At 70.9% G+C, this 51,217-nt stretch carries 43 protein-coding genes and 5 pseudogenes (1 of these 48 only partly in view); 20 read left to right on the forward strand and 28 right to left on the reverse strand.

Annotated features, from left to right (window positions below; genetic code table 11):
- Window positions 1-78: the 5' portion of a cupin domain-containing protein gene (locus tag ACWCXB_RS20440; RefSeq protein ID WP_450724783.1), read on the reverse strand. It extends 381 nt beyond the left edge of the window; the window shows 78 of its 459 coding nt (coding positions 1-78); its start codon is at window positions 76-78; its stop codon lies off the left edge, out of view.
- Window positions 79-228: 150 nt separating this feature from the next.
- On the opposite strand from ACWCXB_RS20440, the gene ACWCXB_RS20445 reads away from it, so the two are divergent.
- Both ACWCXB_RS20445 and ACWCXB_RS20450 read left to right on the forward strand, forming a co-directional pair.
- The gene (locus ACWCXB_RS20445) at window positions 229-843 is read left to right on the forward strand and encodes a TetR/AcrR family transcriptional regulator (RefSeq protein ID WP_450724785.1); all 615 of its coding nucleotides are present in this window, start codon (window positions 229-231) and stop codon (window positions 841-843) included.
- Between the two features lie 223 nt (window positions 844-1,066).
- Window positions 1,067-1,474 (forward strand): ATP-binding protein, encoded by a 408-nt coding sequence (locus ACWCXB_RS20450; protein WP_450724870.1) that lies wholly within the window; start codon window positions 1,067-1,069, stop codon window positions 1,472-1,474.
- A 93-nt stretch (window positions 1,475-1,567) separates the two neighbouring features.
- Here the strand turns inward: ACWCXB_RS20450 and ACWCXB_RS20455 are convergent, their stop codons facing one another.
- Window positions 1,568-1,762: a hypothetical protein gene (locus ACWCXB_RS20455; RefSeq protein ID WP_450724787.1), complete on the reverse strand. Its 195-nt coding sequence runs from the start codon at window positions 1,760-1,762 to the stop codon at window positions 1,568-1,570.
- Window positions 1,763-1,906: 144 nt separating this feature from the next.
- Between ACWCXB_RS20455 and ACWCXB_RS20460 the strand changes: the two genes are divergently transcribed.
- Window positions 1,907-2,497, forward strand: a complete 591-nt coding sequence (locus ACWCXB_RS20460) for a HutD/Ves family protein (RefSeq protein ID WP_450724789.1) — start codon at window positions 1,907-1,909, stop codon at window positions 2,495-2,497.
- Between the two features lie 59 nt (window positions 2,498-2,556).
- Here ACWCXB_RS20460 and ACWCXB_RS20465 read toward each other — a convergent pair whose 3' ends face one another.
- Window positions 2,557-3,234 (reverse strand): hypothetical protein, encoded by a 678-nt coding sequence (locus ACWCXB_RS20465; protein WP_450724791.1) that lies wholly within the window; start codon window positions 3,232-3,234, stop codon window positions 2,557-2,559.
- Between the two features lie 13 nt (window positions 3,235-3,247).
- Window positions 3,248-7,342 (reverse strand): polymorphic toxin-type HINT domain-containing protein, encoded by a 4,095-nt coding sequence (locus ACWCXB_RS20470; protein ID WP_450724793.1) that lies wholly within the window; start codon window positions 7,340-7,342, stop codon window positions 3,248-3,250.
- Window positions 7,343-7,705: 363 nt separating this feature from the next.
- Here ACWCXB_RS20470 and ACWCXB_RS20475 point away from each other — a divergent pair, with 363 nt between their 5' ends.
- The 3 genes from ACWCXB_RS20475 to ACWCXB_RS20485 all read left to right on the forward strand — a co-directional run bounded on the left by ACWCXB_RS20475 (window position 7,706) and on the right by ACWCXB_RS20485 (window position 11,157).
- The gene (locus tag ACWCXB_RS20475) at window positions 7,706-8,392 is read left to right on the forward strand and encodes a hypothetical protein (RefSeq protein WP_450724795.1); all 687 of its coding nucleotides are present in this window, start codon (window positions 7,706-7,708) and stop codon (window positions 8,390-8,392) included.
- 179 nt (window positions 8,393-8,571) lie between these two features.
- Window positions 8,572-10,665 carry a trypsin-like serine protease gene (locus ACWCXB_RS20480; protein ID WP_450724797.1) on the forward strand — a complete coding sequence of 698 codons (2,094 nt, stop codon included), beginning with the start codon at window positions 8,572-8,574 and terminating at the stop codon, window positions 10,663-10,665.
- Between the two features lie 90 nt (window positions 10,666-10,755).
- Complete coding sequence (locus ACWCXB_RS20485) at window positions 10,756-11,157, forward strand: hypothetical protein (protein ID WP_450724799.1); 402 nt, start codon at window positions 10,756-10,758, stop codon at window positions 11,155-11,157.
- A gap of 358 nt (window positions 11,158-11,515) precedes the next feature.
- Here ACWCXB_RS20485 and ACWCXB_RS20490 read toward each other — a convergent pair whose 3' ends face one another.
- The 4 genes from ACWCXB_RS20490 to ACWCXB_RS20505 form a co-directional block, all read right to left on the reverse strand.
- Complete coding sequence (locus tag ACWCXB_RS20490; protein ID WP_450724801.1) at window positions 11,516-12,799, reverse strand: MAB_1171c family putative transporter; 1,284 nt, start codon at window positions 12,797-12,799, stop codon at window positions 11,516-11,518.
- Complete coding sequence (locus ACWCXB_RS20495; RefSeq protein ID WP_450724802.1) at window positions 12,799-13,362, reverse strand: toxin-antitoxin system, toxin component; 564 nt, start codon at window positions 13,360-13,362, stop codon at window positions 12,799-12,801. The genes ACWCXB_RS20490 and ACWCXB_RS20495 overlap by 1 nt, the downstream gene beginning before the upstream one ends.
- 188 nt (window positions 13,363-13,550) lie before the next feature.
- Window positions 13,551-14,243: a hypothetical protein gene (locus ACWCXB_RS20500; protein WP_450724804.1), complete on the reverse strand. Its 693-nt coding sequence runs from the start codon at window positions 14,241-14,243 to the stop codon at window positions 13,551-13,553.
- A 50-nt stretch (window positions 14,244-14,293) separates the two neighbouring features.
- Window positions 14,294-14,821: a transposase gene (locus ACWCXB_RS20505; RefSeq protein WP_450724806.1), complete on the reverse strand. Its 528-nt coding sequence runs from the start codon at window positions 14,819-14,821 to the stop codon at window positions 14,294-14,296.
- Between the two features lie 481 nt (window positions 14,822-15,302).
- Here ACWCXB_RS20505 and ACWCXB_RS20510 point away from each other — a divergent pair, with 481 nt between their 5' ends.
- The 3 genes from ACWCXB_RS20510 to ACWCXB_RS20520 all read left to right on the forward strand — a co-directional run bounded on the left by ACWCXB_RS20510 (window position 15,303) and on the right by ACWCXB_RS20520 (window position 17,814).
- Window positions 15,303-15,806, forward strand: coding sequence for a metallophosphoesterase family protein (locus ACWCXB_RS20510; protein ID WP_450724808.1), 504 nt, complete (start codon window positions 15,303-15,305; stop codon window positions 15,804-15,806).
- Window positions 15,807-16,224: 418 nt separating this feature from the next.
- Window positions 16,225-17,469: a D-alanyl-D-alanine carboxypeptidase family protein gene (locus tag ACWCXB_RS20515; protein WP_450724810.1), complete on the forward strand. Its 1,245-nt coding sequence runs from the start codon at window positions 16,225-16,227 to the stop codon at window positions 17,467-17,469.
- A 168-nt stretch (window positions 17,470-17,637) separates the two neighbouring features.
- A complete protein-coding gene (locus ACWCXB_RS20520) occupies window positions 17,638-17,814 on the forward strand; it encodes a hypothetical protein (RefSeq protein ID WP_450724812.1) in 177 nt (58 codons plus the stop codon).
- Between the two features lie 85 nt (window positions 17,815-17,899).
- On the opposite strand, the gene ACWCXB_RS20525 is transcribed toward ACWCXB_RS20520, so the two are convergent.
- On the reverse strand, window positions 17,900-18,712 hold the full coding sequence (locus tag ACWCXB_RS20525; protein WP_450724814.1) for an alpha/beta fold hydrolase: 813 nt from the start codon (window positions 18,710-18,712) through the stop codon (window positions 17,900-17,902).
- A gap of 572 nt (window positions 18,713-19,284) precedes the next feature.
- Here ACWCXB_RS20525 and ACWCXB_RS20530 point away from each other — a divergent pair.
- From ACWCXB_RS20530 to ACWCXB_RS20540, 3 genes are all read left to right on the forward strand, one after another.
- A complete protein-coding gene (locus tag ACWCXB_RS20530) occupies window positions 19,285-19,902 on the forward strand; it encodes an ATP-binding protein (protein WP_450724816.1) in 618 nt (205 codons plus the stop codon).
- Between the two features lie 108 nt (window positions 19,903-20,010).
- The gene (gene sigK, locus ACWCXB_RS20535) at window positions 20,011-20,535 is read left to right on the forward strand and encodes an ECF RNA polymerase sigma factor SigK (protein WP_450724872.1); all 525 of its coding nucleotides are present in this window, start codon (window positions 20,011-20,013) and stop codon (window positions 20,533-20,535) included.
- Complete coding sequence (locus tag ACWCXB_RS20540) at window positions 20,532-21,290, forward strand: anti-sigma factor (protein ID WP_450724818.1); 759 nt, start codon at window positions 20,532-20,534, stop codon at window positions 21,288-21,290. Before sigK ends, ACWCXB_RS20540 begins: the two co-directional genes overlap by 4 nt.
- A gap of 167 nt (window positions 21,291-21,457) precedes the next feature.
- Here ACWCXB_RS20540 and ACWCXB_RS20545 read toward each other — a convergent pair whose 3' ends face one another.
- The 5 genes from ACWCXB_RS20545 to ACWCXB_RS20565 all read right to left on the reverse strand — a co-directional run bounded on the left by ACWCXB_RS20545 (window position 21,458) and on the right by ACWCXB_RS20565 (window position 26,002).
- Window positions 21,458-21,616 (reverse strand): hypothetical protein, encoded by a 159-nt coding sequence (locus tag ACWCXB_RS20545; RefSeq protein ID WP_351234154.1) that lies wholly within the window; start codon window positions 21,614-21,616, stop codon window positions 21,458-21,460.
- Between the two features lie 104 nt (window positions 21,617-21,720).
- Complete coding sequence (locus ACWCXB_RS20550; protein ID WP_450724820.1) at window positions 21,721-22,704, reverse strand: cytochrome c oxidase assembly protein; 984 nt, start codon at window positions 22,702-22,704, stop codon at window positions 21,721-21,723.
- Between the two features lie 119 nt (window positions 22,705-22,823).
- Entirely contained in the window at window positions 22,824-23,849 is a 1,026-nt protein-coding gene (locus ACWCXB_RS20555; protein WP_450724822.1) for a 6-phosphofructokinase, read from the reverse strand.
- Window positions 23,850-24,007: 158 nt separating this feature from the next.
- A complete protein-coding gene (locus ACWCXB_RS20560; RefSeq protein ID WP_450724824.1) occupies window positions 24,008-24,736 on the reverse strand; it encodes a type 1 glutamine amidotransferase in 729 nt (242 codons plus the stop codon).
- 18 nt (window positions 24,737-24,754) lie between these two features.
- Window positions 24,755-26,002 carry a MurT ligase domain-containing protein gene (locus tag ACWCXB_RS20565; RefSeq protein ID WP_450724826.1) on the reverse strand — a complete coding sequence of 416 codons (1,248 nt, stop codon included), beginning with the start codon at window positions 26,000-26,002 and terminating at the stop codon, window positions 24,755-24,757.
- A gap of 126 nt (window positions 26,003-26,128) precedes the next feature.
- Here ACWCXB_RS20565 and def point away from each other — a divergent pair, with 126 nt between their 5' ends.
- Window positions 26,129-26,671 (forward strand): peptide deformylase, encoded by a 543-nt coding sequence (def, locus tag ACWCXB_RS20570; protein ID WP_450724828.1) that lies wholly within the window; start codon window positions 26,129-26,131, stop codon window positions 26,669-26,671.
- A gap of 127 nt (window positions 26,672-26,798) precedes the next feature.
- Here the strand turns inward: def and ACWCXB_RS20575 are convergent, their stop codons facing one another.
- Window positions 26,799-27,455: a TetR family transcriptional regulator gene (locus ACWCXB_RS20575; protein WP_450724830.1), complete on the reverse strand. Its 657-nt coding sequence runs from the start codon at window positions 27,453-27,455 to the stop codon at window positions 26,799-26,801.
- Between the two features lie 172 nt (window positions 27,456-27,627).
- Here ACWCXB_RS20575 and ACWCXB_RS20580 point away from each other — a divergent pair, with 172 nt between their 5' ends.
- A complete protein-coding gene (locus ACWCXB_RS20580; RefSeq protein ID WP_450724832.1) occupies window positions 27,628-28,854 on the forward strand; it encodes an acyl-CoA dehydrogenase family protein in 1,227 nt (408 codons plus the stop codon).
- A gap of 49 nt (window positions 28,855-28,903) precedes the next feature.
- Here the strand turns inward: ACWCXB_RS20580 and ACWCXB_RS20585 are convergent, their stop codons facing one another.
- From ACWCXB_RS20585 to ACWCXB_RS20595, 3 genes are read right to left on the reverse strand one after another with little or no spacing between them, the layout of a single operon-like run.
- Window positions 28,904-29,389, reverse strand: a complete 486-nt coding sequence (locus ACWCXB_RS20585) for a glutathione peroxidase (protein ID WP_450724834.1) — start codon at window positions 29,387-29,389, stop codon at window positions 28,904-28,906.
- Window positions 29,390-29,438: 49 nt separating this feature from the next.
- The gene (locus tag ACWCXB_RS20590; RefSeq protein WP_450724836.1) at window positions 29,439-30,305 is read right to left on the reverse strand and encodes an acyl-CoA thioesterase; all 867 of its coding nucleotides are present in this window, start codon (window positions 30,303-30,305) and stop codon (window positions 29,439-29,441) included.
- Window positions 30,306-30,339: 34 nt separating this feature from the next.
- Window positions 30,340-32,862, reverse strand: a complete 2,523-nt coding sequence (locus ACWCXB_RS20595; protein ID WP_450724838.1) for a DEAD/DEAH box helicase — start codon at window positions 32,860-32,862, stop codon at window positions 30,340-30,342.
- A 111-nt stretch (window positions 32,863-32,973) separates the two neighbouring features.
- On the opposite strand from ACWCXB_RS20595, the gene ACWCXB_RS20600 reads away from it, so the two are divergent.
- Window positions 32,974-33,765 carry a metal-dependent hydrolase gene (locus tag ACWCXB_RS20600; protein WP_450724840.1) on the forward strand — a complete coding sequence of 264 codons (792 nt, stop codon included), beginning with the start codon at window positions 32,974-32,976 and terminating at the stop codon, window positions 33,763-33,765.
- 92 nt (window positions 33,766-33,857) lie between these two features.
- Here ACWCXB_RS20600 and ACWCXB_RS20605 read toward each other — a convergent pair whose 3' ends face one another.
- From ACWCXB_RS20605 to ACWCXB_RS20615, 3 genes are read right to left on the reverse strand one after another with little or no spacing between them, the layout of a single operon-like run.
- Complete coding sequence (locus ACWCXB_RS20605) at window positions 33,858-35,003, reverse strand: hypothetical protein (protein ID WP_450724842.1); 1,146 nt, start codon at window positions 35,001-35,003, stop codon at window positions 33,858-33,860.
- On the reverse strand, window positions 34,996-36,777 hold the full coding sequence (locus ACWCXB_RS20610; protein ID WP_450724844.1) for an ABC transporter ATP-binding protein: 1,782 nt from the start codon (window positions 36,775-36,777) through the stop codon (window positions 34,996-34,998). Before ACWCXB_RS20610 ends, ACWCXB_RS20605 begins: the two co-directional genes overlap by 8 nt.
- Window positions 36,774-38,594 carry an ABC transporter transmembrane domain-containing protein gene (locus ACWCXB_RS20615; protein WP_450724846.1) on the reverse strand — a complete coding sequence of 607 codons (1,821 nt, stop codon included), beginning with the start codon at window positions 38,592-38,594 and terminating at the stop codon, window positions 36,774-36,776. The genes ACWCXB_RS20610 and ACWCXB_RS20615 overlap by 4 nt, the downstream gene beginning before the upstream one ends.
- 169 nt (window positions 38,595-38,763) lie before the next feature.
- Here ACWCXB_RS20615 and ACWCXB_RS20620 point away from each other — a divergent pair, with 169 nt between their 5' ends.
- The gene (locus ACWCXB_RS20620; RefSeq protein ID WP_450724850.1) at window positions 38,764-40,407 is read left to right on the forward strand and encodes a peptide-N4-asparagine amidase; all 1,644 of its coding nucleotides are present in this window, start codon (window positions 38,764-38,766) and stop codon (window positions 40,405-40,407) included.
- A 175-nt stretch (window positions 40,408-40,582) separates the two neighbouring features.
- Here the strand turns inward: ACWCXB_RS20620 and ACWCXB_RS20625 are convergent, their stop codons facing one another.
- Entirely contained in the window at window positions 40,583-41,044 is a 462-nt protein-coding gene (locus ACWCXB_RS20625; RefSeq protein ID WP_450724852.1) for a MarR family winged helix-turn-helix transcriptional regulator, read from the reverse strand.
- A 125-nt stretch (window positions 41,045-41,169) separates the two neighbouring features.
- Between ACWCXB_RS20625 and ACWCXB_RS20630 the strand changes: the two genes are divergently transcribed.
- Window positions 41,170-42,996: an ABC transporter ATP-binding protein gene (locus tag ACWCXB_RS20630; protein WP_450724854.1), complete on the forward strand. Its 1,827-nt coding sequence runs from the start codon at window positions 41,170-41,172 to the stop codon at window positions 42,994-42,996.
- 94 nt (window positions 42,997-43,090) lie between these two features.
- On the opposite strand, the gene ACWCXB_RS20635 is transcribed toward ACWCXB_RS20630, so the two are convergent.
- From ACWCXB_RS20635 to ACWCXB_RS20650, 4 genes and pseudogenes are all read right to left on the reverse strand, one after another.
- Entirely contained in the window at window positions 43,091-44,161 is a 1,071-nt protein-coding gene (locus ACWCXB_RS20635; RefSeq protein ID WP_450724874.1) for an NAD(P)-binding domain-containing protein, read from the reverse strand.
- A gap of 67 nt (window positions 44,162-44,228) precedes the next feature.
- Window positions 44,229-45,761, reverse strand: a complete 1,533-nt coding sequence (gene amaB / locus ACWCXB_RS20640; protein ID WP_450724856.1) for an L-piperidine-6-carboxylate dehydrogenase — start codon at window positions 45,759-45,761, stop codon at window positions 44,229-44,231.
- A gap of 49 nt (window positions 45,762-45,810) precedes the next feature.
- Window positions 45,811-47,142 carry a 2-oxoadipate dioxygenase/decarboxylase gene (gene hglS / locus ACWCXB_RS20645; RefSeq protein WP_450724858.1) on the reverse strand — a complete coding sequence of 444 codons (1,332 nt, stop codon included), beginning with the start codon at window positions 47,140-47,142 and terminating at the stop codon, window positions 45,811-45,813.
- 97 nt (window positions 47,143-47,239) lie between these two features.
- A pseudogene (locus ACWCXB_RS20650) lies at window positions 47,240-47,947 on the reverse strand (NAD(P)/FAD-dependent oxidoreductase); the annotation flags it as partial.
- 777 nt (window positions 47,948-48,724) lie between these two features.
- Here ACWCXB_RS20650 and ACWCXB_RS20655 point away from each other — a divergent pair.
- From ACWCXB_RS20655 to ACWCXB_RS20665, 3 genes and pseudogenes are all read left to right on the forward strand, one after another.
- Window positions 48,725-49,147: a secondary thiamine-phosphate synthase enzyme YjbQ gene (locus ACWCXB_RS20655; protein ID WP_450724860.1), complete on the forward strand. Its 423-nt coding sequence runs from the start codon at window positions 48,725-48,727 to the stop codon at window positions 49,145-49,147.
- 365 nt (window positions 49,148-49,512) lie between these two features.
- Window positions 49,513-49,671, forward strand: a pseudogene (locus ACWCXB_RS20660) (LacI family transcriptional regulator); the annotation flags it as partial.
- 458 nt (window positions 49,672-50,129) lie between these two features.
- Window positions 50,130-50,606: pseudogene (locus ACWCXB_RS20665) on the forward strand (DoxX family protein); the annotation flags it as partial.
- A gap of 158 nt (window positions 50,607-50,764) precedes the next feature.
- On the opposite strand, the pseudogene ACWCXB_RS20670 reads toward ACWCXB_RS20665, so the two are convergent.
- Both ACWCXB_RS20670 and ACWCXB_RS20675 read right to left on the reverse strand, forming a co-directional pair.
- Window positions 50,765-50,972 (reverse strand): annotated as a pseudogene (locus tag ACWCXB_RS20670) (IS1380 family transposase); the annotation flags it as partial.
- Window positions 50,973-51,023: 51 nt separating this feature from the next.
- Window positions 51,024-51,217, reverse strand: a pseudogene (locus tag ACWCXB_RS20675) (2,3-diaminopropionate biosynthesis protein SbnA); the annotation flags it as partial.

The following is a 51,217-nucleotide window of genomic DNA, read 5'->3' on the forward strand; positions in this document are numbered from 1 at the left end:
TTCGAGGATGCGCATCTGGGTCCGGCCCAGGCGGATCGTCTCGCCGTCGCCCGGACCGACCACGGAAACCTCGTTCATTGCCGCCTCCTTCGTGAGAGTTCGCTCTCAGGATCCTAGGGAAGGCTGCTCTCGTTATACAAGTGCACTCTCATAACGAGAGCTGGCAATGGTAAAGTGCTGGTGGACGGGGGATGGACGGACCGGCAGGGAAGAGGACAGGACGTACGGATGGCGACGACACAGACGGACACCGGCCGCAGCAACCAGAAGAAGCGCACGCGTGCGGCGATCGTCGAAGCCGCCCGCGAACTCATCGGTACGGGCGCCGAGGTGACCATGCCCGCGATCGCCCGAGCGGCCCTCGTCTCCGAGGCCACTGCCTACCGGTACTTCCCCGACCTCCCGTCACTGATCAGCGAGGCCCTCGCCGGCGTCTGGCCCGCCCCCGACGACGCGCTCCGCCCGGTCGCGGACTCCCGCGACCCTGTCGAACGTGTCGCCTTCGCCTGCGAGTTTCTCCTCCGCGGCATACTCGCCCGCCAGGGCGCGGTGCGCGCGATGATCGCCGCCACCATCACCCGGCCCGAGACGCCGACCGCGAGACCCGGTATCCGCTTCGGGCTCATCGACCACGCGCTCGTACCCCTCCGGGACACCCTGGGGGCGACGGATCCGGATGCATTCGCCCAGCTCAAGCGGGACCTCGCGGTGGTCGTAAGCGCGGAGGCCCTGTTCTGTCTCACCGATCTGTGCGGGCTTGAAGCCGACGAGGCCGTCACCAGCGCCGTGCGGACCGCGACCACACTGACCGAAGCGGCGGTCCGCGCGGTCGCGCAGGAGTGAGGGCTGCCGTCGCCGGAGGATCCTTCCCTTCGACGGCGGAGCGCTGACCCGATGAGCGCACCGCACCTCCAGGGCGTTGAGACTGAGCGGCTGAGTTGGCCCATTAGCGCTTGAGTTGGCCTGTCTGAGCGCTGTTGTTGGCCCGCTCGTGCGACTTTTCGAGATAGGTGACACCTGATCTTGGTGGTTGACACCACCCTGAGGAACGCCGAAGCCGTACCGGATTTCCGACATCACGCCAGGGCTGCCCGCGACGGACAACTTCCAGCACTGGCCGCCGTGGCGGCCACTCGTAGTCGAGACCGCCCGCCGCGTACTCGACTACACCGGCGGCACTCTGGTGATGCCCATGACTGTCCTGGTCGAGCAGTACTGGCGCGAGATCAGCACGGGCCTCGCCCAACATGCCATTCCGGTACGGCACTTCGTCCTCCACGCTGACCAAGACACCCTCCGCGGGCGCATCGAGAGGGACACTCTTCTTGGCCCCTCCCCATTCCGTCTCAAATACCTTGAGCCCTACGCCGAGGCCGCCCGCACGTGGCTACACGGCGAGGCTGAGGTCGTCGACACCACGCACCTCACGCCCGCCCAGGCCGCCCTGCAGATCGCAGAGGCCGTCAAGAGTTGAGGTCCGCCCGCCACGCGAAACCAGGCGCAGGTGGCAACAAAGAACGACCTTCCGGTCTCAAGCAGTGCGAATAGACGCAACCAGGGGCCCAGCTCAGCCCAGCACCGCGGTGTCATCTACCCCGAAAGTGGGCGTCGGCTTGGCCGGCGCCGGGGCTGCGGGCTCCTTCGGCGGCTGGGCGGCGGCGCCGTCGTCGTCGGCCGGTGTGCAGCCCGTCATCAGGGCGGTCGCCGCAGCGGCCGCCACCAGCGCTGCCATGGTCCGGCCGATGCCTGCTGTGTACTTCATGGGGTGCTCCCGTAGTTCACGACTGGTACCACACCGGCACGCGTGGAGGGGCACGGCGCCGCGCGCGTCCGGGTTCCCCGGCCGCGGCGTTGTGGCGGTTCCGTGACGCGATCATGACGTGCCGGCGATCGCTACGCTCGGCCCATGAACAGAATGGGCACAGAAGTCCGGATCCTGCGGGCGGCCGACAGCCGGGCCGTCGCCTGGAAGAACGGCGGGGGAGTGACCCGGGAGATCGCGGCCTCGCCCGAGGGCGCCGGCATGAGCGACTTCGTGTGGCGGGTCAGCCTGGCCGAGGTGGCCGCCGACGGGCCTTTCTCGGCCTTCCCCGGAGCCGACCGCACGCTTACCCTGGCCGAGGGAGCGGGCATGGATCTCGATGTGGCGGGCGTACGCCGTGTGGTGGACGCCCGCTACGCGCCGCAGCAGTTCCCCGGCGACGTCCCGACCGACTGCCGGCTCCTGGACGGCCCGGTCGTGAACTTCAACGTGATGTACCGCCGCGACCGCACCCGAGCCGACACCGCGGTCGTCCGCGGCGCCCTCACCCTGACCGCCGCGCCGGACGAAACCCTCCTGCTGGTCGCACTCCAGGGCGAGGCGGAACTCGACGCCGGCACCGAGTCCGTAGCCCTCGACCGGTACGACGCGGCCTTGCTCACAGGGCAGTTCACCGTCACACTCCGCACTCCGGGACAGGCGGCGGTCGTGAGGACCCGCCCGCAGTCGTCGTGACACGCCGTACCAACCCGAAACCCGGCTCTCCGTGACGTCACGGAGAGCCGGGTTCGGTGTCAGTCCATCAGGTACTGGAGCCTGTCGACCACGTACGGGCCGTATCCGAAGGCCGTGCCGAGTCGTTCGAGCCGACCGTAGGACTCGGGCGACAGCCCCGCCCAGGCCTGGTTGAGGGCGTTCAGCAGGAAGCGGAACGCCAACTCCGAGCACACAGTCACAGCGCACTTTCTGAGCGCCTCTTGGGTGGGCGCGAGCGGCATGCGCAGCTCCGACCGCCCCTGGTCGAGCAGGCCGATCAGGTCCAGCACGTCCGCCGTCAGCCGATGGTGCTCGGCCGCTGCCGCGGTCGTCCCCTCGGGCACGCATCCCGGGTGGACCGTGCAGTCCTGCTCCGACGCACCGCGTGCCCGGGCGAGCGTGGTGACCGCGCCCAGCAGCAGCTCCAGCCAGGGGCGTTCGGCTCCCCGGATCTCCGGAGAGCCGCCGCCCGGCGATTCCGCGGCACTCCACAGCAGGTTGAGCTCGTCCCCGGTGAGGCTGGAGTCCCGCAGCCGCAGGATGTCCTCGATGAGCAGGATGAGGCCGGTGGGGTCGCCTTCCGTTCCGTAATAGGCGCGGACATGGTCGAGCGCGTCATCGGCGGTCAGGCACCAGTCGCCGTGGAAGGACGCGCCGAGCGCTGTCACACCGAAGTCGAAGTCCACCCATTCCTGCTGAACTGCGGGTTCGTGCATGTGGTGAGACTCCTTACCGCTCCAGGGGATACGAGGTTTTGACGTAGAAGCCGCCGGGCTTGGCCTTCTTGTCGACTACGAGGATTACCTTGAATCGGTTTGTTGTATTCGGATAGTAGTTGCCCAGGTGGTCGACGTAGTCGCCGAGGGCTCTTGTTCCATATGTCCCGTCGAGCGTAAGCTCCCTCGGTCCACCCTGGCCCGACTTCTTGACCCAGGCTGAGATTTTATCCGCGTTCTTTGCGGTGAGGTCATTCACCGCATCCTGGGCAAGCTTCGCGTTCAACCAGCGGGAGTTGACTGTCGGCTTGCCGGATTCTTCCGTCTTCTTCTTTGCCAGCCTTGCCATGTCGTCAGTGCTCACGTCGACGTGTTCGCGCAGGGTGTGTGCGACATCACTGAACTGACTCTCGGCACGTGCCAGATCGGTGCAGTTGTGGACCAGTACGGGGGTCTTCTGGGCCAGTACGTAGTAGGTGTGGAGGTCGTTGACCGTCAGGTCGTAGGCGGGCTGGAACTTCTTCCGGTGGGCGACGTTGGCGATCCGGGCGGTGCTGCCGGTCGGGGTGCGCAGGGTGTCGCCGACGCTGAGATTCGCCGCGTTGATCCACTGGAGACGGTTCTCGGACCAGAACGGGTGGTGCGCGGTTGCCGTGAGCGAACCGCCGCCGACGGCGGCGTCAAGGGTGATGTCGGTGAATTCGCTGTCGTCGGGGGTGTGGATGGTCGCCTCGACGCGGCGTGTTCTGGATGTACCCGTGACGGGGTCGGTGGCCCGGACCACGTCGCCGACTCTGACGCGCTCGATGGGACGGGACGTTCCGTCGCCCATCAGCACGGGTGTCCCGGCGGGGAAGCTGTGCTTCTTCCCGGCGCAGGCCAAAGCCTCGTCAATCTTCTTTCCGACGCCCTTCAGACTGTCCCAGAGTTTCTCCGCCTTGCTGTACCACTTCTTCCCCTTGATGATGTCCGCGCCGTATCCGAGGAACGGGATGGCTGCACCGCAGGACCAGAGCGCGTCCCAGTACTTGTCCGTTTCTCCGGTGACCAGACCTTCCACGCCGTACGCGAGGCAGTTGGCGCCGTCGGCGAATTCTCCGAAGCCGGGCCAGAGGCCAAGAAGGTCTGCGTAGAAGTGGGACAGCTCCAGATGCAAGCGGACTCTCTCTGCGACCGAGAGCTCGTTGTACCAGATCAGCGCCTCCTTGGCGGCTGCCTGGAGGTAGTCGGCCGTGTACTCGATGCCGGCCTGGTACTTCTTCTTGATGTCCTGGTACTTCGCGTAGGCCTTCTCCCACCAGGCCACCTCGTTCGCCCGCGCCTGCTCGGCGAGGTAGGTGTCGAGGTGCTTCCGGTAAATCACGGCTGCGGCGTTCGAGTCCTCTCCGGCGTTGATGGCGGACTGGCGTGCGGCCTCGGCGGCAGCGTAGGCCTCGGCGGCGTAGCCGCGGGCGAGGCTCGCGCTGGACTCGGCCCATGCCGCGGAGGCGGTGGCATTGTTCGCGCTGATCTGGGCCTGCTGCTGGGCGTTGCGGGCGGTGGCCGCGTGCTCGGCTGCCTTCCTCGCGGAGGCCTCGGCCTGGTCGGCAGATGCGGCGGCCTGGCTGGCGTAGCCGGCGGCGTTACTGGCGTAGGTCTGGGCCTGCTGTGCATAGCCGAGGGCTTCGTTGGCCGCGCCCTGCGCCGTGGCGGCGGTCTTCAGGGCCTCGGCGGCCCGCTGTTGGGCGAGGGCCGCTGTCTGTGCGGATCCGGCGATGATGTTCTGGATCTGCGCGACGTGGCCGGCGTTGATCTGGTCCCGGCGCGCCGCCTTGAACTGGCCGCTTTCGACAAAGGTGTGCAGGGCCGGGACGGGGCCCTCCATGGCGATGTCGGCGTAGGCCTTCACCTCCGGCCCGCCGGTCTCCGCCAGGCGCGCCACGGTGACGCGGTCGTCGCTGTCACGGGCGGTGAACTGAATGGTGGTGAGGAAGTCGAGCAGAGGCTGGTAGCCGGTGGCGTTGAGGGCGGCGTCCGAGGCCTTCTTGACGGCCGGCCCTCCGGCGTTGCCGATGCGGGCGACCTCGACCCGATAGTCGGAGACGGCCGCGGTGTGCTGCCCGTCCGCGAGGAAGGCGTGGATCTGGGCTGCGTCACCGGTCAGTGCGGTCTGCGCAGCCTTGCTCACTGAATCGTACGGCGCGTCGTTGGCGAGCCGGTGGACCTGGTCGCGTTCGTCCTGCTGCTCCGCGACACGCCAGCCGTTGCGGGCGTAGTCCACCACGACAACGTCCGGGGCGGCGAGGGCGCCTTCGGCAGCGGCCCGGCTCCACGGTCCCTGGGTCTGCAGGGCGGCCAGGGCCATCTTCCGGCCGGTCGCGGCGATCTGGGCGGGGTCGGCCGAGGGCTGTGCGGCGTCTTGGGACAGACGGGCGAAGTCGGCCTGGAGCTTCTCGGCCTCGGCGGTGGCCTTCTTCTCCGCAGCCAGCATCGCGGTATGGCTGGCCTTGAGGTCCTTGGCCTGGTTGATGCTGGTGGCCTTGCGGGCGGCGAGTTCCTCGGCCTCGGCCTTGCGGGCCATGTCGTGGACCTGCTTGGCCTTCTCCACAGCCGCGACGGCCTCGTTGGCGCGCTGGAGGGCGGCGTCGGCGTGGGCCTTGGACTCGTCGGCCGCCTCCTTGGATCCGGCTGCGTGCTGCCCGGCCTTCATGGCGGCATCGGCGGCGTTGCGCGCGTGCGTGGCGGCCGAGCGGGCCGCATCGCGTGCCTCGCGGGCGGCGCGTGCTGCAGCGGTCGCATGGGCGGCGGCCGCGTTCGCGGCGCGGGTTGCCTCCGCCGCATGGCGGCGGGCGGTGGCTGCGGCCTCGCGGGCCTCCGCGGCGGAACCGCCGGCTTCTTCGTTGTACCTGCCGGCTTCCTCCGCAGCGGCGGCTGCGGCGTTCTCGTTCACGGTTGCGGACGCGGCGGCCTGTGCCGAAGCGGCGGCGGCGTCACCGGAGATCGCCGCTCGCTCTGCGGCTGTCGCTGCGGCGTCGGCGGCGTCGGCGGCCTGCCGGGCGCGGGCGGCGAGCACCTCGTCGCGCTGGCCGCTTGCCGCATGAGTGAGCGCCTTCGCCGCGGCGTCCGCGGCTCCGGACGCGGCACGGGCGGCGGCACTGGCGGCCGATGCGGCGACCTGGGCCGCGGCGTTCGCGGCCCGCGCGGCGGAGATTGCCGCCTGCGCGGCCTGAGCCGCACGCCGGGTGGACTCCGCGGCGCGACGGGCGGCGTCGGCGGCCCGGGCCGCGTCGCTCTTGGCGGCCGCGGCCTCGTCCCTGGCGCGCTCGGTCTCTTCCTTGGCCAGGCGGGCCAGCGCGATGGCCCGGTCGGCGGCCTCCTTGGCGGCCTTGCTCTCGCGCTCCGCCGCGTCACCGGCGTCCTTGGCCTGCTGGGCGAGCTCGGTGACGGAGGCGTGTTCCTGGTCCTGCGCCCGGGCCACGTGCTGGCCGAAGCTGAGGAACTCGCGCACATCGTCGATCGAACCGTTGAGGGCCGCAGTGGCGGCGGCGCGGACCTTCGGCCCGCCGGCCGTTTCGAGCTGTGCCACGCGGATCCGCGCGTCGGAGTCGCGTTTCTTGTACTGACCCTCGCTCAGGAAGGTGCGGACCGCTTCGATGTCGGAGTTCAGCGCGGCATCGGCGGCCTCCTTCACGGTCCTGCCGCCGGCTTCGCCGATCCTGGCAGCCTCGACCCGCTGGTCCTGGTCGAGGGGTAGCTTCCAGCCTTCCTTCAGGAAGGTGTCCAGCTGCTCCGGGGTGCCCGCGAGCGCCTGCTCGGCGGCCTTGCGCACCGCCGGGCCGGCCTCGGCGACCACCTGAAGCGCTGCCTCGCGGTCGTCGAGGTTCTCCGCGATGGCGCGGCCCTTGTCGAGGAAGGCGCGGATGTCCGCGTCCGAGCCCGTCAGGGCGGCACCGGCGGCCGACTTCATGGCCGGGCCACCGGACTTCCAGAAGGCGACGGTCTGCCCGCGGTCGCTGATCGTGGGCTCCGCGGCCGCGGCGATCGGTGCCGCGGACACCAGCGTCGACAGGAGAGCCAGCGGAAGCAGGCCGCCGATCAGCGTGCGCGAAGCGTCGGGTCTCCTTCCCACCCCCCAGCGTGGTCCGCCTGTTCTGAGACGCACGAAATCTCCCCCTCTGTATGCCGATACCCGCCGGGTCCGGCGTGCGTGAAACCCAGCCGAACTGGGTGAGAACTGAATGCCTGTCATACGGAGACACCTGGCGGCCCGTGGGAACTGCGCTGTCCCGGCGCAGGGTTGTGCCTGACGCGCAGGGCGCGGACGTGGCCGTGCTCAGGCATGGGTGTCTCCCGGTCTGCGAGGACCCTATGGGGGAACCCGCCAGATCTCAACTACCGTTGACGCAAATGAAACGGTGGTTGATACGCGGGTCGTAAGCAGTTACCGTCTCCCCCGGAAGGCCACGAATACGGGAATCCAGGGAGGCTGCACGTGAGTGCCAGGCCGTTTCCTGAGCCGATCGATACGGTCAAGCGCATCGTTGCCCTGATCGGGCGGGCGGGGCTTGAGCGTGGGGACGTCCTGCGGGTCGAGGGCGAGGGCGGTCTCGCCTTCGCATCAGGCCTTGCCGTGGCCGAGGTGGAGGCGTTCCTCCGCGGTGACCGGTTATCTGCCGACACGGCCCGCGCAGGTGCGCGTGATCCGGTGGCGGCACGTCACCGTCAGGTCGTCGACCGGATTCTCTTCCTGCGCAGGACTCGGCTCAAGCAGGCAGAAGACGGCAGCAGGCGGACGTACCCCTTGGCCGAGATCGCTGCGAGTGCGGGAACGAGCGCGCAGTGGCTCGACAGGATGCTCAAGACCGGGAGGGCCCCCAACCTCGACCACGCGGCCGAGATCGCCGGATTCTTCGGCGAGAACATCGAGTTCCTGACGGACCCTCCGGCACGGGCCGTGGGCCGGGTCCTCCGGCAGATCCACACGGACCTGCTGGAGCGCACGGTCGAGCGCCAGGACGAAGAACTGCGGCTGCTCAAGAACTCCGGCTCCGCCGGGCGCCCGAGCTGCGGAATCAAGGCTGCTGCCTGCCACGCTGCGCGTGCGCTCGCCGACGTGCCCGACGACACCGCCCAGCCCCTCGTGGCCCTCATCGAGTCGGTCGCCAGGCTGCCTCGGTAGGGGGTACGGCCGGCCGAGCCGGGCGCGCACGAGCAGGGCGGGGCGAGGCGAAAAAACTGCCATCAGGCGGCCCCGGCCGGTCCGCCAGGCCCCGCATTCCCTACCTTCTGCTGTCCAGCACGGGTTGGACGGCACCCCAACTCGCCTCCTCAGGGGGTGACATGAAGAAAGTGATGTCCATGGCATTGCGCACACGCCGATGGCTGCTGCCCGCGGCCACCGCGACCGCAGCAGTCCTCGTGGGGACCGCGACACCTCTGGCCTCGGCCGTCGGCGAGCCGGCGGCCAACGCCGGCGCCCCGTACGTCTTCGAGGACGGCTCCTACCCCAACAGCGCCGAAGTCCTGGCCGAGACCGGCGCGAAGCTGATCCGCGGCGACGGCGGCATCACCCACACCTCGTGCAACGACCCGTACCAGATCAAGGTGTGGGCCCGAGATCTGAAGCTGCCCGAGGAGCGGATGTGCTTCGCCGCTCCGCGCGGCACCGGCTTCCTCACGGTCTCCATCCCGGGCGCGTACCGGATCCAGACCTACGACCGTGATGTGAAGGCCAGCATCCACGTCAAGGAGCAGACCCAGAGCCTGGACATCCCGGGCAACACCAGCAAGGGCTTCGGCGAAGCGGGCGCGGACCCCTCCGCCGCCGTCCTGCTGGAGCTGCGGGTGACCGGTACGACGAGCACCACGCCCCCTCCGGCCGGGCAGCCCTTCCTCGACAAGGAAACGTTCAACGCGAAGCTGACCATCGGCGACAGCAAGCGTTCCTGCTCCGGTGCGCTCGTCGACGCGCACTGGGTGCTCACCGCCAAGAGCTGCTTCGCCGACGACCCCGCCCAGAGCAACACCGTGGCCGCGGGCGCGCCGAAGGACAAGACCACCGCCGTGGTCGGCAAGCAGATTCTGTTCTCCACCGGCGGCCACACCAGCGACATCGTCGAACTGGTCCCGCACGCCGACCGTGACCTGGTGATGGCCCGCCTCGACAAGCCCGCCAACGACATCGCCCCCGTCCCGGTGGCCGCGGCCGCGCCCGCCGCGGGTCAGGAGCTGACCGTCGCCGGCTTCGGCCGCACCAAGACCCAGTGGGTCCCCGGAGTCCGTCACGAGGCCGTCTTCACCGCGGGGAACGTGACCGCGACCGGCTTCGACCTCGCCGCCAAGACCCCTGCCGACGCGACCGTCTGCAAGGGCGACGCCGGCGGTCCCGCGTACCGCACCGAGAACGGCAGGTTCTCCCTCGTCGGCATCACCGGCCTCGGCTGGCAGGGCGGCTGCTTCGGCACCTCTGCCACGGAGACCCGCGCCGGCGCGTTCAGCACGCGTGTCGACGACCTCGGCGACTGGGTGCAGCGCGTCCGTGCCCTGTCCCCGGGCTGGAAGACCCAGGCCCTGATCCAGTCGGGCAGCAGCCTCTACCAGGGTGTCCGCGTGAACGACGGATCCTGGACCGACTTCGACGACGTCCAGTCGGCGCAGGCCGCCGGCAGCATCGGCGGCATCCGCAACTCCGCCGTCGTGGGCATGAACGGTGACAGCCACGTCCTCGCCGTCAGCACCAGCGGCGGCCTCTTCCACACGATCCGCAAGCAGGACGGCACTTGGGGCAAGTTCGGCGACGTCTTCGGCGTGGCCGGCACCCTCGGCAACCTCACCAGCGTCACCGCAACCAACATCGGCTACGACCTGCACGTCGTCGCCGTCGCCGACGGCAAGGCCTTCCACACCGTCCGCAACGCGACCGGACACTGGACCCCCTTCGGCGACATCACCTCCGGCAAGGTCGCCAACGTGACGGCCGCGGCCACCGCCGTCGTCAGGGGCGAGCTCCACGTCACCACCCTCAGCGGCGGCAAGGCGTTCCACACCATCCGCCAGGGCAACGGCAACTGGCTCGCCTGGGGCGACGTCGCCGGCGCCGCCGGCGCCACCGGCCCGATCACCTCGATCAGCACGGTCGGTGCCGGAGACGAGACCCACATCGTCATCGCCACGGACAACGGCACCCGCCAGTACCACGCCGTACGCAACTTCGACGGCACCTGGACCCCGCTGACCGAGATCAAGGACATCCTCGGCACCGTCACCGCCAAGTCCGTCGCCACCGCCAACGTCGCCGGCGAGGTCCAGGTGGCCGTCACCACCGCCGACGGCAAGCTCCTCCACACCACCCGCCACACCGACCGCACCTGGGCCACCACCACGACCGTCCCGGTCCAGGGCCTGCCCGCAGCCCCCGGCGCCCTCGCCATCACCGGCACCTGGAACGGCTGACCCTGAAGCCGCCATGTCACCGGCAGCTGCCCGGTATCAATCTGGCATCAAGCCGGTGGCATGGCGATCACCACTTCCGAAAGTAGGAGAATGAAGACACGGCGTTTGACCCGTGTCATATCCGGGCTGGCTTTGGTTGCCGGGATTTTCGCGGGCGCCACCTCTCCCGCGACGGCTCAGAGCAGCTCCGACGCGCAGATCGGCCTGGTGTCGTACAACGTGTGCGGCGGCTGGGAGGCGTGCCAGAGGCCGCTGGCCGCAGTCCCCGGGAAGACCCCGGGGCAACGGGCTGGTGACTGGGCGGCCGAAGCCGTCGGCAAGGCCCAGCTCGGCGGCGCCGACGTGATCATGCTGCAGGAGCTGTGCAAGGGCCAGTACGACGCCCTGCTGCCGCAACTCCCGGGCTACGCCGGGTACTTCGCCAGCACGCAGACGTACGGCGGCTGCGGTGCCTGGGGCTCGGACACCTCCCTCGGCCAGGCAGTCCGGTGACCTCGACGGCCTCACCCCGGGCGACATCGGCAAGAGCGGCGCCGAGCCCGACGGCCTGACGCGAGCCGACCTGTGGGCCCGCCACCGGATCACCGGCGAGCTGCTGGAGTACCGCAGTAACGGCGCCGCGTCTCTGGATGCCCCGCGTTCGCTCAGCGGTGGCACCTGGACCGCGGCACAGCGGCCTCTGACTAATCGGGAACGGAGGCTGGGGCTACATCGAGTCGCTCGCGTGACGTTTCCCAGGTTCGCCGGTGAGGGACCCCCACGGGGGTGGGGCCCCTCACCAGCGTACGAAGAAGCTTCCTAGAGCGGCGGCCCCATTTTCGCGGGTCGCCGCTCGCGGGTTGTCGCATCCTCATGGCGTCAGCAGCGGACTGTTCTCATCCGTGGGCCGTGTGCGTGCTCTCTTGTACGCCGTCGGCCGGCGCGTGCCGATGCGGTCGGGTGCCGCAGCCAGGGCCCGGGAAATCGACACCAGGAGGTTGCGGTCCTCCGCCTCCGCCGAACGCACGGCGGCTACCGCGAGGACGCTCCGCTCCGCAGCGGGTGGCGAGGTGTGTGCACGCGCATCCGCTGCCGCCTTGAACATGGCGGCGAGGCCGGCGGCCACCGCTTCGCGCTCCGGGGCCCCGCCCTCCTTCGCCTGCCGGTAGGCCCGTTCGCGTACCTCGTCCGTGCAGTAGACGCACAGTTCGAGCATCCAGTCGTGGATGGTGGTCATCCGGTAGAGCAGGACCTGCTCGGGTCCGGCGTACCAGGGCGGGGGAGGGAACATCCTGTTCCCGGGGGTGGGCCCTGGCCGGCGGACCAGACGCCACAGCGGCCGCAGCGCGGTGGTGCCGCGCAGCGGGTGCCACACGCGGTCGATCAGCCCGGGTCCGTACGCCGCCACAAGGAGCCCGACGCCGACCATTATCCCGCTGACCGAGATGAAGGGTGACAGGCTCTGGTTGAGCGCATCCCAGTTCCGGCCGGTCCAGCGTGCAGCGACGGCGGCCAGCTTGAACAAGCCGAAGATGATGTTGGCCAAGGCCCCGGTCATCAGGACGAGCAGCCCGACCCGCAAGCACCTGTCGACTGCCGTCTTCTTCTCGTGCACCGTCCTTCTGCCGATGTCGAGCAGCCAGTTCCAGCACGCGACGGTCGTGGCCGCGGCGCCGGCGACGTACGCGACCAGGTAGAGCACGAGCATCTCTCTGATGAACGGCGTGGTGGCGTAGTACGTGTCGAAGTCCCGCGGGCGCTCCACCGGGACATCGCCCAGGGCGAAGAGTCCCGCCAGGGTCACGATCACCACGCAGCAGGCGATCTTCCACGTCCGTACGCGTCGGCGCGTACGGACGTACTCGCTCGACTCCCCGCGCCAGTAGTCCAGCAGCACCAGGGACGCGCACGAAAAGGCGGTCATGATGCAGTGGACGAGGAGGGCCGAGAGGTTGCTGACACCGGTGAGCCGGTTCACGGCGGTGACGGTGGGCGGGGCGGAGAAGACGAAGCCGGCGCAGGGCAGGAACAGCAGAGCGTTCACCGTCCGGACCGTCGCGCTGTGCCACCCCCGCAGGAGCGCGGGCAACTTCGCCAGCAGGGCCGTGCCCAGTACGGCGGCGGGAATGTAGTAGTTGACACCTTGCTGCACCATCAGCCTCCCAGGGACGCCCAGATACGGCCGCCCAGCGCGTCGGGAGGCGTGCTGCTGCGCGTGCCGAGCAGGAAGGGCAGGAACTTCGCCGCCAGCAGACGGCCGAACCTCTCCGCGCGCCGCTCCTCTTCCAGGTCGTAGTCGGTGCGCGCCGCGACGTAGGCGACCGCGTCACTGATCCGCCACCGGTCCCCGAGCATGCGCGCGGCCGCAGCCCCGCCGGCCGTCGCACTGCCATCCCTCGCACCGCCGGGCCGACCGAGCCGGGCCTCCTTCCGGTGCCACAACTCGTGTCCCAGGATCACCATCTGATGAACCGGCAGGGTGTTCTTCTCCACCGCGACCACTTCGTGGTCGCCCAGGTCGAGCCAGAGCCCGCTGACTGTGCCAGGGGGGAACGGCTCCAGCATGAGGCGGACCTCGCGCCCGCTGCTCTCGGTCAAGTAGGCGCAGACCGCCTGCATCAGCTCGTGCGGCTCCTGCGCAACCGGGCGTATCGCCCCCGCGAACAGTTCATCCCGATGGCGCTTCATTGCGCGGGAGATGCCCACCGCGTCCCTCATGTCTTCCCCACCCGGACGCATGCCTTGCCGGCGCACCGTTCTTCGAGCCTTCGAGCCCTCGAACGCGCGCGGCACTCTGTCAGTTCATATCACTGACGCTCTTGCGTCCGAGACAGTAGCCACTCCGCTGAGCACAAGCAACCGCGGCCCGGCGCACATCGTGCCTGGCCAGAGGTCGTTTCCCGGCTCTAGCGAGCGCGCTCCTCGCGGGAGCGGCGGGCGATGGATTCGATGAGGGCGATGATGGGCTGTGCGGTGTCGTCCGGCACATCGGCGAGTGCGCGTGCGGCGTAGCCGACGACGCCGAGATCGGAGCGGGGAGCGCCGGCGCCGACGGTGCTCCTGAGGCGCTGAATGGCCTCGTCCTGGCGCACGACGGTCCGCTCCAGAACCTCCTTGTAGATCCGCTGGAGCACCCGGTCCAACGCCTCGGCGGGCGCGGCAACCAGGAACTCGATGCTCTCGCCGAAGAAATTCGCGATCCCGGCCGCGTGGTCGAGGTTCGGCGCCTTCCCCGTCTTGATCATCTTGTCGATCCACTGCGCGCTCGTGCCCGCACCCGCCGCGATGTCCGCCAGCGAATACGCACGCCGCTGGCCGTCGGGCGAAGTCCGCAGTCGGGTACGGCGCAGGAAGACGATCCGGTCAACCACCCGGTGGTGACGCTCTTCCACCGGATCCACCCCGCCGCCGTCGCCCTGCGGCAGCCGCTCACCTCGCAGCAGGGCCTCCACGTCCTCGACGGGCAACCCGGAGGCGTACGAGAGGCCACCCTCGCCCTCCACGCGCAGTACGTCCTCGCGTGCGAGCCCGGCACGATCGAGCAGGGAGGTGATGCGCCGAGCGGTCCCGACGGGGTCCGCGGAACACCCCTCGCTCATTCCTGCTCCTCCGCTCCGTGCCAGCTGGTAGCCGAAGACCTATGTGAACGTCAAACACTAAGACGTCGGCTCGGCATCAGCAACCGGAGACCGCAGACAGCGGCACCTGGCCGGACCTGGACATCCCCACCGGCCTCGGCAAGACCAGCATCATCGACATCTGGGCGTTCCTCCTCGCCTGGCAGCACGCCGCCGGCGCTCGACGAACCGTGCCGCTGCGACTGTTCTTCGTCGTCGACCGGCGGCTGGTCGTCGACCAGGCATACGAGACCGCCCGCGCCCTCCAGCAGGCACTCGACGACAGCCACCCCCACACCGTAGCCGCCGTCGGCCCAGACCAGGGTGAGGTCGCGGTGCAGGCGGCGCAGCCGCTGCAGAAGGCCCACGGCGGCGTCCCGGTCGCCGATGTTCGCGGCGGTGACCGCGACGACCAGGAGCAGGCCGAGGCAGTCGGTCACGAGGTGCCGCTTACGCCCGGGCACCTTCTTCCCGCCGTCGTAGCCGCGTGAGGATGCCGGCACCGTCGCGGCGGCCCGTACCGACTGCGCGTCGATGATCCCCGCCGTGGGCTCGGCCACGGATCGCGTCCAGCATCTGCCGTTGACAGTAGCCCTCGGGCCGTCCGCCCCGCCCCTGAAGCCAGGCCGGCACCGGCAGCAACGACCGGACCTGCGCCCATTCCGCGTCCGTCATGTCCGACGGATACCGGCGCACCCGATCGGGATGGTCGGCCGCGTTGCCGTACACGTGTGCGAGACAATCACACGATGGTGCAGCCGAGTTGAAGTGGACAGCCTCGGACGCATACAACAACGACACCAGGGCCTCCCGGCATTGCTCGGTTAGATTCGCATCCCCGAGCTACCGAGAGGCCCTGTCCTCATGCGCGTACAGTCGGAAGATCGCCCGACCAGGAACTCTGTTCGACCCGCACGTTCCGTGATCGGTTGAGACACGGCTTCTCAGGCATCCGGTCGTCGGCCGCCGTGATCAGGACCCGCGGCGGTGATCTACTGGGGACTGCGGAACGTGTGGACCGGCACGGACGGGAGGCGGCGGATGAGGCTGTTGCTGACGTCCGACACCCATGTGCCCAAGCGCGCCCGGGAGCTGCCGGACCGGCTGCTCGAGGAGATCGACCGGTCCGACGTGGTGATCCATGCGGGCGACTGGGTGGACGTGGCGACCCTGGATCTGCTCTCGGCGCGGGCCCGGAGCCTCATCGCGGTGTACGGCAACAACGACGGTCCGGAGCTGCGGTCCAGGCTGCCCGAAGTGGCCCGCGCGGAGCTCGGCGGGCTGCGCTTCGGTGTCGTCCATGAAACGGGTGCCGCGCAGGGCCGTGAGATCCGCTGCGCCGAGCGCTTCCCCGATCTGGACGTTCTCGTCTTCGGGCACAGCCACATCCCGTGGGACACCACTGCCGCGGGCGGCCTGCGGCTGCTCAACCCGGGCTCGCCGACCGACAGGCGGCGGCAGCCGTACTGCACGTACATGACGGCCGTGGCAGCCCAGGGGCGGCTGACCGAGGTGCATGTGCACCGGCTTCCGCCGCGGGCGTAACAACCCGGTCGACGGCCGGTCCGCGGGCAACGACCTGCGGACCTTCGAGCTCCAGGCACCGACTACGGCGCCTCGATCGCCGTCTCAGGCCCCGACGTCCGCTGGGTCGGCAACGAAGGCGGCCCTGTGGTCGGTCGGCAGGAGCTCCGTCCTCCTGCTGAACACTCCTGCTCCCGTGACGGCCCGTCAGTGGCGACTCCGGGTGCTCGGATCCCGAAATGCCGCACACATCGCGGAGTTCGGGCTCTACCGCTCGCAGGTGTAGGCGTACGCGCGGCGCCGACCGGCCCGGGGAGCCTGCCGGCGGGCGCCACCCCCTGCACGACCGGGGACTCGGGTGCGGTCCTTCGCACCTCCGTGTAGGCCACTCGGCTCAGTCGGCTCCGCGTGCCGCGTCACCGGTTCCTACGGTGAATGAATGATGATCAGTTCTCTTGCCCGTCCCGCGGTTACGGGCGCGATGACCCTCGCCGCAGCAGTGCTGGCCGTCATGCCCGCAACGGCGACAGCGGTCCCACGGGCCGAGCCGCTGCCGCCGCGGCCGGTGTCCGAGGACGTGTCCCTGCTGCACAGCCCGGGCACCCACGTACACCCCGACGACGACGCGCCCGACCTGCCGGACGTGTCCGCCCTGTCCTGGCTGGTGGCCGACGCCCGCACCGGTGAGGTGCTCGCCGCCCACAACGCGCACCGCCGCCTGCCGCCGGCCAGCACCATGAAGACCCTCTTCGCCCTCACCGCCCTGCCCCGGCTCTCCGGCAAACGCCTGCACACCGTCACCGACGAGGAGCTGGCCGGTGTGGGGGAGGGCAGCAGCCTCGTGGGCGTCGCCCCCGGCAGCACGTACCGGCTGCGGGACCTGTGGCGCGGTGTCTTCCTGAGCTCCGGCAACGACGCCGTGCACGTACTGGCCGAGCTGAACGGCGGCTGGAAGACCACGGCCAGGCAGATGCAGGCCAAGGCCCGCGCCCTGGGCGCACTGGACACACACGTCGTCTCCGCGGACGGCTACGACGAGCCCGGCCAGGTCTCCTCCGCGTACGACCTGGCGGTCTTCGGGCGGGCCGGGCTCGAGAACCGGGAGTTCGCCCGGTACGCGAGGACCGTCGACGCGAAGTTTCCCGGCGGCACCTTCAGCGACGGGACCCCGACCTGGACGTACGGCATCCGGAACACCAACCGGCTGCTGACGGGTGCGGACGGGGTGGGGCGTTACCCGGGCATCATCGGCGTGAAGAACGGCTACACCACCCATGCGGGCAACACCCTGATCGCCGCCGCCCGGCGGGACGGCCGTACCGTGCTGGTGACCGTGATGAACCCGCAGAGCGGCGGCGGGCACGCAGTGTACGAAGAGGCCCGGTCCCTGCTCGACTGGGGCTTCGACGCCGCGGGCCATGTCAGTGCGGTGGGCTCGCTGGGTCCGCCCCCCGCCCCCAAGGCCCAGCACGCCGCCCCCAAGGCCCAGCACGCCGGCCCCAAGTCCCAGCAGACAGGTCCGGGCCTGGCCGGACAGACCGCCACGGCACCCGACCACCACGACACCGGCACCGGCCACGACTGGCTCTGGGCCCAGGTCGCCGCCGCCTACCTCGCCGCGGCCCTCATCGTCCGGTGGCGGCGCGGTCAGCCCGACACCACGGTCCTGCGACACAGGCTGTGAGGCCTTCCCCCGTTCGGCCCACAGCAGTTGCTCGGTCATGGGCGCGGAGGTGTCCTGGCATAGCGCCCAGCGACGGTCGCAGGGCGCCGGGCAGGGCTTTCCGCGAGCCGTACGAGTGCGGTGCGCCCTGCCGAGCTACACCGACCAACACGAGACTTGGAGATTTCCATGCCCTACAACAAGGGACAGCGCGTGGAGTACCGGGACGACCAGAACCGGATGCAGGAGGGCCAGATCCAGCGCGCCGAGGGCAGCGGGGACAAGGCGAAGTACGCCATCAAGAACGAGCAGACCCAGCAGGTGGAGCAGGTGACCGAACGCCAGATCCAGCGGCCGCTGCAGTAACGGCCCCACGGACGCGGCCGCCCGTGCACCGCTTCAGCGGTGCATCGGCGGCCGCTCTCTGGTGTGTGCGACCGGGTCCGTGCGCTCACTCCTTGGCAAGCACCGAACGCAGCACCGCGGCGAACTCCTCGGGATGCCCGAGAAAGCCGCCGTGATCGCCGGGGAACTCGACCGGCCGCGTACCGAGCCGCTCGGCCAGCGCCGTGGAGGTCCGGTAGGTGAGCAGGCCGCCCGAGGCGGCGCCGATGCCGACGGCCACACGCGTCGGGCCGGCCGCCAGCGCGGGGATGTCGGGCAGGTAGCGGGCGGTGCCCCGCAGCTCATGGGCGAAGAAGCGGGCGCTGTCGGCGAGTTGCTGCTCCGACGGCTCCCCGGGCGGCGGAGTGGGGGCACCTTCTTCACCGATGTCGAACCCGGCGTGCGCCATGAATTTCATCCACGCCGGCCCCGCCCCTTTGTGGTGGAAGGTCTCGACGATGTCGTCGGTCGCGGCGCGCTGCTCCGCGGCGTCGGGGAGCAGCTCCAGCAGGGGAGGCTCGTGGGCGACGAGCGTGCGCACCCGCCCGGGATGGCGCGCCACCAGCGCGAGCCCCGTCACCGCGCCGCCGCTGCTGCCGAACACGTCGGCGGACTCGGCGCCGAGGGCGTCGAGCAGAGCGGCGACGTCGTCCGCCCGCAGCTCGGGGGTGGATTCCTGCTCCGGGTCATCGAGGACGCTGCCCGAGATGCCTCGCGGGTCGTGGGTGACGACGGTGTGGTGGCCTGCGAGCGCGTCGGCCAGCGGTGCGAAGTCCGCCGCGGCCATCGGCGCTCCCATGACGAGCAGCAGCGGCCCCGCGCCGCGGACCTCGTAGTGCAGGCGCGCGCCGGGAACGTCGAGGGTGCGGGTGGTGGTCATGGGCGGTGGTCCTTTCCTGAGTGCCGTCCGCGAATGCGGTGACAGGGGGAAGACTCCGGCCGGCACCGGAATTCATCGCCCCCTCACCTCGGTAAGTCGTCCGGGCGCGTCGTCTCGGCGCGACGCCTGGGAAAACAGCAGGGACTGGCACAGGAACTGGGTGCGAATCTGACCGCGGGTCGCTCCGAGCGAGCGGCGCCACCAGTGTCCGCCGAGCCACACCTGGGTGTCGGGACCGGCCTTGATCGTGTCCGTACGCCGCCGGTCACATCTGTGCCGGCCCTCTCCGTGCGTCCGTACGAGTGGCGATGCTTTCAGCGCGGGATCAGCGGACCCTCGGAGCCGCGTCGAAGCAGCGTGGGAATCCGCGGGCGGGGTGGGTCGGGTGCGGACGAAGTATCGGCTGTTTCGCTGTCTTTCATGATTTCGGCCTATCCAAGATCCAGGCGGCTCCGAACAACTGCAGTGACCCGTTCACGGCGATCCGATCCGGATCGGAGCCGGCCAGGTCCTGATCACAAGACAGCACGACAGGCACGACAGCAAGAAAGGAAGACAGAGAGGTCTGTGCGATGACTGCTTCTTCCCGAGTCCGCCGACTCATGGCGAGTGCAGCCGCTGCCGGGCTCCTGGCCGGTGGTAGCACTGGGTTTCTCCGGCCACCGGCACAGGCCGCGCGCCCCTCAGGGAACACCGCCACGACCGCTCCGACCGCTCCGACCGCACGACTCGTACGCACGGCTCGCTGCCCGCTCGGCGAGCTCGCGATCTCCCTGCCCCCGGGACACGAGGCCCCGGGGCTGGCCCGTCGGCGGGTCGCCGGCTTCCTCGACGGGCTCCGGCCGGCGCTCGCCCCGGGGCACCGGGACGACATTCTGCTCATCGTGTCCGAACTGGTGACGAACGCCGTCGTCCACGCACCCGGCCCCTACGCGCTGGCCCTGACCGCCGACGCCGACGCCGGAACCGTCGATGTCGCCGTGGACGACGGTTCCACCACCGTGCCGGTGCCGCGCCGACCGGACGTGACAGGCGGAACCGGAGGCAGGGGCCTGCGCATCGCGGAGGACCTGGGCGCCCGTCTGTTCACCGAACCGGTCCCGGGTGGGAAGCGCGTGCACGCGACCATCGCTCCACCCTGCCGTCCTGGGATGCGTCCTGTCCGGTTCGGTGGTGGCATGGATGACTGACGCCCTGAGGATGCCGTGCCCACGATGAGCAAGGGAAAGCACGTGTCACCAGAACGCTCAGGTCCCGAAGCCCGGCACCGGCTGAGCACGCTGGGGCTGGACGAGCTGATGGTCCTCGTGGGCCGAGGCGACCGGGATGCCTTCGTGCCCGTGTACGAAGCGGTCAGCGGTCCGGTGATGGGGGTCGCGTACCAGGTCCTGAGGGATCCGGCGCAGGCCGAGGAAGTGACCCAGGATGTGCTCGTGGAGCTGTGGCGTACCGCCGGGCGGTTCCGTCCGGAGCGGGGCGGCGCGATGACATGGGCGTTGACTCTGGCCCACCGGCGCGCGGTGGACCGCGTCCGCTCGGCGCAGGCCCGAGGCGAACGGGAGCGCCGCATGGCTCTCCTGGAGCCGATGCCGGCGTTCGACGCCGTCGGGGAGCAGGTCGAGACCCGGCTCGAGTACCAGCGGGTTCGCGGCTGCCTGGAGGAGCTGACAGAGCTTCAGCGGGAAGCGGTGATGCTGGCGTACTACCAGGGGCTGACCTACCCACAGGTGGCCGAATCCCTGTCACAGCCCCTGACCACGGTCAAGGCCCGGATACGTGACGGTCTGATCCGGTTGCGCGACTGTCTGGGGGCGAGGCGATGAACGAGAGCGAACCGCACAGCGCGGTCGGCGCCTACGTCCTGCACGCTCTGCCGGAGCCGGAGCGGCGTGCGTACGAGGAGCACCTGGCCACGTGCGACGCCTGTGCCTGCGAGGTGGCGGAGTTCTCGGCCACGGTCACGCGGCTGGGAGAGGCGGTGGCGGTCGAGCCTCCGGTGGATCTGAAGCGACGCGTACTCGAGGAGATCGCCGCCACACGGCAGGAACCTCCCGTCGCAGCGGACACCGGCGAGCCGGTCCGCGGACCGGGCCCGGGCCGTCCCCGCAGGCGGTCGCGACTTGTGCTCGCCGCGTGTGTCGCGGCCGCCGTGGCCCTCGGCGGCGTCGCGGTCTGGCAGCAGCAGGAGGCGGAGCAGGCCAGGTCGGTGCTGCAGGAGACGCAGGAGCGGTACGCCGGTGTCGCCGAGGTGCTGGCCGCTCCCGACGTCGCGTTCCGCACCCAGCCCCTGGCGGACGGTGGCACCGGCACGCTGGCGGTCTCGCGCAGCGAGAACGCCGCGGCATTCATTGCCTACGAACTGCCGCCGCTCCCCGCCGACAAGACCTACCAGCTGTGGTTCGACGACGACGGAACCTTCAGACCCGCCGGACTGATCGGCGGAACCGCGGAGCATCACCTGCGCGTACTGGACGGACCGGTGGGGGATGCCACCGCCGTGGGAATCACGGTCGAGCCCGCCGGCGGCTCACCGCAGCCCACGACCCCACCGCTCGGCATGTTCGACGTCCCGGCCTGACCCGGCCGCCGCGGACACCCCGGCGCCTCCTGTCCGGCCGCCCACAGCCGTGCCGCCACCTCGAAGGCGTCCACGCCGGGGAGCATCACGTCCAGCACGAAGATGCCCGGCTGCCCGGACTCGGCGGCTGCCCGCGCGGAGCCCCGCCCGCGGCAGGCACATCGACGCTACGTGGGCTTGGAAGCCACCATTCCGAGGGTCACGAGACCGAGCACGACCCAGCCGAACCACAGCCAGCCGTTGCTGCCGAGCGCGACCGTGTAGGCCGTCACGACCACCAGGGCCACGAGGGTCAGCACACCCATCGTCTTCGTGGAACCGGACATGCGCGTCCTCCTCCGGGCCTGTGCGCCATGGCTCGAAGCCACGGCCATGGCCGTGGAGCCATCGTGACCCCTGAAGAGGTCCGCGCGCTACCGCCGGAAGGTGGTCACTGCCCGCGTGCTGCTCCCTGTCCCTGTCCGCGTGCCTGGAGCGAGGCCAGATACGCGTTGTACGCCTCCAGCTCCTTGTCCCCGTCCCGGTCCGCGGCACGGTCCTTGCGGACGGCCATGCGCTGCTCGGAGCGGTACCACTGGAACACCAGCGCGATCAGCACCAGCACGGACGGGATCTCGCTGAACGCCCAGGCGATACCGCCCGCCGCGTTCTGGTCCGAGAGCGCGGTGATCCCGAGGGACGCCGGCGGATCCGCGTACGCCCGGACCATCGGCTCGGACGCCATCATCAGCGCGATGCCGAAGAAGGCGTGGAACGGCATGCCCGCGAACAGCTCCAGCATCCGCATCACATAGCCGGGGCGGTGCGGCCCCGGGTCCACGCCCATGATCGGCCAGAAGAAGATCAGGCCGACGGCGAGGAAGTGCACCATCATCCCGATGTGCCCGGGCCTGGACTCCATGAGGAAGTCGAACAGCGGGGTGAAGTAGAGCGCGTAGAGGCTTGCGATGAACATCGGGATCGTGAACGCCGGATGCGTGACGATCTTCATGTAGCGGCTGTGCAGCAGGGCCAGCAGCAGCTCGCGCGGGCCCTTGCGGCCCCGCCCCGCGACCGGCAGCGCGCGCAGCGCCAGCGTCACCGGAGCGCCGAGCAGCAGCAGGATCGGCGAGAGCATGCTGATCACCATGTGCTGCACCATGTGGACGCTGAACATGACCATGCCGTAGTCGTTCAGCCCGGTGCACATCACCAGCGCGATGGTCAGCACACCGATCGTGAAGAAGATCGTCCGTCCCACCGGCCAGGCGTCGCCGCGACGCCGCAGCCGGACGACACCCCAGCCGTACAGCCCGAGAGCGACGAGGCACCCGATCAGGAAGAAGGGGTCCGCGGAGAACTCCAGACCCCGTCCCAGCGTGAACGGCGGCAGATCCATCGGCATACCGTGCTCGCCGTGCCCGCTGTGATCCATCTGTGTACTCCCGGAGCGTCCTGATTCGCGGTTGTTGTCCGCCGCACCAGACTAGAACCGCCCCCGGCCGCTGCTGCGACCGGGGGCGGTTCGTCAGACGTGCAACGGGTGCGACCGGCTCACAGGACGCACTCGGCCTCGGCGTACCGCTCCTCCGGGACCGTCTTCAGGGTCTCCACGGCCTGCACCAGCGGCACCATCGTGATGTCCGTGCCGCGCAGCGCCGTCAGCATGCCGAACTCGCCGCGGTGCGCCGCCTCCACGGCGTGCCAGCCGAAGCGGGTGGCGAGGACACGGTCGTACGCGGTCGGCGTACCGCCGCGCTGCACATGCCCGAGGATCACCGGCCGGGCCTCCTTGCCGAGCCGCTGCTCCAGCTCGATGGAGAGCTGCCGGGCGACACCGGCGAAGCGCTCGTGGCCGTAGACGTCCTTGCCGCCCTCGTCGAAGTCCATGGTGCCCTCGCGCGGCTTGGCGCCCTCGGCCACGACGACGATCGCGAACCGCTTGCCCGCCTCGAAGCGCGCGCCGACCCGCCGGGTCAGCTCGTCGATGTCGAAGGGACGCTCGGGGACCACGATGGCGTGCGCGCCGGCCGCCATGCCCGAGTGCAGGGCGATCCACCCGGTGTGCCGGCCCATGACCTCGACGATCAGCACCCGCTGGTGCGACTCGGCGGTGGTCTTGAGCCGGTCGAGCGCCTCCGTGGCGACCCCGACGGCCGTGTCGAAGCCGAACGTCACATCGGTCGACGCGATGTCGTTGTCGATGGTCTTCGGTACGCCGACGATCGGCAGGCCCGCCTCGGAGAGGAGGTTGGCGGCCTTCAGCGTGCCCTCGCCGCCGATCGGGATGATCGCGTCGAGGCCCAGGTCGGCGACGTGCCCCTTGGCCCGCTCCACGCCGTCGACCAGATGCGCCGGCTGCACCCGGGACGAGCCGAGGATCGTGCCGCCACGGGCCAGGATGCCGGCCACGGCGTCGAGGTCGAGCTTGCGGTAGTCGGCCTCCAGCAGGCCCTTCCATCCGTCGTGGAAGCCGATGACCTCGTCGCCATGGTCGACGACGGCGCGGTGCACGACCGAACGGATGACCGCGTTCAGACCGGGGCAGTCGCCGCCGGACGTGAGGACACCAATGCGCATGAGCCCGAATACCTTTGCAACGTGGGCCGACTCCCGGACCACGTCGTCCGGTTGGATCCCCGCCACCCTACCGGCGCGGGGCGGCGGGAGCCGAACCGGACGTCCGCCCAGTGGACACCGGAGAATCGTACGAACAGGACGGCTGTGCGAACTGCTGGTCAGGCGGGCTGGGTCGCGGCAGCGATGCGCTCGCTGCGGAGCGCCTCGTACCACCGGTCGTCGACCGGCGGCAGCGCGTTCACATCGAGGGCCAGCTTCAGCAGCAGATCCGCGATCTGCGGATTGCGGGCCATCACCGGGCCGTGCATGTACGTGCCGAAGACGGTGTCGTTGTACGCGCCCTCGGTGCCGTCGCCGGTGCCGTTGCCCTTGCCGAGCACGGTACGGGCGAACGGGCGGGCCGACGGTCCGAGGTGGGTGATGCCCTGGTGGTTCTCGAAGCCCGTCAGCTGCGGCAGGCCGAGCCGAGGGTCGATGTCGGCCAGTACGTCACCGACGCACCGCTCGCCCTCGCCCCTGGTCGAGACGACGTCGAGCAGGCCGAGGCCCGGCTCACGCTCGCCCAGGTCGTTGATGAACTCGTGGCCGAGGATCTGGTACCCGGCGCAGACCGAGAAGATGATCGCGCCGTTGGACGCGGCCCGGGCGAGGCCGCCGTCACGGCGCAGCCGCTCGGCCGCGAGCCGCTGCGGCCTGTCCTCGCCGCCGCCGATCAGATAGATGTCGCCGGAGGTCGGCACCGGCTGGTCGCTGCGGACGTCGACGCGCGAGACGCCGAGTCGGCGCTGGCGCGCCCGGCGCTCCACGACGAGGGCGTTGCCCTGGTCGCCGTACGTGCTGAGCAGGTCCGGGTAGACCCAGACAAGCCGCAGGCTGCTGTCACTCATGCTCTCGTCTCCTCTGGGTCAGTTGCCGACGCGGCGGCGTACGTCCTGGAACGCCGTGTAATTGGCGATGAGCTCGATCCGGCCGGGCGGGGCGAGCTGCACGGCCTCGTCGACGGTGTCGCAGACGCGGAAGTCCAGGCCCGCGACCTCGAGACGTACGGCCAGGTCCAGCCGGCGGTCGCCGATCACGAAGATCGGGTGTCCGGCGAGCCGCGTGTAGTCGACGTCCCAGAGCCAGGACGTGTCCGTGCCGTCCGCGCCCCGCGCGTTGACCGAGAGGATCACCGGCGTCGGCGGCGGGTCGATCAGCGAGAACGTCTCCAGCCAGCCGGCCGGGTTCTTCGCCAGCAGCAGCCGCAGATCGCGGGCGAGGAACGAGACGACGTCGTACCGTCCGGCGACCGCCTGCACCTGGTACATGCGCTCCAGGGCGACCTGCGGGGGGACACCGAAGACCGCGGCGACCGCGGCGGAGGTCGCGGCGTTCGCCTTGTTGGCGCGGCCCGGCAGCTGGAGGTGGATCGGCCAGGCCGAGCCGTGCGGGTCGAGGACGTGGTCGCCGCTCAGCGCCCAGCTGACGGCGGGGCGGCGGAAGCCGCACTCGCCGCAGAACCAGTCGTCGCCCGGGCGCTGCATCACACCGCCGCAGGACGGGCAGGACCAGGCGTCGTCCTTCCACTCCTGCCCTGCGGCCACCCACACCACATTGGTGGAGGAGGACGCGGCCCAGACGATCAGCGGGTCGTCGGCGTTGGCGATGACCACGGCCTTGGTACCGGACAGTCCCTCGCGCCACTTCTCGGCGAGCATCCGGGTCTCGGCCGCGCGGTCCAGCTGGTCGCGGGAGAGGTTGAGCAGGGCGATGGCCTTGGGCGTGGTGTCGCGCGCCACACCGGCCAGGTACTTCTCGTCGACCTCGATCACGCCGTACTTGGCGTCGGAGCCGCCGGCCAGGGCGGAGGTGATGCCCGCGGGCATGTTCGCACCCAGCGCGTTCGAGACAACCGGGCCGCTCGCGCGCAGGGCCTCGGCGATGAGGCGCGTGGTGGTGGTCTTGCCGTTCGTCGCCGACACCAGAATGACGTCGAGATGCTGTGCCAGCCGGCTCAGCAGATCCGGGTCGAGTTTGAGCGCCACCCGGCCGCCGATCACCGATCCGCTGCCGCGACCCGCGGCGCGCGACACCGCCGCTGCGGCCTTGCCTGCCGTCACGGCGAGCTTGGCCCGCGGCGACAACGGCTCTGCGTTGCCAGGGTGTCCTGCCATCGTCCTAGATCCTCCTTGCGTCGGTCGGGGCTCAGCCTATCGAGATCCGCCCGGCGGCCCGAACCGCGGCTCCCGGACGAAACCTGGAGGTCATCGCGGCGGAGGGCAGAACGTACCCTTACCGCCATGCGAAACCGTCCGATCCCCGGCAGTTCCGGACTCGTACGAGCCATGAGGCTGCTCGGAGATCCGGTGCTGCACGCCCCTTGCGAGCCCGTCACGGACTTCGGTCCGTCCCTCGCGAAGCTCATCGAGGACATGTACGCGACCATGTACGCGGCGAACGGCGTCGGCCTCGCGGCGAACCAGGTCGGCGTACCGCTGCGGGTCTTCGTCTACGACTGCCCCGACGACGAGGACGTCCGCCACCTCGGGCACGTGGTCAACCCGCGGCTCGTCGCGACCGACGGGGTCACGGTGCGCGGTCCGGAGGGGTGCCTGTCGCTGCCGGGTGTCGAGGCGGGTACGCCGCGGTTCGACCACGCGGTCGTCGAGGGCGTGACGATGGACGGCGAGCCGGTGTGGGTGGACGGGACGGGGTTCTTCGCCCGGTGCCTCCAGCACGAGTGCGACCACCTCGAAGGCGGCGTCTACCTGGACCACGTCATGGGCTGGCGCCGCGTCCGAGCCCTGCGCGCGGTGCGCCGCGCGCCGTGGTCGCGAGGCTAGGCCCTGTCCGGCCGATCTTGCCGGGCTCATGTGGCGTACCGGCCGCGCTCCAAGCGTCGGGCCCGGGCGGCACAGCGCGGCCGCCCCGGTGCGCGGGCAGGCCCGGGTCCCGGGGCGGAGCCCCGAGTCAGAAGCCCGCGCTGCCCTCGCGGTCCTTCGCCTCGGCCAGGCGGCCCCAGAGGAGATCGGTGAGGCTCCTCACCAACTGCTCGCGGGAGCAGGGGCGTTCGCCCAGCCACCAGTCGCCCGCCGCGTGCATCATGCCGACGATCCCGTGCCCCCACACCCGCGCGAGCTCGCTTCCGCCCGGACCCAGATCGACGCGGTCCTCGATGACCTTGGCCAGCTCCTCGCCGAGGCGGCGCAGCAGCGGGGACGAGTGCCGGCCGACGTCGAAGCCCCGCTCGGACTGCTCGGACTGGTGGGAGTCCTCGGCCGGGTGCATCAGGAAGCGGTACACCTGTGGCCGGGCCTCGATCGCCGCGAGATAGGTGTCGAGGGTGTTCTCGACCCGTTCGCGCCGGTCGGTCGGGGCGTCCACCGCCGCCCGGAGCGCGTCCAGCAGGGCGTCGGTGTGACGCTTGGCGAGGGCCCGGTACAGGCCGCTCTTGTCGCCGAAGTGGCGGTACAGGATCGGCTTGGTGATTCCCGCCTCCGCCGCGATCGCGTTCATGGAGGCCTTCGGTCCGTCGCGGAGCACCACCCGGTCCGCGGCTTCGAGCAGCTCGCGCCGCCGCTGGTCCGCCGACCGCTGTTGGTCGGTCTGCTGAGTCGTGGTCTCCATAGCGTCTCCCCGCCCGTCGTTGTCCTGAGGCCTGCGAAACGTAACACTCCGCAGGGATCGGGCGCCGACCGCACCGGTGCTGGTTGACAGCACCTACTAGCCGGTAACAGACTGCGGTTACTGCAAGTAACATGCGGGTGGATGCATAAGTGAATGCATATCAGGAGGGGACATGAGCGAGTTCGCGCTCGATCTCAACGACGACCAGAAGCAGGTCCGCGACTGGCTGCACGGCTTCGCGAAGGACGTGATCCGCCCGGCCGCCGCCGAGTGGGACGAGCGCGAGGAGACCCCCTGGCCGGTCATCCAGGAGGCCGCCAAGGTCGGTATCTACTCCCTGGACTTCTACGCCCAGCAGTTCTTCGACCCCACCGGCCTCGGCATCCCGATGGCGATGGAGGAGCTCTTCTGGGGTGACGCCGGCATCGCCCTCTCCATCGTCGGCACCGGACTCGCCGCCGTCGGTGTCCTCGCCAACGGCACCGAGGAGCAGATCGGCACCTGGATCCCGCAGATGTACGGCGACGTCGACGACGTCAAGGTCGCCGCATTCTGCTCCTCCGAGCCCGACGCCGGCTCCGACGTCGGCTCGATGCGTACGCGCGCCGTCTACGACGAGGCCAAGGACGAATGGGTCCTCAACGGCACCAAGACCTGGGCGACGAACGGTGGCATCGCCAACGTCCATGTCGTCGTCGCGGTGGTCGACCCGGAGCTGGGCACCAAGGGCCACGCCTCCTTCATCGTTCCGCCGAACACCCCCGGCCTCTCCCAGGGCCAGAAGTTCAAGAAGCACGGCATCCGCGCATCCCACACCGCCGAGGTCGTCCTGGAGAACGTCCGCGTCCCCGGCTCCTGCCTCCTCGGCGGCAAGGAGAAGCTCGACGAACGCCTCGCCCGCGCCCGCGAGCGCGCGAAGGCCGGCGGTGAGCGCGTGAAGAACGCGGCGATGGCCACCTTCGAGGCCTCCCGCCCGGCGGTCGGCGCGATGGCCGTCGGCACGGCCCGCGCCGCGTACGACTACGCGCTGGAGTACGCCAAGGAGCGCGAGCAGTTCGGCCGCCCGATCATCGACAACCAGGGCGTCGCCTTCCAGCTCGCCGACATGCGCACCCAGATCGACGCGGCCCGGCTCCTGGTCTGGCGCGCCTCGTGGATGGCGGTGAGCGGCAAGCCGTTCACCGCGGCCGAGGGCTCGATGTCCAAGCTCTTCGCCAGCGAGGTTGCCAAGAAGGTCACCGCCCAGGCGGTCCAGATCCTCGGCGGCAACGGCTTCACCCGCGAGTACCCGGTGGAGCGCATGCACCGCGACGCCGCGATCTACACGATCTTCGAGGGCACGAGCGAGATCCAGCGCCTGGTCATCGCCCGCACGCTGTCGGGGATGCCGATCCGCTGACGCACCGGCGGCGGGGCACGGCCGTCCGTGCCCCGCCGTCCACCCGGTGTCAGGCCCCCAGCAGGGCCTCGATCGCGGCCACGATCTCCGGCGCCTCCGGCTCCGTGCGCGGACGGAAGCGGGTGACCTCGCCCTGCGGCGAGATCAGGAACTTCTCGAAGTTCCACTGGACGTCGCCGGCCTCGCCCTCCGCGTCCGCGACCTTCGTCAGCTCCGCGTACAGCGGGTGCCGACCGTCGCCGTTCACGTCCGTCTTCTCCAGCAGCGGGAACGACACACCGTAGGTCGTCGAGCAGAACGTCTGGATCTCCTCGGCACTGCCCGGCTCCTGCCCCGCGAACTGGTTGCAGGGCACGCCCAGCACGGTGAAGCCACGGTCCGCGTACTGCTTCTGCAGCCGCTCGAGCCCCGCGTACTGCGGCGTCAGGCCGCACTTGGACGCCACGTTGACCAGCAGCACGGTCGTGTCCGCGTAGTCGGCGAGGGACGTGGGGTCGCCGGTCAGGGTGAGCAGCGGGATGTCGCGCAGAGTCATCAAGTTCTCCTCGGTAACGGTCCTTCTCCGGTCACTCTCGCACGGTCGGTCACACGGGCCGGAACAGCCCCTCCTGGACCACCGAGACCAGCAGCCGCCCCTCGCGGTCGTAGATCCGCCCGCGTGCCAGCCCGCGGCCGCCCGTGGCGACGGGCGACTCCTGGTCGTACAGGAACCACTCGTCGGTACGGAACGGGCGGTGGAACCACATCGCGTGGTCCAGCGAGGCCATGTCGAAGCCGCGCGGCCCCCACAGCGGCTCCACCGGGATACGGACCGCGTCGAGCAGGGTCATGTCGGAGGCGTACGTCAGCGCGCAGGTGTGCACGAGCGGGTCGTCGCCGAGCGGGCCGACCGCGCGCATCCATACCGCGCTGCGCGGATCCGCGTCCTTGATCTCCTCCTTGGTCCAGCGCAGCCGGTCCACGTAGCGGATGTCGAAGGGCTGGCGGCGGGCCATCCGCTCCAGCGCCTCCGGCATCGCGCCCAGGTGCTCCCGGATCTCGTCGGTGACGCTCGGCAGCGTCTCCGGCGCCGGGAAGTCGAGCCGGGGCGGCAGCTGGTGCTCGAAGCCGGCCTCCTCGGGCTGGTGGAAGGAGGCCGTCAGGTTGAAGATCGTACGGCCGCGCTGCACGGCGGTGACCCGGCGGGTGGTGAACGACCGGCCGTCCCTGACCCGCTCGACCTGGTAGACGATCGGCACACCCGGGATGCCGGGGCGCAGGAAGTACGCGTGCAGGGAGTGGACCGGCCGGGCGCCGTCCGTCGTCCTGCCCGCCGCCACCAGGGCCTGGCCGGCGACCTGACCGCCGAAGACGCGCTGCAGGGACTCGTTGGGGCTGAGCCCCCGGAAGATGTCGACCTCGATCTGCTCCAGGTCGAGCAGATCCACGAGCCGCTCGGCGGGACTGGTCATGCGGTTCTCCCCACTCTCCACTCGCACACGGGCCTCAGAGCTGTCCCACGGAGGTGACCCGGATCACGGCCCGGCCCTCCTCGTCGGAGGCCGCCAGATCGACCTCCGCACTGATACCCCAGTCATGATCGCCGTTCGGGTCGGCGAAGGTCTGCCGGACCCGCCACAGACCGTGCGCGGGATCCTCCTCGATGGACAGCAGCTTGGGGCCGCGGGCGTCCGGCCCCGTCCCCAGGTCGTCGTACTCGTCCCAGTACGCGTCCATCGCCTCGCCCCACGCGTCCTCGTCCCAGCCCGACTCGCCGTCCAGCTCGCCCAGCTCGGCGACCTGGTCGAGCGCGGCCAGCTCCACCCGGCGGAACATCGCATTCCGTACGAGCACCCGGAAGGCGCGGGCGTTCGCGGTGACCGGCTTCACCTGGTCGGCCTTCTCCTGCGCCTCCTCCGCCGTCTCCACCTCGGGGTTGGCCAGCTGCTCCCACTCGTCCAGCAGGCTGGAGTCGACCTGGCGGACCATCTCGCCGAGCCAGGCGATCAGATCCTCCAGGTCCTCGGTCTTGAGGTCGTCGGGGATGGTGTGGTCGAGGGCCTTGTACGCGCCCGCGAGATAGCGCAGCACGATGCCCTCGGTGCGGGCCAGCTCGTAGTGGGACGTGAACTCCGTGAAGGACAGGGCCCGTTCGTACATGTCACGGATGACGGACTTCGGCGAGACCGGGTGGTCGCCGACCCAAGGGTGCGACTTCCGGTACAGGTTGTACGCGTGCCACAGCAGCTCTTCGAGCGGCTTCGGGTACGAGATGTCCTGGAGCCGCTCCATCCGCTCCTCGTACTCGATCCCTTCCGCCTTCATCGCGCCGACCGCCTCGCCGCGCGCCTTGTTCTGCTGGGCGGCGAGGATCTGGCGCGGGTCGTCCAGCGTCGACTCGACGACGGACACCATGTCCAGGGCGTACGACGGCGATTCCGGGTCCAGCAGGTCGAAGGCCGCGAGCGCGAACGTGGAAAGCGCCTGGTTCAGCGCGAAGTCCTGCTGGAAGTCGACGGTGAGCCGGACGATCCTGCCCTGGGCGTCGGGGGTTTCGAGGCGCTCCACGACGCCGCCGTCGAGGAGGGAGCGGTAGATCGCGATCGCCCGGCGGATGTGCCGCAGCTGCTGCTTGCGCGGCTCGTGGTTGTCCTCCAGCAGCTTGCGCATGGCGTCGAAGGCATTGCCCGGGCGGGCGATCACCGACAGCAGCATGGCGTGGGTGACCTTGAACCGGGAGGTCAGCGGCTCGGGATCGGAGGCAATGAGCTTCTCGAAGGAGTTCTGGGACCACGCGACGAAGCCCTCGGGGGCCTTCTTGCGGACCACCTTCCGCTTCTTCTTCGGGTCGTCGCCCGCCTTGGCGAGAGCCTTCTCGTTCTCGATGACGTGCTCCGGCGCCTGCGCGACGACGAATCCGGCGGTGTCGAAGCCCGCCCGGCCGGCGCGGCCCGCGATCTGGTGGAACTCGCGGGAGCGGAGCGTACGGACGCGGCTGCCGTCGTACTTGGTGAGTGCCGTGAACAGCACGGTGCGGATGGGGACGTTGACCCCGACGCCGAGCGTGTCCGTGCCACAGATGACCTTCAGCAGACCGGCCTGCGCGAGCTTCTCGACGAGGCGGCGGTACTTGGGCAGCATGCCGGCGTGGTGGACACCGATGCCGTGGCGCACGTAACGGGACAGATTGCGGCCGAACTTCGTGGTGAAGCGGAAGTTGCCGATCAGTTCGGCGATCTGGTCCTTCTCCTCGCGGGTGCACATGTTGATGCTCATCAGCGACTGCGCCCGCTCGACCGCCTGCGCCTGCGTGAAGTGCACGATGTAGACCGGCGCCTGCTTGGTCTCCAGCAGCTCGGTCAGCGTCTCGGTGATGGGGGTCGTGCGGTACTCGTACGAGAGCGGGACCGGGCGGGTCGCCGAGCGCACGACGGCGGTCTCGCGGCCGGTGCGGCGGGTCAGGTCCTTCTCGAACATCGAGACGTCGCCGAGCGTCGCCGACATCAGCACGAACTGTGCCTGGGGGAGTTCAAGGAGGGGGATCTGCCAGGCCCAGCCGCGGTCCGGCTCCGCGTAGAAGTGGAACTCGTCCATCACGACCTGGCCGATGTCGGCGTCCTTGCCGTCGCGGAGCGCGATCGACGCCAGGACCTCGGCGGTGCAGCAGATGACAGGTGCGTCGGCGTTCACGGAGGCGTCGCCGGTGAGCATGCCCACGTTCTCGGTGCCGAAGAGCTTGCAGAGGTCGAAGAACTTCTCCGAGACCAGGGCCTTGATCGGCGCCGTGTAGAAGGTGACCTCGTCGCGGGCCAGCGCCGCGAAGTGCGCACCCGCCGCGACCAGGCTCTTTCCCGAGCCGGTGGGGGTGGAAAGGATCACGTTGGCCCCGGAGACCACCTCGATCAGCGCCTCCTCCTGGGCCGGGTAGAGCGAGATACCCCGGTCCTCGGCCCATGACGAGAAGGCTTCGAAGAGGGCATCGGGGTCGGCATCCGGCGGCAGCTGATCGATAAGGGTCACGCCCCCCATCTTGCCTGGCTTCGGTCCGGATGAGGGAACCGGCCGCCGGAAGGAAGATCGCTACCGGTAGCCTGTCCCGTCAACTGGGCGTAACAACAAGACAAATGGGGCGGGAACAACATGATGGGACCGGCGCACTCCCTGTCCGGGGCGGCAGCCTGGCTGGGGGTGGGGGCTGCGACGGCCGCGACCGGCCATCCGATGCCGTGGCCCGTGCTCGTGGTCGGTGCACTGATATGCGCCGGAGCGGCGCTGGCGCCCGACCTCGACCACAAGGCGGCAACGATCTCCCGGGCCTTCGGGCCGATCTCGCGGGGCCTGTGCGAGATCGTCGACAAGCTGTCCTACGCGGTCTACAAAGCGACGAAGAAGCCGGGCGACAAACGCAGGACCGGGGGCCATCGCACCCTCACCCACACCTGGCTGTGGGCGGTGCTGATCGGCGCGGGCACCTCTGCCCTGGCCATGATCGGCGGCCGCTGGGCGGTCCTCGCGATCCTCTTCGTCCATCTCGTGCTGGCCGTCGAAGGGCTGCTGTGGCGGGCCGCCCGGGTCTCCAGCGACGTGCTGGTGTGGCTGCTCGGCGCGACCAGCGCATGGATTCTCGCCGGAGTCCTGGACAAGCCGGGCAGCGGCTCCGACTGGCTGTTCTCCGGGCCCGGCCAGGAGTACCTCTGGCTCGGCCTGCCGGTCGTCCTCGGCGCACTGGTGCACGACATCGGGGACGCTCTCACGGTCTCCGGCTGCCCGATCCTGTGGCCCATCCCGGTCGGCAACAAGCGGTGGTACCCGCTGGGCCCGCCCAAGGGCATGCGTTTCAGGGCCGGCAGCTGGGTGGAGCTGAAGGTGCTGATGCCGGCGTTCATGCTGCTCGGGGGAGTGGGCGGCGCGGCGGCGATGAACGTCATCTGACGGGGCGGCGCGGCCCGGTGCGAGCGCCGTTCGGCTCCGCCCCTACCTCCGCCCCCGGGGGTCCTGTGCCTGCCCTGCGCCGTCCCTGGCCTTCAGGGCAGCGCCCAGTGGTCCACCCGCGAGCCGTGCTGGGTCAGCCACGTACCGTCCCCGAGCGGCCTCACATGGCCAAGGGCCACGGAATCGGGATACCGCAGGCGTCCGAGCGGACGAAGCGTCTCCGCATCGCACAGCCAGTGCGCAGCATCCCTGAGGGGCCCGTGCCCCGGACGGCGGTTGCTGCCGGCGATCACGCGTGAGGCGTCCAGGGGATACACGTCCATGTCGATGCCACTGTCCGGTGTGGCGGGCAGCTTCCGGTGGAACAGCGCGAGGCACTCGGACGTCCGGATGTCGTGGACCGCGACCTGGTGGAGGTCGTCGTCGCTGGTGAGACCCTGGGCGCGCTCCATCGTGAGCAGCCGTTCCGATCTCGGTACGAAGAATTCCGCCTCGCCCTCCGTCGGTCCCCCGAGGTGATGCAGCCCGTCGAGGCGTGCCTCGAGCCAGTGCGTGGTCCATGAGAACGACCAGCAGGACACGGCGAGAACACCACCGTCCGGGTGCCACTTCAGCTCCGCGGTGAGCGCCTCGGTGCCGGTCTCGTGGCGGCCGATCACCTCTCCGGACGCTGGGTCCAGGAGAAGCAGGACGTCCGACGAGTACGGGCTCGGCCGCGGTCCGGCGCGGCGCGCGCGGCGGGACCGCACCGGCTCGGACGGCTCGGTGACGACCGTCGACAGGACCACGGCCGCCAGCGAACCGTCCGGGCTCACCGACGGATCCCCCAGCACAACGGACCCGCGGACTCCCTCGGGCAGGCCGGTGTCCCGCAGCTGCCAGCGAAGGGTGCCGTCGTACCCCACGGACCACACCTTTCTCCTCTCGCTGATCACCCAGCCGCCGTCCGGGGTCGGCGCAGCATTCCTCACGGACCCGGATGGCCGTACCAGGGACGAGACGGGCCGCGAGCGTGTGGAGAGAAAACCCTTGTCCCCGAGGAGGCTCTCGCGCTCATGGACCTCGAGCACCTCGGGGCGTCGGAGCAGGAGCCGTCCGCCGGGCAGTGGTTCGATCCACCCCATCGGCGCCCGGGACCGGCCGAGGTGAGTGACATCGATGCAGCGTGCCGCCGCATCCTGGCCGTCCGCTGCCGTGCCACGAAGGCCCGTCCCGTCCGTCTCGTACGAGCTATCCATGCCAGGACCTCCACAGCGCCGCGTACGCCCCGTCCGCAGCCACCAGATCGGTGTGGCTGCCCAGTTCACTGATCCGCCCGTTCTCGACGACCGCGATCACATCCGCGTCGTGCGCCGTGTGCAGCCGGTGGGCGATCGCGACGACCGTACGGCCGTCGAGAACCCGGGCCAGCGAGCGCTCCAGGTGCCGGGCCGCGCGCGGGTCCAGCAGCGAGGTCGCCTCGTCCAGGACCAGGGTGTGCGGGTCCGCGAGGACCAGGCGGGCCAGGGCGATCTGCTGGGCCTGGGCCGGGGTCAGGGCGAGGCCGCCCGAGCCGACCTCGGTCTCGAGGCCGTCCTCCAGCGCCCGCGCCCACGGGTCCGCGTCCACCGCACCCAGCGCCGCCCACAGCTCGGCGTCCTCCGCCCCCGCCCGCGCGAGCAGCAGATTGTCGCGCAGAGAGCCCACGAAGACGTGGTGCTCCTGGTTGACCAGTGCCACGTGCTCGCGTACACGCTCCGCCGGCATCCGGGACAGCTCGGCCGCGCCGAGCGTGACCCGGCCCGTCCGCGGCGCGTAGATCCCCGCGAGCAGCCGGCCCAGCGTGGACTTGCCCGCGCCGGACGGGCCGACGAGCGCCAGCCGGGTGCCGGGCGGCACGTCCATGGACACCCCGTGGAGCACGTCGACGCCCTCGCGGTACCCGAAGTGCACCTCGTCCGCGCGCACCGCGCGCCCCTCCGGCCGCACCTGTCCGTCACCCGCGTCGGGCTCGATCTCCCGTACGCCGACGAGCCGCGCCAGGGACACCTGGGCGACCTGGAGCTCGTCGTACCAGCGCAGGATCAGGTTCACCGGGTCGACCATCATCTGCGCGATCAGCGCACCGGTGGTCAGCTGCCCGATCCCGATCCAGCCCTGCAGCACGAACACGCCACCGATCATCAGCACGGACCCGAGCACGGTCGCATGCGTGACGTTGATGACCGGGAACAACACGGACCGCAGCCACAGGGTGTACCGCTCCCACGCCGTCCACTCCTTGATCCGGCGGTCCGACAGCGCCACCCGTCGCGCCCCCAGCCGGTGCGCCTCCACCGTCCGGCCCGCGTCGACGGTCTCGGCGAGCACCGCGGCCACGGCCGCGTATCCCGCGGCCTCCGAACGGTACGCGGACGGCGCCCGCTTGAAGTACCAGCGGCAGCCGATCACCAGCACCGGCAGCGCCACCAGCACGGCCGGCGCGAGCGGCGGCGCGGTCACGGTCAGCCCGCCGAGCAGCAGCACGATCCAGAAGACACCGATCGTCAGCTGCGGCACGGCCTCGCGCATGGCGTTCGCCAGCCGGTCGATGTCGGTCGTGATCCGGGACAGCAGATCGCCCGTACCGGCCCGCTCCAGCACGCCGGGCGGCAGCCCCACCGAGCGTACGAGGAAGTCCTCGCGCAGGTCGGCCAGCATCCGCTCGCCGAGCATCGCACCGCGCAGCCGGACCAGCCGTACGAACACCGCCTGGACGACCAGTGCCACCGCGAACAGCGCCGCGGTGCGCCCCAGATGGAGCTCGCGCGCCCCCTCTGCCGCCCGCTCCACGAGCGAGCCGAGCAGCCACGGCCCGGCCATCGAGGCCACGACGGCGACCGTGTTGACGGCGACGAGCAGGACGAACGCGCGGCGGTGCCGCCGCAGCAGCTCGCGTACGTACGCGCGCACCGTCGCGGGCGTGCCCACCGGCAGCGTGGTCGCGGTCCGGGGAGCCGCCGGGTCGTATGCCGGTGGCGCCACGCCGATCATGCCGTCTCCTCGATGTCGATTCCGGCGTCGGTCAGTTGCCCGGTCAGGGGCTTGGTGAGCTGTTCGTCGACACGGGCCGGGGCCTCCTCCGTCTCCCGGGTCACCACCTCCCGGTACCGCGGTTCCTTGTGCAGCAGCTCGCGGTGCACGCCCACGGCCGCGACCTCGCCCTCGCGGACGAGCACCACCCGGTCGGCCCGGTCGAGCAGCAGCGGCGACGACGTGAAGACGACCGTCGTACGTCCCGTCCGCAACGCCCGCACGCCCTCGGCGATCCGCGCCTCCGTGTGCGAGTCGACCGCGGAGGTCGGCTCGTCGAGCACCAGCACGTCGGGGTCCGCGACCAGCGACCTGGCCAGGGCCAGCCGCTGCCGCTGCCCGCCCGACAGCGATCGGCCGCGCTCGGTGATGGGCGCGCCCATCGGGTCTCCGTCCAGCGCGGCCTGCGACAGTGCGTCCAGCACGTCCCCGCACTCGGCGGCGGCCAGCGCATCGGTCGCCGACACCGCGCCGGACGCGGGCACGTCGAGCAGCTCGGTCAGGCTCCCGGACAGCAGCACCGGGTCCTTGTCCTGGACCAGAACCAGGCCGCGCGCGACCTCACGGGGTTGCTCGTCCAGGGCGACCCCGCCGAGCAGCACGGACGGCAGGCCCTGCGGGTCCGCGGCATGTCCGCCGAGCCGCTCGGCCAGCCGCCCCGCCTCGTCCGGATCGCCGCACACGACGGCGGTCAGCGCCCCGGCCGGGGCGAGCAGCCCGCTGGCCGGGTCGTACAGATCGCCCGAGGCCACGGCGTCGGACGCCTCCCCGGAGCCGCCCGAGGGTCGCTCCAGCGAGAGCACACGGGCCGCGCGCCGCGCGGACGGCCGGGAGAAGGAGTACGCCATGGCGATCTCCTCGAAGTGCCGCAGCGGATACGTCAGCAGCATCACCGCGCTGTAGACGGTGACGAGTTCACCGATCTCGATCCGCCCGTCGCCGACCAGCCCGATGCCGTACCAGACGACGAAGATGAGCAGCAGGCCCGGCAGCAGCACCTGCAGCGCCGTGATCAGCGACCACATCCGGGCGCTGCGGACGGCCGCCCGGCGCACCTCCTGCGAGGCGCGGCGGTAGCGCCGGAGGAACAGCTCCTCGCCGCCGATGCCGCGCAGCACCCTCAGTCCCGCGACCGTGTCGGAGGCCAGCTCGGTGGCCTTGCCCGCCTTCTCGCGCTGGGCGTCCGCGAGCCGCGTCGCCCGCGGGAGCAGCGGCAGCACGCCGAGCGCCAGCACCGGAACGCCGATCGCGACCACGACACCGAGCGCAGGCTGGTAGACCAGCAGCGCCACCACGACCACGACGATCGTGAGGGCCGCCGCGAGGAAGCGCGAGACCGCCTCCACGAACCAGCCGATCTTCTCGACATCGCCGGTGGAGACCGCGACGACCTCACCCGCGGCGACCCGTCGCGTGAGGGCTGAGCCCAGCTCGGCGGTCCTGCGGGCCAGCAGCTGCTGCACGCGCGCGGCCGCGGTGATCCAGTTGGTGACGGCCGTGCGGTGCAGCATGGTGTCGCCGACCGCGATACCGACCGTGGCCAGGGCGATCAGCCCGCCGGCGAGCGCGAGCCGGGGGCCTGATTCCTCGACGACGGCCTGTACGGCGGAACCGACGCCGTAGGGGAGGGCCATCACGGAGACGAAGTGCAGCATGCCCCAGGCCAGGGACTTCAGCTGGCCGCCGAGCTGCTTGCGCCCCAGCCAGACGAGGAACCGCAGCCCCGACCGGACGTCCGGCACACCGGGATCGGGATACGGAAGATCGCGAATCTGCATGATGTCCCAGATCGTTCGGAAAAGGCGGCTCGGACGTGCAAGGTTCGCTCTCCGCAGTCGTTCGTAGCAACCGATTTTCGGGCGGCATGGCACAGAACCCGCCAAGATCGCCGGCCGGGCCGCCACGCCCTCTGGCGCCCGCGCGGCCCTCACGCTTCACTCCCGACGCATGAGACGACAACAGATCATGTCCATGCTCGCGGGGCTGGCCCTGGCGGCCGGATCCGTGCTCGGCGCGAGCCCCGCCGACGCGGCCGAGACGGCACCTGCCGACGCGGCGACGGCACCTGCCGATGAGGCGCCACCCGCCGAGTTCGGCAGCGACTGGCACGATCCGCTCACCGCGGCGCCGCCCGTCACCAAGCCGGCCACCAGGTCCTGTTCGGTCACCCTCGCCGAGGCGCAGTTCCGCGACTTCACACCGTACAAGGGGAGTTACGCGCCTCCGAAGGAGTGCGGCACCCGCTGGAGCGCCGTGGTGCTGCGGCTCGACGGCAACGTCAAGGGGCGTCAGTACGATCGCCTCGGCCACCTCGCCGTCGGCGGCGTCGAGATCTTCCGTACGTCCACCCCGCAGCCCTCGCCCGACGGCATCAGCTGGTCCGTCGAGAAGGACGTCACTCGCTACAGCGACACCCTGAGCCGGCCCCAGCCCGTCGAGATGCTCATCGGCAATGTCGTCAACGACACGTACACGGGCGTCATCGACGTCAAGGTCACGCTCACTTTCTACGCCGCCGACGGCCGCACGGAGCAGGCCGCGGCCCCGGACCGCGTACTCCCGCTCGACGGCCCGGCACTCACCACCCCGCGCAACTCCGAAAGGATCGTCGCCGAGGTGTACGCCACGGGCTCGGGCGGCGGCTGCGAGGAGTACTGGTACCTCACCGTCCCGGACCCGGCCCCGTACTCCTGCAAGGCGGACGAAGGGCCGTACCGCGAGGTGCAGATCAGGGTCGACGGGCAACTCGCGGGAATCGCCGCACCGTTCCCGACCGTATGGACCGGGGGCTGGTCCAACCCCTTCCTCTGGTACGTGATTCCGGGCCCGCGTGCCTTCGACATCAAGCCCGTCCAGTACGACCTCACGCCGTTCGCGGGCCTGCTCAACGACGGCCGGCCGCACCGCATCGAGGTCTCTGTCGCCGGGGTGCCGGCCGGGCAGACGGGCTGGAGCACGCCCACGAACGTCCTGATCTGGCAGGACGAGGGCCGCTCGGTCGTCACCGGCGCCCTGACCCGCCACGAGGAGAGCGCCCTGGACAACTCCTCGACGTACACGCCCGGTTCGCCGCAGCACCGGCTCGACACGGAGGGCGGTCACCGGCTCACCGTCGCCGGATTCGTGAACACCTCGCACGGGCGGATCGCGACCACGGTGACGCGCTCGCTCGCGCACACCTCCGTGCACCGCTGGGGCGAGGGTGAGAACCCCGATGCGCTCGAGGGATCCTGGACCGACGACGAGACCGTGGCCTCGGGCCGGATCACGACCCGCGCCCACCGCACGTACACGATGGACGGCGAGACGACCCTCGGTGCGGGGGACCGGCTGCGGACCGTGCTCACCCTCGGGGACAGGGCCGACACCGTGGTGCTGCGTGGGGGGAAGCGCACCGCCTGGTCGCGGCTCGACGACTCGTACGCGGGTGACGCGACGTACACCGCGAATGTGCCGCGCGACCAGCGCCACGCGGTCGGCACGACGGCGGAACGCTATCGGCTGTACGGCGCGCAGGCGCCCGACGGCTGCTACGACCGGAGCCTGCGGACGGTGCAGGGGGTGCTCACGGAGGACCGCATGCGCTGCTGACGGCGCGCGGAGCCCGGCATCGGCTCACGGGCCCGGCATCGGCTTACGGGCCCGGCATCGGCTCATGGGCCCGGCACCGGCGGCCGGGCCCCGCACCGCGTCCAGTGGCTCCGGGTGCCCGCAGCCGGGACGTGTCCGGTCGCACCGCGCCCAGTGGCTCCGGCCCGACCACTTGTCAGCAGCGTGGCACCGGCCCACCGTCGACCAGTGCGGACAGCAGCCCGCCGAGCACCTCGCGCTGATCGGTGGTCAAGGGGGCCAGGATGTCCTCCGCGGCCGCGCGTCGCGCGCTGCGCAGCTGTCGGAGCGTGGCGCGGCCGGTCTCGGTGAGCTCGATGCGTACCACCCGGCGATTGCTCGGATCGGGCACGCGCCGGACCCTGCCGCTCGCCTCCAGCCCGTCGACCAGGGTGGTCACGGCGCGCGGCACGACCTCCAGGCGGTCGGCGAGATCGGCCATCCGCGGCGACCCGTCGTAGTGCGCGACGACACGCAGCAGCCGCGACTGCGCGGGCGTGATGCCGACCGGCTCCAGATGCAGCTTCTGGATCCGGTGGAGCCGGCGAGTCAGCCGCAGCAGCTGCTCGGCCAGCAGGCCGTCCGCATCGGGGGCCGGGGCAGGGGCGGGGATGGTCATACGGGAACAATATCAGGACCATGCTCATTGTGAGTATAGGTAACAGTGAGCTATGCTCCTGAAATCTGTTCGTCGAAGCCTGTCCGTCCCGGCCCGGGAATCCGCCCCACCCTCAGAAGGAGCCCATGCGCCCTCACGACGACGGTCCGTCCTGGACCCCACCCAGCCGTCCGCTCGATCCCACACGTCCGGAGCCGCCCGCGCAGGTGGGGCGCATCCTCCGGCTCTTCCGTCCGTACCGAGGCCGGCTCGCCCTCGTCGGGCTCCTCGTCGGTGCCTCGTCGCTCGTCTCCGTGGCCTCGCCGTTCCTGCTCCGCGAGATCCTCGACACCGCGATCCCGCAGGGCCGCACGGGCCTGCTGTCGCTGCTCGCCCTCGGCATGATCCTCACCGCCGTGACGACGAGCGTCTTCGGCGTGCTGCAGACCCTGATCTCGACCACCGTGGGCCAGCGCGTCATGCACGACCTGCGCACCGGTGTCTACGCCCAGCTGCAGCGCATGCCGCTCGCCTTCTTCACCAGGACCCGCACCGGCGAGGTCCAGTCGCGCATCGCCAATGACATCGGCGGTATGCAGGCGACCGTCACCTCCACCGCGACCTCCCTGGTCTCCAACCTCACCGCCGTCGTCGCCACGATCGTCGCCATGCTCGCGCTGGACTGGCGGCTCACGGTCGTTTCGCTCCTCCTGCTGCCCGCGTTCGTGTGGATAAGCCGCCTCGTGGGCCGGGAGCGCAAGAAGATCACGACCCAGCGGCAGAAGCAGATGGCCGCCATGGCCGCCACGGTCACCGAATCGCTGTCGGTCAGCGGCATCCTGCTCGGCCGCACCATGGGCCGCGCCGACTCGCTCACGCGCTCGTTCGCCGATGAGTCCGAGCGGCTGGTCGATCTGGAGGTCCGCTCCAGCATGGCCGGGCGTTGGCGGATGTCCACCATCGGCATGATCATGGCCGCCATGCCCGCACTCCTCTACTGGGCAGCGGGACTCACGCTCCAGAGCGGCGGGCCGGCGATATCCATCGGTACGCTCGTGGCCTTCGTCTCGCTCCAGCAGGGCCTCTTCCGCCCGGCCGTGAGCCTGCTCTCCACCGGGGTGCAGATCCAGACCTCGCTCGCCCTGTTCCACCGCATCTTCGAATATCTCGACCTGCCGGTGGACATCACGGAGCCGGAGCAGCCGGTCCGGCTGGAGAAGGTCCGCGGCGAAGTGCGCTTCGAGAAGGTCGATTTCAGCTATGACCAGAAGAGCGGACTGCCGACGCTCGACGAGATCGACCTCGCCGTCCCGGCGGGCGGCAGCCTGGCCGTCGTCGGACCCACCGGGTCCGGCAAGTCCACGCTCAGCTATCTCGTGCCCCGGCTGTACGACGTCACCGGCGGCCGGGTCACGCTCGACGGCGTCGACGTACGCGACCTGGACTTCGACACGCTCTCCCGGGCCGTCGGGGTCGTCTCCCAGGAGACGTACCTCTTCCACTCCTCCGTTGCGGACAACCTGCGCTTCGCCAAGCCCGACGCCACGGACGAGGAGATACAGGCAGCGGCCCGCGCGGCACAGATCCACGACCACATCGCGTCCCTGCCCGACGGTTACGACACCCTGGTCGGCGAGCGCGGCTACCGCTTCTCCGGCGGTGAGAAGCAGCGCCTCGCCATCGCGCGCACCATCCTGCGCGACCCGCCGGTGCTGATCCTGGACGAGGCGACCAGCGCCCTCGACACCCGTACCGAGCATGCGGTGCAGCAGGCGATCGACGCCCTGTCGGCAGGCCGCACCACCATCACGATCGCCCACCGGCTCTCGACGGTCCGGGAGGCGGACGAGATCGTCGTACTGGACGGAGGCCGTATCGCGGAGCGCGGAAGCCATGCGGATCTCCTGGACCGCGACGGGCGCTATGCGGCGCTGGTGCGGCGCGACGCGGAACCGGCATCTGTCACGGCGTGACCCCGTCGCCTCCCGGTCCCGTCCCGCGTCCTGTCCCGGTCCCGTCCCGCGTCCTGTCCCGGTCCCGTCCTTTCCCGCGCCGTCGCCGTCCGCCTCAGACGGGCGCCCCGACGAGCGCGGGGTCGTGGCCCAGGAGGCGCTGGATCTCGCGGACGGCGGCGCGGCCCGCGCGGTTGGCGCCGATCGTCGATGCCGACGGGCCGTAGCCGACGAGGTGGATGCGCGCGTCCCGTACCGCGCGGGTGCCTTCCAGCGCGATGCCGCCACCGGGCTCACGGAGTCCGAGCGGCGCGAGATGGTCGATCGCCGCGCGGAATCCCGTCGCCCAGAGGATGACATCCGCCTCGACCGTGCGGCCGTCGTCCCAGGCCACCCCGGTCGGCGTGATCCTGTCGAACATCGGCAGCCGGTCCAGGACGCCTTCGTCGCGGGCACGCCGTATCGCGTCGTTCAGGGGCAGCCCGGTCACCGAGACGACGCTGAGCGGCGGCAGCCCGCGTCGTACGCGCTCCTCCACCAGCGCGACGGCCGCCCGGCCCTGCTCCTCGCCGAAGGGGCCCTCGCGGAAGACCGGCGGGCGGCGCGTCACCCATGTGGTCCCCGCCGCGACCTCCGCGATCTCCATCAGATGCTGGGTCCCTGACGCCCCGCCGCCGACCACCACCACGCGCCGGCCCGCGAACGCCTCGGGCCCCGGGTAGTCCGCCGTGTGCAGCTGGCGCCCGAGAAAGGTCTCCTGCCCGCGGTAGCGGGGCCAGAAGGGCCGGTCCCAGGTGCCAGTGGCATTGATGAGGGCGCGCGTCGCGTACGTACCCTCCGACGTCTCCACCAGCAACCGGCCGCCCTCGCCCTCACGCACCGCGCGCACATCCACCGGCCGGTGCACCCGCAGATCGAAGGCGCGCTCGTAGCGCGTGAAGTACTCGCCGATCACCTCGGACGACGGACGGCCGTCATCGGCGCCCGTCAGTTCCATGCCGGGCAGCGCGTGCATCCCGTGGACCTTGGCGTACGTCAGCGACGGCCAGCGGAACTGCCACGCACCGCCCGGCCGCGGGGCATGATCCAGAACCACGAAGTCCACGTCGGGGCGCAGCCCCACGCGCCGCAGATGGTAGGCGCCGGACAGGCCTGCCTGCCCGGCGCCGATGACGACCACGTCCATGTCCCGCGCCCCGACGTTGTTCACGTTTCTACTAACGGGGTCCGGGGCGTGGATCTTCCCGGCGTCTTCAGACGAAGTTCACGCCCTGCGCGAGCGGCAGATCGTCGGAGTAGTTCACCGTGTTCGTCGCCCGGCGCATATACGCGCGCCACGCGTCCGAGCCCGACTCGCGACCGCCGCCCGTCTCCTTCTCACCGCCGAACGCGCCGCCGATCTCGGCGCCCGAGGTGCCGATGTTGACGTTCGCGATCCCGCAGTCGGAGCCGTCCGCGGCCAGGAACCGCTCGGCCTCGCGCTGGCTCTGCGTGAAGATCGACGAGGAGAGGCCCTGCGGGACCCCGTTGTGCAGCTCGATCGCCTCGTCCAGCGTGCGGTACGTGAGGACGTACAGGATCGGCGCGAAGGTCTCCTCCCGGACGATCGCCGTCTGCGCGGGCATCCGGACCACGGCCGGACGGACGTAGGCGGCAGCGGGTGCATCGTCCCGCAGCTGGAGGTCGCCGCCCGTCAGCACCTTGCCGCCGTCCGCCTGCGCCGTCTCCAGGGCCTTGCTCATCGCGTCGTACGCCGCCGTCGAGATCAGCGGGCCGACCAGCGTGTCCGCGCGGAAGGGGTCGCCGATCGGCAGCTGGCCGTACGCGTGGACGATCTTCTCCACCAGCTCGTCCGCGATGTCCTCGTGGACGATGAGCCGGCGCAGGCTGGTGCAGCGCTGCCCCGCCGTCCCGGCCGCCGAGAAGACAATGCCGCGCACCGCCAGATCGAGATCGGCGGACGGGGTCACGACTGCCGCGTTGTTCCCGCCCAGCTCCAGCAGACAGCGGCCGAATCGGGCCGCCACGCGGGGCCCCACCTCCCGGCCCATCCGCACCGACCCGGTGGCGCTGACGAGCGCCACCCGCGCGTCGTCCACCAGCCGCTCGCCGCACTCCCGGCCGCCGAGCAGCAGCCCGTGCACGCCCGCGGGCGCGCCGCTGTCCGCTGCCGCGCGGCCGAGCAGTGCGTCGCAGGCCAGAGCGGTGAGCGGGGTCAGCTCGGAGGGCTTCCACACCACCGTGTCGCCGCACACCAGCGCGATCGCCGTGTTCCAGGACCAGACCGCCACCGGGAAGTTGAACGCGGAGATCACCCCGATCACGCCAAGGGGATGCCAGCTCTCCGACAGCCGGTGGCCGGGCCGTTCGGACGCCATCGTGCGGCCGTACAGCTGCCTCGAGAGACCGACCGCGAACTCGCAGATGTCGATCATCTCCTGCACTTCGCCGAGCGCCTCGGAGTGGATCTTCCCGGCCTCGATCGTCACCAGTTCGGCGAGATCCTCCTTGTGCGCGGTGAGCAGCTCACCGAGCCGTTTGACCAGCGCGCCCCGGCGCGGCGCGGGGACCGTGCGCCACTCCCGGAAGGCGGTGTCGGCCGCCGCGATCGCCGCATCGGCGCCCTCGGGGGTGGTGGCGGGCAGGGTGAAGAGCGCGCCGCCGGTCAGCGGCGTACGGGCCGTGACGCCTTGGCCGCCGGTCGGCAGCTGGGCACCGCAGCGGCGCAGGGCTTCCTCGGCCCGCGCCCGCAGCGCGTCGGTGTCGGGCAGTGCGGTGGTGGTCATGCGTCGCTCTCCTCGATTCATGCTGCGGCTCATGCCGCGGCCAGGGGGCTCATGCTGTGGCCAGGGCCTGTCGGACCCGGCCGAGCGAGGCGTCCTGCTGGGCGGCGTACAGGTCGAACGGGTCGTGCACCGTGCGTCCGATCGCCCCGGACATCCAGTGCTGGTCGTAATGGGTGCCCGCCTGGGCGGCGTCGCGGGCACCCGGATCGGTGAGATTCGACTGGAAGATCCCTGCGGCGGAGCGCGGCAGGAAGTCCTCGTAGACGATGGGGCGGGCCGTCAGCCAGCCGCCGTCGAGCAGGCCCGCGAGATCGTCGGGCGGACGCCGCCCGTCGCGCGGCCGGTCGGGGACGGCCTCGTAAGTGAAGAACCCCAGGCCCTCCACGGCGAGTTGGCGCTCGGTGCGCGGGAAGTGCGCGACCCACTCCTCGACCGGTCCGTCGACGAGCCGGTCGTACAGGGCCCGGCCCGCACGGCTGAGCGCGATGCCGCGCGCCTCCACCTCGCCGAAGCGCACCCGCAGCGAACCGGTGGTGACGCTGCCGTCGGCCTCCCGGAAGGCACGGGGTTCCGCCAGCGCCCGGAACGACGTCTGGCGCAGGAGCACATCCGGGCCCTCCCAGCGCGGAGGCCCCTGGATCCGGTCGATCATGGTGATGCCCCGCTCCTCCATGCGCCGGTACAGCTCGTCGATGTCCAGCACCCGCGGGGTGAGGTGGTTGATGTGGGTGCCGGCCACGCCGCCGATGTCGGCGGCGACCGCGGAGACCTTCTCCAACTCGGCGTACCAGGCGCGGTCCACCGGCTCCGGGGACAGCTCGAAGGCGGCGACGGCGAGCGTGAGGAACCGCTCGGCCTGCTCCTCGGGCAGGCCCTCCTCCCGCTCGGCCCGGGCCGCGAGTTCCAGCAGCTCCGGCGGGAACAGCTCACGGCGTTCCAGGAACACCTGGAGCCGCTGCTCCAGATCTGCGTCGAAGAAGCGGCGGTCGGCCGGGGTCAGCATCGAGGTGAAGACCCGGAACGGATTGCGGTCCAGCTCCTCGGGCAGGACCGGCCGGAAGGCGGTGGAGACGACCGGTACGGCACTGGTCGTCGCGTCCCGCAGATCGTAGAAACCGACGGGCTCCATGCCGAGCGCGGCGAAGATCTGCGCCGCCTGCCGCAGTTCGCGGGGCGTGCCGACCCGAATCGCGCCGTGCCGCTCCGCCGTGACCCGCTCGATGCTGCCGAGCCGCTGGGCGCTCTCGCCGCCCGTGCGCAGCACGTCGTCGTTGACCTGCCCCGCGACCTCGACCAGTGTGGTGTACGCGGGCACTTCCTTCCCGTACATCGCGGAGAGGCGGCGGGCGAAGGCGGCGCGGAGCTGCCAGGTGGGAAGCATGCGAACCTCCGTCAGATGATGTGGACCTCGGGCCGTGCCGCGGCGGTGCCCTCGAAACGGGTCGCCGCCAGGGGGCCGATGTCGAGGAACGGTTCCCGCCCCAGGCGCCGGCCGCGCAGACGACGGTGCGCGTGCGGACCGTGCCGGCCGTGGTGTGCACGGCCTGCAGCGTGCCGCCGTCGGTGTCGATGCCGGTGACCGCGCACTGCGTCCGTACGGTCGCGCCGAGGCGGCGTGCCCCCCGCAGATAGCCGAGGACGGCGGCCCTCGGCAGGGCGTACCCGTCGTCGGGGGACCAAGCGGCGGCCACGATCGCCGTAGGGTCGATGTACGGGCACAGCTCATGGGCTTCGCGGGGACTGATCACGCGGCTCCGCACGCCCAGCTCCCGCTGCACGGCCGCCGCCTCCCGGAATGCCGCCGCGTCCTCGTCACGGCCCAGCAGGAACAGGTAGCCGACGGTCTCCAGCCCCACATCCGCGCCGGGCCGCACGGCGAAGTCGTGCCAGGCCCGCAGACTGCGCTGCCCGAGCCGGATGTTGAGCGGATCGGAGAACTGGGCGCGTACGCCGCCGATCGGCTTGCCCGACGAGCCGGATGCCGGCGTGTCCCGCTCCAGGACGAGCACATCGCGTATCCCGGCCTCGCAGAGGTGGAAGGCGATGCTTGCGCCGATGACGCCGGCGCCGATGACGACGATCTCGGCGGAAGGCGGGAGGGGTGGGGACGCCGGCGCGGGCGGGGGCGTACGAGCAGTGTCGTGAGCCATGAGGCCATGGTGGCTGCCGGTGGGCTGCGCGTCCATGGAGCCTGGGCGGGCCGGTTTTCAGCCCGTCCGGCGCTCGAGGAGGGACACGCGGGCCCACCGCACGGTGCCGGGCGCCACCGGGTGCACCCGTGGCCGGGGGGCGACGCGCCCGCAAGACACGGTCCACCGCCCGGTGCCCCCCACCAGCAGCGGCGCGCCGCCCCGCCGCGAAGCCCAGCTGCACGGCGGCCTTCGCGATCTGCGCCAGATACTCGATGTCCGGCGCCCGCACGCCGCTCACCGGGGTGATCCTGGACCGTTTGATGGGGCCGCCGTGTACACGTGCCGGTCCAGAGCGGCGGGGAACAACATGCGCTTCATGGGCTGATGACCTTCTGGTGAGGGTGGTTCAGGCGGCGGCGGCGGGGGAGAAGGCGGCCTTGGGAGGAACAGCGGGTTCGTCCACGCCGAGCTCGGTGAGCAGCCGGGAGCGGAGAGCGGCGAACTGCGGATCTCCGACGGTGCGCGGCCGGTCCAGGGCGACCGGGGTCTCGGAAGACCGAGAGGAGAACGAGGGCGGTGCGGGCGCTACGGCCTAGGCGTGCGGTCGACGCACCGGATCCGCTCCACGTACTGAGACGGCGTCAGCAGCCGCGGCGACACGCGGCGGAGGCCCCCCGCAGCAGTCGATGCGACCGTGCGTGGTGAGCAAGGCTGTACGCAACGTGGCGCAGAAAGTAGCGACCCGTCGGTGGCCGGTCAACTCGGTGGCCGGTCAATGGCGTCTCGCCACGCGGACGCGCCATCCTGCGGGATGGGCGAGAGGATGGAATCATGCCCGAAGCCTTCACGACCAGAGTCCTGAATGTGGTCACCGGGACGGCCGAAGCCGTGACCGACCTGACCCGCGAGTGCGAGAAGTTCCTGGAGGAGACAGCGATGGGCCGGGACGGCCTGCTCCATGTCTTCGTGCCACACGCCACCGCAGGCATCGCGGTGATCGAGACCGGCGCGGGCAGCGACCACGATCTGCTGGCCGCGCTGCACGTACTGCTCCCCGCCGACGACCGGTACCAGCACCACCACGGCAGCCCCGGCCACGGCCGCGACCACGTCCTGCCCGCGTTGGTGCCGCCGCACGCCACCCTGCCCGTGATCGGCGGCCGGCTGGAGCTCGGCACCTGGCAGTCGGTCTGTCTGGTCGACACCAACAGGGACAACCCCGAGCGTCAGGTGCGGTTGAGCTTTCTGGGCTGACCAGAACCCTCCGGCAGCACCGCCGAAGACTCCCAGGCGGGCGGAGCCGACACGGTGAGCCAGGCGTACGCGGCCTCGGCCGTGAACTCCGACTGTGCCGCCGGGGAAGAGCAGCCCCCGCGTGCGGAACGCCTCGTCCGCGGCCGTCCCGGCTGCATACGGCATGGCGATGGAGCGCATGCCGGCGGAGCGTGCTGCGGCCGCGCCGGGCGGGGCGTCCTCCATCACGACGCAGTCGGCGGGGTCGGCGGCCCAGGCGGTGCGCGGCCTCCAGGAAGACATCCGGCCGGGCCCTGCCGTGCGCGACTCGGCGGAGACCGGGGTGCTGAGGTACGCGTCGAGGCCGGTGCGGCCCTGTGCCGCCTGTGCAACCTTGGCTCGCGGCGCTGTCCCGGGACACGGTCGCCTTCGGCCGCACCGCGGCGCGCGAGCTCACGGCCCTGCTCGACGGCGGACCGGCCCGCACGATCCAGCTGCCCCTGCCGGAGCTGATCCAACGGGACAGCATCGCGGGCACGCTCCGGGGGCCCGGTGCGGCACTGAGGCGGCACCGCCCCGCGGCGTCGGTCCGGCGCGCTTGCGGAGCGGGCCTGTGGGGACGTGATGCGCGAGCAGGCCATCGCCGCGGCCGAGTCCAGCGTCGGCCGGCCGCGACCGGGGCCGACGTGTTGCAGGACGATGTCCGCTCCCGCGCGGCCAGGACCGGGGGTAGGCCGCCCCTGGTTTCGGCGGCCTGCAGCCCGGCAGCCTCCCGGGCCGCGGCCCTCACCGCCCGCGATGTCGCGAGGGCGGCGGAGTCGATGCCGGCGCGGTAGGCGCCAGGCGGTGGGGGTCGAGGCGAGGGGACAGGCAGCAGGTCTCGCGGACAAGCGGACAACACGGGCAACAGCTCAATCCAAGCCGACCCGGCGTTCGTATCTCTGTGAGGGGGAGCCATGCAGCCGTACGTGCTGCGACGCTCACGGCAGAGAGGCAGGACATCATGCTGGGCAACTGGCGACAGACTGCCACGCGCTACTCCCTCCTACCACTGCGGATCTTCCTTGGTGTCACGTTCACTTACGCGGGGCTCGTCAAGCTCATCGATTCGCCGTTCTTCACGGATTCGGCGCCCGGGTCGCTGGTCAGCACGCTGCACGCGGTGCACGACAGTTCGGCGATCCCGGGCATGATCGATCTGGCGCTGAAGCACTCGCACGCATTCGGCTACGCCATCGCCTTCGGCGAACTCGCCGTCGGTATCGGCATCCTTGTCGGCCTGCTGGGCCGCATCGCCGCCGTCGGCGGCGCGCTGATCTCGCTCAGCCTGTGGCTGACGGTCAGCTGGAGCGCCGATCCGTACTTCCTCGGCAACGACATCCCCTACCTGATGGCGTGGCTGCCGCTGGTGCTCGCGGGCACCCCGTTGCTCTCCGTCGACGCGCTCATCGCTGCGCGGCGTCGCAGCCGCCACCGGACCGGTGCCGCACCGCGCGGCGCACCATCGGTGACACCGACGCGAGGAGCAGACCGCCCAGTGCGGCGTGAATCGAACGAGAGGGCGGCAGATTCCCTGCGCCGGTCACATCGCCTGTGAGCCCCGCCGCCAGGCCGGTGTCGGAGTCAGCTGCCGGCTGGCAGGCGCCAGGCGGTGGGGTTTGAGGCGACCAGGTCGAACACCTTGGCCTGGGTGCGCAGCAGGGCCAGGTCCGTGATCGCCTCACCGCCTCGGCCGGCGTCACCGCCAGGTCGACCGCGACCCGGCCGGGTCGTGAGCGGTCCCGAGCGGCCGCAGCCGCCTCAGTGCGCCGCTGAAGGCCCGGGTCAGCCCGGTGTCATCGGCGAGAGTGATCCGGACGCCACCGCAGACGCCACCACCGCAAGTGAAACGCGGAGGCTAGGTCTTACGATCCCGCTGCAGGTCCGACCGCTGGCCCGACCGCGTCGTCGGCGCGGGGGAGGCTGCACAGGAACCGGCGGCCACCTCGTCGGAGCTGAGCACGTCTTCGCCGTAGAGAGCGTGCAGCCAGTTGGTGTGGTAGACGGTGTCGAGGTAGCGCTCGCCGAGGTCGGGGGCGATGGCCACCGCGG

Source organism: Streptomyces sp. NPDC001514 (genome assembly GCF_053597075.1).

What these genes read in the sequence shown, in the direction of transcription:
- ACWCXB_RS20540 (WP_450724818.1), top strand. Translation starts at nt 20,532, where the DNA reads ATGAACGAGAGCGAACCGCACAGCGCGGTCGGCGCCTACGTCCTGCAC.
- ACWCXB_RS20565 (WP_450724826.1), bottom strand. Translation starts at nt 26,002, where the DNA reads ATGGCAGGACACCCTGGCAACGCAGAGCCGTTGTCGCCGCGGGCCAAG.
- hglS (WP_450724858.1), bottom strand. Translation starts at nt 47,142, where the DNA reads ATGCTTCCCACCTGGCAGCTCCGCGCCGCCTTCGCCCGCCGCCTCTCC.
- ACWCXB_RS20550 (WP_450724820.1), bottom strand. Translation starts at nt 22,704, where the DNA reads ATGGATCACAGCGGGCACGGCGAGCACGGTATGCCGATGGATCTGCCG.
- ACWCXB_RS20590 (WP_450724836.1), bottom strand. Translation starts at nt 30,305, where the DNA reads ATGACCAGTCCCGCCGAGCGGCTCGTGGATCTGCTCGACCTGGAGCAG.
- ACWCXB_RS20610 (WP_450724844.1), bottom strand. Translation starts at nt 36,777, where the DNA reads ATGATCGGCGTGGCGCCACCGGCATACGACCCGGCGGCTCCCCGGACC.
- ACWCXB_RS20560 (WP_450724824.1), bottom strand. Translation starts at nt 24,736, where the DNA reads ATGAGTGACAGCAGCCTGCGGCTTGTCTGGGTCTACCCGGACCTGCTC.
- ACWCXB_RS20510 (WP_450724808.1), top strand. Translation starts at nt 15,303, where the DNA reads ATGAGGCTGTTGCTGACGTCCGACACCCATGTGCCCAAGCGCGCCCGG.
- ACWCXB_RS20615 (WP_450724846.1), bottom strand. Translation starts at nt 38,594, where the DNA reads ATGCAGATTCGCGATCTTCCGTATCCCGATCCCGGTGTGCCGGACGTC.
- ACWCXB_RS20520 (WP_450724812.1), top strand. Translation starts at nt 17,638, where the DNA reads ATGCCCTACAACAAGGGACAGCGCGTGGAGTACCGGGACGACCAGAAC.
- ACWCXB_RS20620 (WP_450724850.1), top strand. Translation starts at nt 38,764, where the DNA reads ATGAGACGACAACAGATCATGTCCATGCTCGCGGGGCTGGCCCTGGCG.
- ACWCXB_RS20635 (WP_450724874.1), bottom strand. Translation starts at nt 44,161, where the DNA reads ATGGACGTGGTCGTCATCGGCGCCGGGCAGGCAGGCCTGTCCGGCGCC.
- ACWCXB_RS20630 (WP_450724854.1), top strand. Translation starts at nt 41,170, where the DNA reads ATGCGCCCTCACGACGACGGTCCGTCCTGGACCCCACCCAGCCGTCCG.
- ACWCXB_RS20595 (WP_450724838.1), bottom strand. Translation starts at nt 32,862, where the DNA reads ATGGGGGGCGTGACCCTTATCGATCAGCTGCCGCCGGATGCCGACCCC.
- ACWCXB_RS20575 (WP_450724830.1), bottom strand. Translation starts at nt 27,455, where the DNA reads ATGGAGACCACGACTCAGCAGACCGACCAACAGCGGTCGGCGGACCAG.
- ACWCXB_RS20555 (WP_450724822.1), bottom strand. Translation starts at nt 23,849, where the DNA reads ATGCGCATTGGTGTCCTCACGTCCGGCGGCGACTGCCCCGGTCTGAAC.
- amaB (WP_450724856.1), bottom strand. Translation starts at nt 45,761, where the DNA reads ATGACCACCACCGCACTGCCCGACACCGACGCGCTGCGGGCGCGGGCC.
- ACWCXB_RS20490 (WP_450724801.1), bottom strand. Translation starts at nt 12,799, where the DNA reads ATGGTGCAGCAAGGTGTCAACTACTACATTCCCGCCGCCGTACTGGGC.
- sigK (WP_450724872.1), top strand. Translation starts at nt 20,011, where the DNA reads ATGGTCCTCGTGGGCCGAGGCGACCGGGATGCCTTCGTGCCCGTGTAC.
- ACWCXB_RS20525 (WP_450724814.1), bottom strand. Translation starts at nt 18,712, where the DNA reads ATGACCACCACCCGCACCCTCGACGTTCCCGGCGCGCGCCTGCACTAC.
- ACWCXB_RS20500 (WP_450724804.1), bottom strand. Translation starts at nt 14,243, where the DNA reads ATGAGCGAGGGGTGTTCCGCGGACCCCGTCGGGACCGCTCGGCGCATC.
- ACWCXB_RS20580 (WP_450724832.1), top strand. Translation starts at nt 27,628, where the DNA reads ATGAGCGAGTTCGCGCTCGATCTCAACGACGACCAGAAGCAGGTCCGC.
- ACWCXB_RS20465 (WP_450724791.1), bottom strand. Translation starts at nt 3,234, where the DNA reads ATGCACGAACCCGCAGTTCAGCAGGAATGGGTGGACTTCGACTTCGGT.
- ACWCXB_RS20495 (WP_450724802.1), bottom strand. Translation starts at nt 13,362, where the DNA reads ATGAGGGACGCGGTGGGCATCTCCCGCGCAATGAAGCGCCATCGGGAT.
- ACWCXB_RS20530 (WP_450724816.1), top strand. Translation starts at nt 19,285, where the DNA reads ATGACTGCTTCTTCCCGAGTCCGCCGACTCATGGCGAGTGCAGCCGCT.
- ACWCXB_RS20460 (WP_450724789.1), top strand. Translation starts at nt 1,907, where the DNA reads ATGAACAGAATGGGCACAGAAGTCCGGATCCTGCGGGCGGCCGACAGC.
- ACWCXB_RS20605 (WP_450724842.1), bottom strand. Translation starts at nt 35,003, where the DNA reads ATGGATAGCTCGTACGAGACGGACGGGACGGGCCTTCGTGGCACGGCA.
- ACWCXB_RS20480 (WP_450724797.1), top strand. Translation starts at nt 8,572, where the DNA reads ATGGCATTGCGCACACGCCGATGGCTGCTGCCCGCGGCCACCGCGACC.
- ACWCXB_RS20625 (WP_450724852.1), bottom strand. Translation starts at nt 41,044, where the DNA reads ATGACCATCCCCGCCCCTGCCCCGGCCCCCGATGCGGACGGCCTGCTG.
- ACWCXB_RS20445 (WP_450724785.1), top strand. Translation starts at nt 229, where the DNA reads ATGGCGACGACACAGACGGACACCGGCCGCAGCAACCAGAAGAAGCGC.
- ACWCXB_RS20600 (WP_450724840.1), top strand. Translation starts at nt 32,974, where the DNA reads ATGATGGGACCGGCGCACTCCCTGTCCGGGGCGGCAGCCTGGCTGGGG.
- ACWCXB_RS20515 (WP_450724810.1), top strand. Translation starts at nt 16,225, where the DNA reads ATGATGATCAGTTCTCTTGCCCGTCCCGCGGTTACGGGCGCGATGACC.
- ACWCXB_RS20545 (WP_351234154.1), bottom strand. Translation starts at nt 21,616, where the DNA reads ATGTCCGGTTCCACGAAGACGATGGGTGTGCTGACCCTCGTGGCCCTG.
- ACWCXB_RS20455 (WP_450724787.1), bottom strand. Translation starts at nt 1,762, where the DNA reads ATGAAGTACACAGCAGGCATCGGCCGGACCATGGCAGCGCTGGTGGCG.
- ACWCXB_RS20655 (WP_450724860.1), top strand. Translation starts at nt 48,725, where the DNA reads ATGCCCGAAGCCTTCACGACCAGAGTCCTGAATGTGGTCACCGGGACG.
- def (WP_450724828.1), top strand. Translation starts at nt 26,129, where the DNA reads ATGCGAAACCGTCCGATCCCCGGCAGTTCCGGACTCGTACGAGCCATG.
- ACWCXB_RS20585 (WP_450724834.1), bottom strand. Translation starts at nt 29,389, where the DNA reads ATGACTCTGCGCGACATCCCGCTGCTCACCCTGACCGGCGACCCCACG.
- ACWCXB_RS20485 (WP_450724799.1), top strand. Translation starts at nt 10,756, where the DNA reads ATGAAGACACGGCGTTTGACCCGTGTCATATCCGGGCTGGCTTTGGTT.